This is a genomic window from Humibacter sp., from assembly GCF_051954055.1.
Lineage (GTDB): Bacteria > Actinomycetota > Actinomycetes > Actinomycetales > Microbacteriaceae > Humibacter.
Map to the genome: position 1 here is coordinate 56,566 of NZ_JBQCIE010000098.1, position 49,501 is coordinate 106,066.

A 49,501-nucleotide genomic window follows, 5' to 3' on the forward strand; every position below is an offset into this window, starting at 1 on the left:
GAGGATGATCGACCTCCGACTCGCCGTCCCGGCCGTCGTCGCGTGGGTGGGCGGCGGCATCGCGATAGCGCTGCCGAACGGCTGGTGGTTCGCGCTCGTGCTGTGGGCTGTCGCGGTGGCCGCGGCCGGGACGGCTGTAGTGACCGGGATGTCGCCCGCTTCCGGGCGCGCACACGGCAGGGCATCCGCCGTCGCGGCCGCCGTCTGCGTCTGTGCAGCAGCTGCGGCGCTGGTGGCGACCGCCGCAGCGGCGGCGATGCCCGCCAGACATCCGGGCGCCGCGTCCCGGCTGGAGCACCACACCGTCGCCTTCCGACTCGAGGTCGCTTCCGTCGCGCAGGCATCGACGGCCGGCGGCGCATCGGCCGGCCCGGGTGCGTCGGGCGTGCGGTTCTCGGCGACCGCGGTCCGCATGAGCGCCGGAGCTCAGTCCTACAGCGCACGGATGCCCGTGCTCGTGTTCGCACCGGCGGGCACCGCGGTGCGCATCGGCGAGACCGTCACGGTGACCGGCACGATGAAAGTGCTGCCGACATCCTCCGAGACGGCGGCACTCGTCTACGCGTCCGCCCGGCCGCGAGCTCAGGCACCGCCTCCCGAGGTGCTCGCGGCGGCCGACACCATACGAGCGGCCTTCTCGAAGCAGGCACGCGACCTGCCAGGCGACGGGGGAGCGCTGCTGCCGGGGCTCGCGATCGGCGATGTGCACGAGCTTCCCTCGTCCCTCTCCGACGACATGAAACAGGCGAGCCTCACACACCTGACCGCCGTTTCAGGAGCGAACTGCGCGGTGGTCGTCTCCCTTGTCGGCGCCGCGGCGGCAGCGCTCGGGCTCGGCAGGGGCGCAAGGACCGTCGCTTCGCTCACCGCCCTGGCCGGCTTCGTCGTGCTCGTGACGCCGCAGCCCAGCGTGCTTCGCGCAGCGGTCATGGCTGCCGTGATCGTCTTCGGCGGCTGGGCCGGCAGACCAGGGCGTGCCGTTCCCGCGCTCTCGCTCGCCGTCGTCTCGTTACTCGCCATCGACCCATGGCTGGCGGTCAGCTACGGATTCGCACTCTCCGTTCTGGCCACCGGCGCGCTCCTGCTGCTCGCACCGCCACTCTCGGAGCGACTGGCACGATGGATGCCCTCACGCCTGGCGACGCTGCTCGCCGTGCCGACCGCGGCGCAGCTCGTGTGCCAGCCCGTGCTGCTCATGCTGAACCCGACGGTGCCGCTGTACGGCGTGCTCGCCAATCTCGTCGCGGAGCCGGCCGCGCCCATCGCAACGGTTCTCGGGCTGGCATCCTGCATCGTCATCCCGATCTGGGCGCCGGCGGGCGCCTTGCTGGCGCACGTGGCCTGGGTCCCTTCGGCCTGGATCGCCGCCGTGGCGAGGGTGAGCTCGGCGCTCCCCTCCAGCGGGCTCGGCTGGGCGGAAGGCGCGCTCGGCGTCGCGCTCATGACGGTGCTCACCATTGCGATTGTGCTGGTCGTCGCGCGGCCGGTGCGCAGGATCGCGCGGACCGCGCGGATTGCAGCGCTCGGTGCGGCGACCGCCATCACGATCTGCTCATTCGCCGGAGTCGCGGGCGCGCGCCTCGCCCAGGCCGTCGATCGGCCCACAGCATGGTCGATCACGGCCTGCGATATCGGTCAGGGGGATGCGGTGCTTCTCAGCAGCAGCGGTGCTCACGCTCTGGTCGACACCGGGCCCGACCCGGCCAGACTAACCGGCTGCCTGAACGATCTCGGCATCGCTCGAATCGACCTGCTCGTGCTCACGCACTACGACCTCGATCACGTCGGCGGTACTCAGGCGGTCATCGGCAAGGTGAGCGTCGCCATGGTCGGCCCGCTGGTAGACGAACGCGGCCGACGGATGGCCGAACAGCTGAAGCGTGGCGGCGCGAGCGTGCACGTTGCGCGAACCGGCGACGCCGGACGGCTGGGCGACGTGTCGTGGCGGGTGCTCTGGCCGGACGCGGAACCGCACGGCATGGAGCCGGGCAACGAGCAGAGCGTCACCGTGCTGTTCAGTGGGGACGGCATGCGCTCCCTGTTCCTCGGCGACCTCGACGAGCGCGCGCAGGATGCCCTGCTCGAGACGGGACGCGTCCCTCCCGTCGACGTCGTGAAGGTCGCGCACCACGGTTCCCGTGACCAGGCGGAGCCTCTGTATCAGCACATCCGGGCGGCGGTCGCGCTCATCTCGTGCGGCACCGGGAACGACTACGGCCACCCAACGGCGACGGCGCTGGGCATCCTGAAGCGTTCGGGCACCGTGGTGATGCGCACCGACGTCGAAGGGATGCTCATGGTCTCCTCCGACGGCGCCGGGAGCCTGCGCACCTGGACCGCGCGGCACGCGACGCCGGCGGAACTCGCTCGACCGGGATGACATGCGAGCCGTGTCGGTCGCGGCGAATAGGCTTGAGCAGACCTGAGCACACGGGCGAACGGAGACGGAACAGTGGCGGCGAGAGCAGGGGGAGCGGGTTCCCGATCGACGGGGTCGCGCTCTTCTTCTGCTCGCTCGTCGTCGGCCCGTGGCGGCCCGACCCGGGCATCCTCCGGACGCACCTCGAGTGCGAAGACCGTCGTCCCGCAATTGGCGTGGCATCAGGTGCGCCAGGCGCCTGTCGTGCTCGTGAGCGGTACGGAGACGGTGCTCGCCGAACGAGCCATGCGCATCCTGCGGGACTCGCTGCGTGAGGCCGATCCCAGCCTCGAGGTCACCGACGTCGTCGCGGCGGACTACGTGGCCGGCGAGCTGGCCTCTGTTGCGAGTCCGTCCCTGTTCGGCGAGCCGCGGCTCATCAGGGTGACCGGCGCGGAGCGCGCGAACGACGCGTTCGTCGACGACCTCGTGGCCTACCTGCAGGCGCCCGCCGACGACACCACGGTTCTCGTCCGTCACGGTGGCGGCCAGCGCGGCAAGCGGTTCCTCGACGCGATCCGCTCGGGTGCCGGCAGCGGAGTCGAGGTCGTCTGTGCTGAGCTGAAACGGGATGCGGATAAGTACGACTTCGCGCAGTCCGAGTTCCGGATGGCGGGCAAACCGGTCACGCCCGGTGCTCTCCGCGCCGTGACGAGTGCATTCTCCGACGACCTCGCCGAACTCGCTGCTGCCTGCCAGCAGCTCATCTCGGATGCCGGCGACGAGGTCACCGAATCCACCGTCGATCGCTACTACGGCGGCCGCGTCGAGACCAATGCCTTCCGGGTGGCGGATGCCGCGCTCGCCGGGCGCTACGGCGAGGCGCTGATCACCCTGCGGCACGCGCTGGCATCCGGGGCGGATCCGGTGCCGATGGTCGCCGCGTTCGCCAGCAAGCTGCGCACCATGGCGAAGCTCTACGGTGCCCGCGGAAGCTCTGCGCAGCTCGCCTCGCAGTTCGGACTGGCTCCATGGCAGGTGGATCGCGCGCGCCGCGACCTGCAGGGCTGGACGGAAGAGGGCCTCGCGCGCAGCATCGAGGAGGTCGCCGACGCCGACGCGAACGTGAAGGGCGCCGGCCGCGACCCCGAGTTCGCCCTCGAGCGCATGATCGGCGTGCTCAGTGCACGCGGAAGGTGATACGCACGGAAACACCGGTCGCGCACGATAAGGCACATGCAAAGGTGAAGGCACGCGAAAATGACGAGAACCCCGTCGCGAAGACGGGGTTCTCATGAATTCAACGCGAGCCTGAGCGGCGCGTGTCGGCCGTTCAGAGCGAGGCGACCTGCTTGGCGATCGCCGACTTGCGGTTGGCGGCCTGGTTCTTGTGGATAACGCCCTTGCTGACGGCCTTGTCGAGCTTCTTGCTCGCGTGTGCGAGCGCCGCGGTGGCCTTGTCCTTGTCACCGGCGGCGACGGCCTCGCGGGTGGTGCGCACGGCGGTCTTGAGCTCGCTCTTGACGGCCTTGTTGCGCTCGCGAGCCTTCTCGTTGGTCTTGATGCGCTTCAGCTGCGACTTGATGTTTGCCACGAGTGGATACGTCTTTCGTTCGAAATGTGGAGATGGGATGTGCCACGAGACGAGAGAGGGCATCCCGCGGCGTTCGTGCGGTCAGGACCACACGCAAGCCAGCAGACCACGATACCAGAAGCCGTCTTGCTGACACGAATCACGGCCGTCCGCGCCTCATAGGGTGGAGGGATGAGCGCACAAGCAGCATCCATCGCCATCGTAGGAGCCCACGTCGTTCCGGTCGCCTCGGACCCGATCGAGAACGGCACCGTCGTCGTGGAGAACGGCGTCATCACCGCGGTCGGCACGGACATCGCACCTCCCGAGGGCGTCCGAGTCGTGGATGCCGCAGGGCGATGGTTGCTGCCGGGCTTCATCGAGGCGCACGGCCACGTCGGCATCCACGAGGAGGCCAACGGCAGCGCGGGAAACGACACCAACGAGATGACGGACCCGAACACGGCAGGCGTCCGGGCGATCGACGCGATCGACATCGACGACGAGGGCTTCCGTGATGCGCTGAGCGGCGGCATCACGTCCGTCGTGGTGAAGCCGGGCAGTGGCAACGTCATCGGCGGCCAGACGGTGGCCATCAAGACGTGGGGCGGACGCACCATCGACGAGCAGGTCATCAAGGAGGCGGTGAGCGTCAAGTCGGCGCTCGGCGAGAATCCGAAGCGCGTGTACGGCGAGAAGAAGCAGACGCCGAGCACCCGGCTCGGTGTCGCCTACGTGCTGCGTCAGGCGTTCGTGGATGCGCAGAACTATGCGGCCGCCCGCGACGCGGCAGCCGCGAAGGGCGACCCGTTCGCCAGGGACCTCGCCAAGGAGACGCTCGCCAGGGTGCTCGACGGCGAACTCGCCTGGGATCAGCACGTGCACCGCCACGACGACATCGCCACAGCCCTCCGTCTGGCCGACGAGTTCGGCTACCGGCTCGTGATCAATCACGGAACCGAGGGAGCGAAGCTCGCCGACGTGCTTGCCGAGCGGGACATCCCGGTCATCTACGGACCGATGTTCACGTCGCGCTCGAAGGTGGAGCTGCGCGACCGCGCCATCGCCAACCTCGGCAAGCTGGCGTCGGCCGGCGTGCGGGTCGCGATCACCACGGACCACCCCGTCGTGCCGATCAACTTCCTCGTGCACCAGGCCTCGTTGGCGGTGAAGGAGGGGCTCGACCCGGTCATCGCCCTTGAGGCGCTCACCGTGAACCCGGCGTCGTTCCTGGGCCTCGACGACCGGGTCGGCGCCATCCGCACCGGACTCGACGGCGATCTGGTGCTGTGGTCCGGCGACCCGCTCGACGTGATGAGCCGGGCCGAGCAGGTGTTCATCTCCGGGCGCGAGGTGTACAGCTGGCGCGATGGCCGCGGTGTCGTGGTGGAGCGTGCCGAGCGCTTCGCCTAGGTAGTACCCGGGCCGCCCTCTGCCCGCGGCCGCCCAGTATCCGTGGCGGCCATGGGCACCGGCGTGTTCATGGGAGAATTGCCGAACGATGTCCCCACGTGCCACGAAGGCTCTCGAGCCCGCCGCGACCGAGCCCGCGCGCATCCGCAACTTCTGCATCATCGCGCACATCGACCACGGCAAGTCCACGCTCGCCGACCGCATGCTGCAGCTGACCGGTGTCGTGGAGGAACGGGCGATGCGTGCCCAGTATCTCGACCGGATGGACATCGAACGTGAGCGCGGCATCACGATCAAGAGCCAGGCCGTGCGCATGCCGTGGCAGTACGAGGGCGACACGTACGCGCTCAACATGATCGACACTCCGGGTCACGTCGACTTCACGTACGAGGTCTCCCGGTCGCTCGCGGCGTGCGAGGGCGCGATCCTGCTGGTGGATGCCGCGCAGGGCATCGAGGCGCAGACGCTCGCGAACCTCTATCTCGCGCTCGAGAACGACCTGACGATCATCCCGGTGCTGAACAAGATCGACCTGCCCGCCGCGGAGCCCGACAAGTATGCGAGGGAGCTGGCCGATCTGATCGGTGGAAGCCCCGACGACGTGCTGCGGGTGAGCGGCAAGACGGGCGCCGGCGTCGACACCCTGCTCGACCGGGTAACGGAGCTCGTGCCCGCGCCGGTGGGGGAGAAGGATGCGCCTGCCCGGGCGATGATCTTCGACTCGGTGTACGACAGCTACCGGGGCGTCGTCACCTATGTGCGGATGGTCGACGGACAGCTGACGCCGCGCGAGCGCATCCAGATGATGTCGACGAGGGCGACGCACGAGCTGCTCGAGATCGGCGTCAGCTCTCCGGAGCCGGTCCCGACGAAGGGACTCGGAGTCGGCGAGGTCGGCTACCTCATCACGGGTGTGAAAGACGTGCGCCAGTCCCGCGTCGGCGACACGGTGACGAACGCGGCGAAGCCGGCGTCCACACCGCTCGCCGGCTACACGGACCCGAAACCCATGGTGTTCTCCGGGCTGTACCCGATCGACGGCAGCGACTATCCCGACCTGCGTGAGGCGCTCGACAAGCTCAAGCTCTCGGATGCCGCGCTCGTCTACGAACCGGAGACCTCCGTCGCGCTCGGCTTCGGCTTTCGTTGCGGATTCCTCGGCCTGCTGCACCTGGAGATCGTCACAGAACGCCTCGAACGCGAGTTCGGCCTTGACCTCATCACCACCGCTCCGAGCGTGATCTATGACGTGGAGACCGAGGACGGCAAGCAGGTGACGGTCACGAACCCGAGCGAGTACCCGACGGGCAAGGTGCGCACCGTGAGCGAGCCGATCGTGAAGGCGGCCATCCTCACGCCCAAGGACTACGTCGGCACCGTGATGGAGCTCTGCCAGTCCAGGCGCGGCACCATGCTCGGAATGGAATACCTCGGCGAGGACCGGGTCGAGATCCGCTACTCGATGCCGCTCGGCGAGATCGTGTTCGACTTCTTCGACCAGCTGAAGAGCCGCACGCAGGGGTACGCGAGCCTGGACTACGAGCCGTCGGGCGAGCAGGAGGCCGACCTCGTGAAGGTGGACATTCTGCTGCAGGGCGAGCAGGTGGATGCCTTCAGCGCGATCGTGCACCGTGACAAGGCGTACGCGTACGGCGTGATGATGACGGAGCGCCTGAAGAAGCTGATTCCCCGCCAGCAGTTCGAGGTGCCGGTGCAGGCCGCGATCGGCGCTCGGATCATCGCCCGCGAGTCCATCCGCGCCATGCGCAAGGATGTGCTCGCCAAGTGCTACGGCGGCGACATCACCCGCAAGCGCAAGCTCCTCGAGAAGCAGAAGGAGGGCAAGAAGCGCATGAAGATGGTCGGCCGCGTAGAGGTCCCCCAGGAGGCGTTCATCGCCGCACTCTCCGGCGACGTCGAGGGCAAGGACAAGTCGAAGTAGCGCCGGCGGGCGACAGCGTCCTGCTTCGGTCCGCCGGCGCGACCGGTCAACCGGCGGCCACGGGCTGCGGCCGGCGAGCGTCGACCGGGTCGCCCAGCCACGCGGCCCTTGGCGCCTTCGCCAGTCGGATCCCCACCCAGGTGCTCGCGGCGAGCAGCAGAACGTCCGCGACCAGCCCGGAGAAGATGGACGGCAATACGTAGTCCGCGACGATGCCGGCCAGCACGATGACCAGGGGCCAGAAGCTGATCAGGCGCGCTCGCATCAGCCCGATCACGATGAGGCAGACGCCCACTTCGCCGGCCAGCATCAGGATCATCACGATGTTCCCGGTGACCGCGTCGGCGTTCAGGGCGGCGCCCGCGGCGAATCCGGCGCCCGCGTCGGGCATCCGGGCGACGACGTAGAGGAAGAGCCCGCCGGCAGCGGAGAGAACGAACCCGAGGATGCCCACGATGCACAGCGCGGCTCCCCATGTTCCGAGCGCACCGCCTCTGCCGCGGAGGGCGTGCGGAACTCCCGCGAACGACGCCATCGCGATCGTGAAACCGAGCGCCTCGAGCAGCGACTGCACGAGCAGAAGCCACGGCTGCGCCGCCATCGCGGCGAACTCGGCGCGCATCCCGCCCGGGGCATCCGGCACGATGAATGCGTTCGACGCGACGAGCAGCGCGGGACCGGCCATCAGGCCGGTGACGACGACGTACCGACGCACGCCGTCGGTTGATGTCCAATTCATGATGTCCTCCCGGCGGTGTTTCCGAACACCGCTCACGTGCCAGGCTGCTCGGCCGTCGCTGCGTGGGCATCCATCACCCAGCCCTGATCGATCCGTCGCGGGGCGGATGTTGCATATGTCGTGTGGCAGACGCGCCAGACGCCGCCCGGCGCTACCGTGATGCCATGGCGAGGCCGGGAAGGTTCGACTGGCGCAACATCGCGATCGATGGCGTGCCGCCGGTGCTGCTCCTCGTCGTGGGCCTCCTGGACATCGCAACCGGCCTCAGCCAGCCGACCGGCACGGCACCGGCCGTGACGGCGGTCATCCCGACCGTGATCGCCTGTGCCGCGCTGACGTTCCGACGCAAGCAGCCGCTCGTCATCCTGATCGTCATCATCGCGGTGATCGCGATTCCGCCCTGGGTCTTCCCCGTCGCGCTCACGTACTGGGGCGAGTTCATCCCCTGGCTGGTGGCCGTGTATTCATGCGCTCGGCACGAGCCTGGCCTGCTCCGTCCGCTCATGGCGCTCGCGCTGGCCGCGTCGACGCTCGCATCCATAGCCGTGCGCTTTCCCGAGATGAGCGACCCGGGAGACGTGCTCTACAACGGCGCCTTCCTCGTCGCGTCGTGGACTCTTGGGCTGTTCGCGCGCAGCTGGGCGGTTCATCGCGACAACGCCCTCCGCGCGGAGATCGAGAGTACGCAGGCAGCAGAACGGGCGAGCGAGCAGGAACGCGCACGGATCGCCCGCGAACTCCACGACGTCATCGCCCACACCATCACCGTGATCGTGGTTCAAGCCGGCGGTGGACGGGTGGCCGCAGCGCGCGACCCGGGCGCGGCCGTGACGGCGCTGGCACAGATCGAGGAACTGGGCAGGGACTCGCTCGGGGAGCTGAGGGCGCTGCTCACGGTGCTTCGAGGCGACACAGACGAGAGGGGTGACCCGCAGCCCACGCTCGCCGGGCTCGTGGACCTCTGCGAGCGGATGCGACGCCTCGGGCTGCCCGTCTCGCTGTTCGTGTCCGAGCGTGCCGAGTCGCTTCCGCTCGGCCTTCAACTCACCGGGTACCGGGTGGTGCAGGAAGGGCTGACCAACGTGCTGAAACACTCGGGGACGGTCGACACCGCCGTTCGGGTCGGCATTGCAGAACCCGCAGACCGCCTCCTGATCACGGTGTCCAGCGGACCGGGTACGAGCTCGGATACCGTTCCGGGTGCCGGACGCGGGCTCTCCGGTTTGCGCGAGAGGGTGGAGCTCATGGGCGGTGAGCTGACCTCACACGAGGACGTCGACGGCTCGTTCACGCTGTCGGCGATGCTGCCGTTGCGGGGAGACCCGGTATGAGCGAAGTGTCCGTAGCGCTCGTCGACGACCAACCCCTGATCCGAGCCGGACTGAGGCTCATCATCGAGTCGCAATCGGACATGCGGATCGCCGGCGAGGCCGGCGACGGAGGAGAGGCGATCGCACTGGCCAGGCGCACCGCGCCCGACGTGATGCTGATGGACATCCGCATGCCGGGGGTGGACGGAATCGATGCCATCGGCGGCGTGCTCAGTGCACACGCGAGCATCCGGATCGTGATGCTGACGACGTTCGACGTCGACCGGTACGTCTACGAGGCACTCCGCGCCGGCGCCAGCGGCTTCCTGCTGAAGGATGTGACGCCCGAGGCTCTCGTGAACAGCGTGCGAGCCGCGGCGAGCGGCGATGTCCTGCTGGCTCCTTCGCTCACGCGCAGGCTCATCGAGCAGTTCGTGCATCGCCCGCCTCCGCCGGGAGCGGATGCCACACCCCTGAGCACGCTCACCGAGCGCGAACGCGAGGTGCTCGCCGAGATAGCCCACGGACGCACGAATGCGGAGATCGGCGCAAGACTCCACATGGCGGAAGGCACCGTGAAGACGCACGTGAGCCGGGTGCTGTTCAAACTCGGACTTCGCGACCGCGTGCAGGCGGTGATCGCCGCGTACGAGTCGGGGCTGGTGGAACCCGGTCAGGGATCGGGCAGCAACCTTGGTTAGACTCTGATGGCCATGCGACGCAGTACCTTCACCGACCAGCCGGTGACCTACGCTGCGGTCGGCGCGACGCTCGCCCACGACCTCACGCAGCATCCGCCGAAGGGCTATCGCCCGCGCTCGCGTTCCATCAGGCTCGGCAGCGGGGATGAGCGCTTCTCCACGTCTGCCCGGGCCCTCATGACCTGGGGCGTGCAGCGCGGGAGCGGCGTCGAGGTGACCCACGTGGATCCCGGAACCGGCGAGGAGTACGCCGGCGTGCGTTACGCCGCCGACGGAACCCCGGAGCGTCTGGAGCCGCACCACGGTACTGAGGCGGTCTTCGACGAGGACGGGCATCCATACATCGCCAACGGCATGACCGCGGTGCTGCGCGTGCCGTTCGGCCCGTTCCACGTGAACGCCCCCGTACGCGTCGTGTACGTGATCGAGGAGGAGCACCGCGTCGGCTTCGGCTACGGCACGATGCACGGGCATCCGCTCTCCGGCGAGGAGTCGTTCGTGCTCGAGCAGCGCGAAGACGACTCGGTGTGGTTGACGATGCGGTCGTTCTCCCGTGCAGCGGGCGGAATGCGCAAGATGATCGCGCCCGTGGTGCTCGTCTCGCAGAGCCAGCTGACCAAGCGCTATCTGCGTGCCCTGCACCCGGTGACCGGGAATCCGGCGATCGGGCAGACCGCCGGGGCGGAAGACGCCGAGTCGGACCGGGGCGTTCCCGAGCTGCAGGCGAAGAGCGGTTCTGGGCAGAGCGAGCCGGCCGAACTCACGGTGACGGATGTGACGGTGCACGACGAGCCGCAGCTGACGGGCGCGGCCGACGCACCCGCTGCCGAGCGGGGCGACGACTCCGACGGGGTCGAGGGTGCCGAGCACACTTCCGATCGCTGACCCCGCTCCCGCCGACGGTCTGCTGCCGCCCACCGCAGCAGAGGGCGCAGCGATGCGAGATCTCGGCGTGTACGTCCACGTGCCGTTCTGTCGCGTGCGCTGCGGATACTGCGACTTCAACACCTACACGGCGACCGAACTCCGCGGTGCGCGCCAGGCGGACTACGCGGAGCAGGCCGCGATCGAGGTCCGCTTCGCGGCCGAGGTCCTGAAGCGCTCCGGCGTTCCCGCCCGGCCTGCCGCCACCGTGTTCTTCGGCGGAGGAACGCCGACGCTTCTGCCATCCGGCGACCTGAGCTCGATGCTGAACGCGGTGCGAGACGCGATCGGTCTTGCACCAGGTGCCGAGGTGACCACCGAGGCGAATCCCGACAGCGTGGATGCCCGCTATCTCGACGAGCTCGCCGCCGCGGGGTTCACCAGGGTCTCGTTCGGCATGCAGTCCGCTGTTCCGCGCGTGTTGCGAACGCTCGAGCGCACGCACGACCCCGAGCGGGTGCCGCAGGTGGTGAGCTGGGCCAAGGATGCCGGCCTGCAGGTGAGCCTCGACCTCATCTACGGCACGCCGGGAGAGTCCCTCGACGACTGGGCGACCTCCGTCGACGCCGCACTGGAGTGCCGCCCAGACCACCTCTCGGCCTACGCGCTCATCGTCGAGGACGGCACGAAGCTCGCCCGCCAGATCCGCCGAGGAGAAATTGCCGAGCCGGACGAGGACCTGCAGGCCGACATGTACGAGCTCGCCGACGATCGGCTCGGCTCAGCCGGCTTCGAGTGGTACGAGGTGAGCAACTGGGCCACGGATGCCGCGCACCGTTCACGGCACAACCTGGGCTACTGGCTCGGCCATGACTGGTGGGGGGTGGGGCCGGGCGCGCACAGCCACGTCGGCGGCGTGCGGTGGTGGAACGTCAAGCATCCCGCCGCCTATGCGCAGCGCGTGCTCGCGGGCGACTCGCCAGGGGCCGGCCGAGAGACGCTGGATGCCGGCACGCGCGCCTTCGAGGACGTGCTGCTGCGGGTGCGCATCCGCGACGGCCTGCCGACGGAGGTGCTGAACCCGACGGGCCGTTCCGCGGTCGCCGGTCTCATCGCGGACGGCCTCGTGGACGCGAAAGCCGCCCTGCACGGATCGGTGGAACTGACCCGTGCAGGGCGGCTGCTGGCCGACGCTGTCGTGCGCCGGCTGACGGCGTGACTACTTCACCCAGTTGACGGTGAAGATGTACCTCGCCGGCTGACCGTTGCGAATGGCGTTCGGAACCTGAACGGCGTGCACGATGGCGATGACGAACAGTGCCACCGATGCGAGCCAGAGGATCAGCGCGAGAATCCACCCGACGAACGGGATGAGCGCCAGAACCCAGGCGGCGAGACCGACGATGAGACGGATCAACTGAAAGTTGAAGTTGTCGATGTTGGCTCGGCGGATGGGATCGGCGGTCTTGTCCTTGTCGATCAGGTAGAAGATCAGGGCGGGGATCCAGCTGAAGAACACCGACAACCAGAGGTTGATCTGGAGGTTCTGGAAACCGCCATCCGGGTACCCGGCCTGCTGGTACTGCCCGGGCTGGGCGTACGCTCCGGGAGGCGGAGGCGGCGCTCCGTACGGAGCCTGCTGGTAGCTGCCCTGCGGTGGCTGCGGCGAACCCTGAGGCGGAGCGTTCGGGTTCTCAGGGGGAGGCGGTGGGACGTTGCTCATGATCTCTCCTTCTTGGGTGGTGCGGATGCCTTGGGTGGTGCGGATGCCGTCGACGTGGCGGCAGCACGTCTACTTGATGAAGCGCACGGCGAACGGATAGCGGTAGCTGCCGCCCGCGTTGACGCGCATGCCGCCGATGATCGAGAAGACGACGTCGATCACCACGAGCGCCCAGCCCACCAGCGCGAGGATGAGCGCCAGAATGAACCAGCCGCCGCCGAACAGCAGGGGCACGAAGAGCGCAATGCGCAGAATGAGCGCCACGATCGCCCAGATGATCATGGCTCCCACCATGGTGATCTGGAAGTTGAGCGCCTCCTTCGCCTCGTTACGCACGCGCTCCCCGCGCTTGCCGAACGCGAGGTAGAACACCAGCGACGGGATGATCGCGAGGATGGCGAGCCATCCCGTGAACAGTGCGAGGAACGAGATGGCCCCACCGAAGTGCGACCACGCGGCGTACGACTTGTCCTGCTCGGGCGTCAGCGGGCCGGCCGGAGCCGGCGTCGCGTACTGCGGCTGCTGAGCGTATTGCGGTGGCTGCTGACTGTACGGTTGCTGGCCGTACTGCTGTTGGCCGTATTGTGGCGGCTGCTGCCCGTACTGCGGCGGCTGCTGACCGTATTGAGGAGGCTGCGGCGCCGGCGGCGGATTCTCACCGGGCGGCTGTTGAGGGACATTCGGATCGCTCATGGCGGTGCGCCTTTCGACGGCATGCAGGATGCGTGTCTCGCCCTTTACGAGATAGCGCTAAAAGTACTGCCCGGCATGCTCGTCTGCAATGATTCCGCGCCGGCACCCGCGTACTGGGGCATTAGCACCCCGACCCGAAGGGCAGCGGATTCTCAGTCCGCGGCGGTGGTGACTAACCTGAAACTCCTCTCACCCGATCGGCTGAGGTCGCGACAGGTCCCGACTCCCGGATCAAGAGCAGCATCCTCGTCGCGCCCCCGGGATATGATTGGCACTCGACCGCAACGAGTGCCAATCGCGTAGGGCCGGAGTCGATGACCGGAAGGGAGCTGGCGCCATGGTGACAGAACGCAGCCTCGAGGTCCTCCGTGTGATAGTGCAGGACTACGTGGCCTCCCGTGAACCCGTCGGTTCGAAGAGCATCGTGGAACGGCACGGGTTCGACGTCTCGGCCGCGACCATCCGCAACGACATGGCGGCGCTCGAAGAGGAGGAGCTCATCGCAGCTCCGCACACCTCGTCAGGGCGAGTTCCGACCGACAAGGGATACCGGCTGTTCGTCGACAGGATGTCCGAGCTGCGCCCGCTCTCCAGCGCACAACGTCAGGCGATCGAGGTGTTCCTGGGCCAGTCGGTCGACGTGGACGACGTTCTCGCCAGAACCGTGCGCCTTCTCGCCCAGCTCACGCACCAGGTCGCCCTGGTGCAGTACCCGTCGGTGTCTCGAGCCAGGGTGCGGCACATCGAATTCGTTCCCCTCGCGCCGCGCCGTGTGCTGTGCGTGCTGATCGCCGACTCCGGCGTCGTCGAGCAGGGCGTCGCCGAGCCGGAGAGCGACCTGGGTGAGGATGCCCTCGCCGAGGTTCGCGCACAGGTGAACGCCCAGAGCGCGGGGATGCGGCTGGCGGACGCGGCGGCGGTGTTGCGTCGCCTCCCTTCCACTCTTCCGGCCGAGCGATGGACGCCGCAGGCGCGGGAGACCGTCGCCTCGTTGTGCCAGGTGATCGTCGATCAGATCGAGGCGACCCGACAGGAACGGCTCATCATGGCGGGGGCCGCGAATCTGGTCCGGACCGAGAACGACTTCAGCGGCAGCGTCACGCCCGTGCTGGAGGCGATCGAGGAGCAGGTGGAGCTGCTGAAGCTGTTCGGCGAGATGGCCCGCGAGATGGACAGGGAGCAATACGGCGTCTCTGTGCGGATCGGGCGCGAGAACGCGGTATCGCCGTTCTCCGAGGCATCCGTCGTGGCAAGCGGCTACGCCGGTTCCGGCATCGACGTCGCGAGGCTCGGCGTGCTCGGGCCGACCCGCATGGACTACTCCAACAACATGGCCGCCGTACGCGCGGTGGCCCGCTATCTTTCCCGGCTGCTCGGCGAATGACCCTGCCGGTGGCGAGAAACGTTCACAACACGATCAGTTAAGGAAACCCCTCTTCCGTGGCCGACCACTACGAAGTACTCGGCGTCGCCCGCGACGCCAGCCCCGACGAGATCAAGAAGGCATACCGCCGCCTTGCACGCGAACTGCACCCCGACGTGAACCCGAGCCCCGAGGCCGCCGAACGGTTCAAGCTCGTCACGCACGCCTACGACGTGCTCAGCGACCCGCAGCAGAGGCAGCAGTACGACCTCGGTCCGCAGCCGGGGTTCGACGGCGGCGGTTTCGGGTTCGGCGACATCTTCGAGACGTTCTTCGGCGGCGCGTCGGGCGGGGCTCAGCGGGGTCCGCGATCCCGCAGGGAACGCGGACAGGATGCCCTGCTTCGCGTGGAGGTGGACCTCGACGAGGTCATCTTCGGAGCCCACCGCGACCTCGAGGTGGACACCGCCGTGGTGTGCGAGACGTGCGGCGGCTCATGCTGCCAGCCGGGCACCGCACCGGTAACGTGCGACATCTGCCACGGAACGGGAAGCATCCAGCGCACCGTGCGATCCCTGCTCGGCAACGTGATGACCTCATCGCCGTGCGGCACCTGCCGCGGGTACGGCACGGTCATCGCCACCCCGTGCGTGACGTGCCAGGGTCAAGGCAGGGTCCGCGCTAGGCGCACCGTGCCCGTCGACATCCCTGCCGGCGTCGACACCGGACTTCGGCTTCAGATGCCGGGCAGCGGCGAGGCCGGCCCGGCAGGCGGCCCGAACGGCGACCTGTACCTGGAGATCAAGGTGCGGCACCACGACGTCTTCAGCCGCGACGGCGACGACCTGCTGTGCACGCTGACGGTCTCGATGGCGGATGCCGTGCTCGGCGCTCACACGAAGGTGAAGGCGCTCGACGGCGACATCGACCTCGAGCTGAAGCCCGGTGTGCAGAGCGCCGACGTCATCACCGTGAAGGGCAGGGGCATCACACACCTGCGCGGCACGGGACGCGGCGACCTGCGCGTCGGCGTGCAGGTCGTGACGCCGACCAAGCTGGACCGCAAGGAGCGCGACCTCATCGAGCAGTTCGCGAAGCATCACAAGACGGAGGAACCCTCTCTCGCACGGTTCCAGCAGGGACTGTTCGCCAAGCTTCGCGACAGGTTCCTCTAGGCGAGCATGGCCAACCTGTACCTCCGCGAGGACTTCGACGACGCCGTCGTCGGCGGCGACATCGTGCTCGAAGGCGCAGAGGCCAAGCACGTCGTCAGCGTGAGCCGCACTCGGGTGGGCGACGCGCTGAGGGTGACGAACGGGAGCGGACTCGTCGTCGACGGCGCCGTGCAGAGCGCGGAGCCGTCCCGTGTGGTCGTACGCGTGGATGCCGTCACTCGCGTCGAACGGCCGCATCCGCGGATCGTGCTGGTGCAGGCGCTGGCGAAGGGCGACAGGGACGAGCTGGCCGTTCAGGCGGCGGTCGAGCTGGGCGTCGACGAGGTGGTGCCGTGGCAGGCATCCCGTTCCGTGTCCCGATGGCAGGGAGACAAGGCGCTCAAGGGTGTTCAGCGCTGGCGCACGATCGTGCGGGAGGCCACGAAGCAGTCCATGCGCGCCTGGCTGCCCGACGTCGCCGAACCGGCGACGACCGCGCAGCTGGCCGAGCGTGGGAGTGGCAGCCGGATGCTCGTGCTCGAGCCGGGCGCTGACGCGCCGCTCACAGGCATCGGCTGGTCCGTCGACGACGGTCGCGACCTCGTGGTGGTGGTCGGCCCGGAGGGAGGAATCGCTCCCGAGGAGTCGGCGAGGCTCGCCTCCGCCAGCGCGACCTCGGTTCGCCTCGGCGACTCCGTGCTGCGCACCTCGAGCGCAGGGCCTGCCGCTATCGCAGTGCTGAACGCCGCGATCGGACGCTGGTGACCGGCCAGAACCGTGCCAGCCCGTGCCGGTCGTTCTTCGTAGAATGAAAGGCATGACTCAGACGGAGCCGAGCATCTTCACGCGCATCATCGACCGGGAGATCCCGGCCGACGTGGTGTACGAGGACGACTCGGTGATCGCATTCAACGACATCGCACCGCAGGCGCCCCTGCACGTCGTCGTCGTGCCGAAGACGGCCGACTACCGCGACGTGGTCGAACTCGCGTCGGGCGACCCTGCGCTTCTGGCGCACGTCGTCGAGGTGGCGAAACAGGTGGCCGATGAACGCGCCGACGGCGAGTTCCGGCTGATCTTCAACAACGGCGAATCGGCCGGCCAGACGATCTTCCACGTGCACGCACACGTGCTCGGTGGGGGTCTATCGGAAGGAACACTTGGCTCGAAGTGATGAGACGTCGGCTGCGGCCGACGTCGCCCGCGACAACGCGGAAGCCCGGCTGCACGTCGATGGCGTCGCCATGGTGCGACTGCTCGGGGCGCAGGATCGCCTGCTGACGACGATCGAGAAGCAGTACCCGTTGGTCAGCGTGCACGTTCGGGGCAACGACATCTCGATCACCGGCGATCCGACCCAGGTCGAGGCCGCCCGCACGCTCGTCGAGGAGCTGCTCATCATGGTGCGCGAAGGCCAAGACCTCTCGCCCGTCGAAGTGGCGAGCTCGGCGAGGATCATCCAGAACGGATCCAGCCCGGCCGACGTCTTCGGCCAGGCGATCCTGACCTCGCGTGGCAAGACGATCCGGCCGAAGACGCTCGGACAGAAGGAGTATGTCGACGCGATCGACCACAACGCGATCGTGTTCGGCATCGGCCCTGCGGGCACCGGCAAGACCTACCTGGCGATGGCGAAGGCGGTGCAGGCTCTACAGCGCAAGGAGGTCGACCGCATCATCCTCTCCCGCCCGGCGATCGAGGCGGGGGAGCGGCTCGGCTATCTGCCAGGCACACTGACCGACAAGATCGACCCCTATCTGCGGCCGCTGTACGACGCCCTGAACGAGATGATGGACCCCGAGCTCGTGCCCAAGCTGCTCGCCAGCGGCACCATCGAGGTTGCACCGCTGGCGTACATGCGCGGAAGAACGTTGAACGACTCGTTCATCGTGCTCGACGAGGCCCAGAACACCACGCCCGAGCAGATGAAGATGTTCCTCACGCGCCTCGGGTTCGGCTCGAAGATGGTGGTCACCGGAGACATCACGCAGATCGACCTGCCGACGTCGGCGAGCGGTCTTCGCCTCGTGACGCGAGTGCTCGACGGCATCGACGACATCCACTTCTCACGGCTGACCAGCGACGACGTCGTGCGTCACACGCTGGTGGGCCGCATCGTGGATGCCTACACCGAGTACGACGCGCGCAAGCAGGCAGAGCACTACGAGCGCGAGCAGGCCAGGGAGTTCGCGAGCCGCGCCGAGCGTCGGGGATCGATTCCCCGCGACCACCTGCCGCCCAAGCGTCGCTGACCCTGACGCCACTGCACGTAAGCAGCCGAAGCCGAGAGACGCGAAGAGGACACCGTGAGCATCGAAGTCAACAACGAATCGGCCGTCGAGGTCGACGAGGCGGCGCTGCAGCGCCTCGCCGCCTACGCGCTCGACATGATGCACGTGTCGACCGAGGCTGAGCTGGCGATCCTGCTCGTCGACGAGGCCGCCATGGAGCAGCTGCACGTGCAGTGGATGGACGAGCCGGGCCCGACGGATGTCTTGAGCTTTCCGATGGACGAACTGCGGCCGGGCACGGAGGACGAGCCGACGCCGGCCGGTCTGCTTGGTGACGTGGTGCTCTGCCCGCAGGTGGCGGGCGCACAGGCGGAGGCGGCCGGGCACGGGCTGATGGACGAGCTGAAGCTGCTCACCGCACACGGCATCCTCCACCTGCTCGGATTCGACCACGCCGAGCCCGACGAGGAGCGCGAGATGTTCGCCATCCAGCGCGACGTACTGGTGGGGTTCGCGGTCGCCGAACGACGACGATAGGCGCTCTCGTGATCGCTCTGTTCTTCGTCATCGCGCTGCTGCTGGTGGCATTCGGCGGTCTCATGGCGGCCGTCGACGCGGCCATCTCGGTTCAGTCCAGGGCGGACATCGCGGAGCTGGCGCAGGCATCCCGCTTCCGTCGGTCGCTTGAGGCGATCTCCGCCGATCCGGGTGCGCACCTGAACGCGGTGAGCTTCTCCCGCATCATCGCGGAGACCACGGCGGCGGTGCTCGTCACGCTGGCGTTCGCGAGCGTGTTCTCCCAGTGGTGGCTGACGCTGATCCTCTCGGCGGCGCTGATGACGGGCGCGTCGTTCGTGCTGGTCGGTACGAGCCCGCGGAGCGTCGGCAGGGCGCACGCCAAGAGACTGCTCATCGCGACGGCACCGCTCGTGCACGGCATCCGGGTGCTCATCGGCCCGATCGCCCGTGGTCTGGTCGAGCTCGGCAACCGGGTGACGCCGTCGAGGGCGAGGTCGGCCGCCGTCGCGAACGAGGAGCAGCTGCTCAGCATCGTCGACGAGGCGGCGGAGCTCGACGTTCTCGAGGAGGACGACCGGGAGCTCATCCACTCCATCTTCGAGTTCAACGAGACGTTCGTGCGCGAGGTGATGATCCCGCGCACCGACATGGTGACCGTTGACGCCGATGCCACCGTCTCGGCCGCGATGAGCCTGTTCCTGGCGAAGGGTGTCTCACGGATGCCGGTGGTGGGCGACGACGTCGACGAGGTGTCGGGCATCCTTTACCTGCGCGATCTGGCGCAGCAGGCGTACGAACGGCCGCTCGACGTGGATGTCGCCACCATCGCGCCGCTGGCTCGGCCCGCGCTGTTCGTGCCGGAGTCGAAGAAGGTGGATGCCCTGCTGCGGCAGATGCAGCTGGAATCGAACCACCTCGCGATGGTGGTGGACGAGTACGGCGGCATCGCCGGCCTCGTCACCCTTGAGGACCTCATCGAGGAGCTCGTCGGCGACATCTCCGACGAGTACGACCACGACGTGCCGCTCGTCGAGCCCCTCGGCGACGACAGGTTCCGGGTCAGCGCGCGACTGCCGGTCGACGAGCTCGGCGATCTGTTCGGCATCGAGCTCGACGACGACGACGTCGACTCGGTCGGCGGGCTGCTGGCCAAGGCACTCGGCCGACTCCCGGTGGAGGGATCGGTGGCGACGATCGGCGGGCTACGGCTCACAGCTGATCGCGCCGAGGGTCGGAGGCGCCGCATCAGCACGGTGATGGCGGAACGGGACGCCGCACTCTTCGGCATCGCGGAGGCGTCCGGCGACGCGATCGAGGCAGTGCCGGGCCGACGCCGCACGGACGATTCCCGCGAACGAACCGGCCCGATCCCCGCGCAGACGGGCGGACATGCGAGAGGACACGACCGATGAGCCGCGCGAAGCGCACCAAGCAGGCAGACGCCGTCGATGACGATCAGCCGTACCGGGCGGGTTTCGTCTCGTTCGTCGGCCGCCCGAACGTCGGCAAGTCCACGCTGATGAACGCGCTCGTGGGCGAGAAGGTCGCTATCACGAGTTCCAAACCGCAGACGACGCGCCGCGCGATCCGCGGCATCGTGAACCGGCCAGACGGTCAGATCATCGTCGTCGACACCCCAGGCATCCATCGTCCCCGAACACTTCTCGGGGAGCGGCTCAACTCGCTCGTGCAGTCGACGCTCGGCGAGGTCGACGTGATCGGGTTCTGTGTACCCGCCGACGAGAAGGTCGGGCCGGGCGACCGGTTCATCAACGAGCGGCTCGACGACTTCCCGCGCGCCAAGAAGGTCGCGATCGTCACCAAGACGGATGCGGCATCCAAGGCCGCCGTCGCCGACCAGCTGCTTGCCGTTTCCGGTCTGCGTGAGTGGGACACCATCATCCCCCTCTCTGCGGTGCGCAACGACCAGCTCGACATCCTCGTCGACGAGCTGATCCGGCTTCTGCCCATCTCGCCCCAGCTCTACCCGGACGACACGATCACCGACGAACAGTTGGAGGACCGGATCGCCGAGTACATCCGCGAGGCGGTGCTCGAAGACGTGCGAGACGAGCTTCCGCACTCACTCGCGGTGACGATCGATGACATCATCGAGCGCGACGACAAGCCGCTCACTGAGATCTACGCGAACCTGTTCGTGGAGCGCGACAGCCAGAAGGCGATCGTGATCGGCAAGGGCGGAGCGCGTCTGAGAACCATCGGCGAGACCGCTCGGGCGCAGATCGAGCCCCTGGTGGGCGGGAAGGTCTTCCTCTCCCTGCGGGTGAAGGTGGCGAAGGAGTGGCAGCGCGACCCGAAGCAGCTCGGCCGACTCGGCTTCTGAGCAGCCCAGCGGCTGCGCGGGTCCGTCCATCGGATGCACGGGCATCCGTCTGCAGGATGATTCCCGCTCCGAACGGCATCGGGCGTGCGTCCGTCGCCAGTACCGTTGACGGGTGATCCGATCCATCAGCCGCGCTCAGCTCATCGTCGACGTCGTCGTCGCGAGCGTGCTGCTGCTGCTCGTGATCTGGAGTGCCACGATTCAGTCGCCCATCGCCGGACCCGTCGTGGTGCTGCTGTTGTGCGGTGCCCTCGCCGTGCGTCGGCTCAGTCCGGCGCTCGCGCTGATCGGAGCCTGGGCCGGCGCCCTGCTGCAGATCGCGGTGCTCGTGGCCGTCACCCCTGCGGATGCCGCTGTGCTCGGCGTCGCCTACGCGTCGGCGTCGTACGGCACGCGGACGATTCGGCTCATCGGGCTCGCATCCTCGATCACCGGTGGTGCGATCGCGGCGGTCTACCTGACGTTGTCATCGCGGGACGACTACATCAACCCGGTCGGGTCGCCGACGCACACCGTCGTCACGCTCATCGCTCTCGGCATCGGCATGATCACCCTGTTCGTGTTGAGCTGGACGCTCGGCCTGCTGGCCCGCACCGTGCGCCAGTCGCGTGAGGCGAAGGTGCAGGCGGCCGTCGCCGCTCAGCGCGCCGCGTACGAATCGGCGATCGAGCAGGAGCGCACTCGCATCGCCAGGGACATGCACGACGTCGTCGCGCACTCGTTGGCCGTGGTGATCGCCCAGGCGGACGGTGCGCGATATGCGGGTGCGACCAGTCCCGAGGTGCAGTCGGATGCCCTGGGCACGATCTCCGCGACGGCGCGGTCGGCGCTCACCGAGGTGCGGCTGCTGCTCACCCAATTGCGCAGGGAGGTGCCGGACGGGCCGCAGCCATCGCTCGACGACCTGCCTGCGCTCATCGCCGGCATGCGGGGAGCGGGGCTGAGGATCGCAGAGACCACGAGCGGCACACCCGTTCCGCTGCTGCAGGGCACTGGGCTGGCCGCGTATCGCATCCTGCAGGAGGCTCTGACGAACGCATTGCGGCACGGCGATCCGGCGAGATCGGTGACCGTCGAGCTGCTCTGGGAGCCGGAGGCGCTGCATCTCCGGGTGCGCAATGCGGTGGTGGCCGTCGCGCCCGGTACCGAGCCCGCCGACGCCGTGAGGTCCGCCGGGCACGGACTACCCGGCATGCGGGAGCGAGCGGCACTGGCGGGCGGCACCCTGACGGCGGGTCCCGCGGCCGATACGGCCGGGGCATATGAAGTGTTCGCGGTGCTTCCGACGACGGTCGCACCGCGGGAGGAGGCGGGACAGTGACCGATCGCATCCATACCGGCGCTGACCGGATCAGGGTGGCGCTCGTGGACGACCAGGCGTTGTTCCGAGCCGGCGTTCGCATGCTCATCCAGTCGCAGGCCGACCTCGAGTTCGCGGGAGAGGCGGCCAACGGGCGGGAGGCTGTCGAGCTCGCCACGCGAGAGCGGCCCGACGTCATCCTGATGGATGTTCGCATGCCCGAGCTCGACGGCGTCGCCGCAACCGCGCAGATCGTCGCGCGCAACACGGGTGCGACGCCCCGCGTGCTCGTGCTCACGACGTTCGACGTCGACGAGAGTGCGGCGAGGGCCATCCAGGCCGGTGCCAGCGGTTTCGTGCTGAAGGATGCCGACCCCGAGTTCCTGCTCGCGGCCATCCGCACCGTTCACGCGGGCAACGCCGTGATCGCCGCGTCCGCGACGCGCAGGCTGCTCGAGCAGTTCACGGCGCGCCAGGAGAAACGGGCCCCCGCCGAGCTGCAGACGCTCACCGTCAGGGAGCGGCAGATCTTCGACCTTGCGGCGCGGGCACTCAGCAACGGTGAGATCGCCGAGCGCGAGTATCTCTCCGAGGCGACGGTGAAGACGCACATCTCGCGCGTACTGACCAAGCTCGGGCTGCGCGATCGCGTGCAGTTGGTCGCGTACGCCTACGAGAACGGCCTGATGGACTGACCGGATCATCCTGAGGTCGCATCGGAATGGCCCGCTCGGCCGACGAGGACGACCTGGCGCCATCCGTAGCGTCGAAGGCATGCAGATCACTCGTTCGGACCTCGGCCTGGCCGCGCGCGTAGCAGGCCTCACGAAGACGTACGGCACCGGAAGCAGCGCCGTGACGGCACTCGACGACGTCTCCGTCGGCATCCGCCGTGGGGAGTTCATCGCTGTGATCGGGGCCAGCGGCTCCGGCAAGTCGACGCTGATGCACATCATGGCCGGACTCGACGTGCCGACGAGCGGCCGTGCCTGGCTGGGCGACCGGGAACTGACCGCGCTCGGCGACCGCGAGCTCACGCGGGTGCGCCGCCGGTCTGCGGGCTTCGTCTTCCAATCGTTCAACCTCGTGCCCGTGCTCGATGTGCGGTCGAACATCCTGCTGCCGTTCGAGCTCGACGGACGGCAGCCGACCGCAGAGGAGCTCGGCTGGATCGATCACCTCATCGGCACGCTCGGCCTCTCCGCACGCACGGCGCACCGCCCGTACGAGCTCTCAGGCGGCCAGCAGCAGCGCGTCGCCATCGCCAGGGCCCTCGCCACCCGGCCGGAGGTGATCTTCGCGGACGAGCCGACCGGCAACCTCGATTCGCGCACCGGGCGCGAGGTTCTCGCGCTGCTGGCCGAGGCATCCACCGCGTACGGGCAGAGCGTCGCGATGGTGTCCCACGACCCGCTCGCCTCCAGCCACGCCGACCGCATCATCATGCTCGCCGACGGTCGCATCGTGCACGATGGACCACGGATGGCCGCCGCCGACGTGGCGGAGCTCATGCTCTCCGCTGAGGCTGTGCGATGACGCCCGCAACGGGTCGCAGCCGAGGCCTGCGCACCGGGAAGGGGCTCCGCGACAACGTGGCGACGCTGCTGGTCTCCGGAGTCAGCGCATTGTTCGGTGCGGCGCTCATCGAGGCGACCGCGCTGATCACCGGCGCGATCGCCGTTTCCGCCGAAGCGTCATCGCCGACGGTCGCGATCGGCCTGGGCACCGTGTCCGCCGTCTTCCTGCTGCTGGCCGTGTACGTCGCCGCCGTGGTCACCTCCAACACGTTCGCCACCATCGTGGCCGGCCGGCGTCGATCGATCGCACTCCTGCGCGTGCTCGGCGCCGAGTCCTCTGGGGTGCGTCGCGCACTCGCCGCTGAGGGCCTCGTCGTCGGAACGGTCGGTGCAGCAACAGGACTCGTGGTCGGCGTGCTCGCGGCATGGCTGATCGTCTCGATCGGGATGGCGCAGGGCTGGCTGCCGACGACCGGCTACGACCTGCTCACGCCAGCACTGATCGCACCGTTCCTGATCGTCGCGCTGACGACCTGGCTCGCCGCCTGGATCGGATGCCGCAGCGTCACCGCCGTCTCCCCGCTGGAAGCGACGGCGGCAGCAGCCGACCCGACGCACGTCGCGAGGCGCCCGAGGGCGCGCACAGCGGTCGCCATCGTGCTGATCGTGCTCGGCGTCGCGCTCATGGGACTGGGGCTCATTGCCGGAATGATCAGTCCCGCGGCGCTCCTCATCTCGTTCGTCGGCGGGGTGCTGTCGTTCTCCGCCGTCATCGCTGCCGCGGGGCGGATCATGCCGCGCGTCCTGCGGCTGGTGGGCCGCTGGTTCGGCTCGACACCGGCCGCCCGCATCGCGACGGCTAACGCGGCACGCTACCCGGAACGCAGCACTCGAGCGACCATGGCGCTCGTGATCGGCGTCACGCTCGTGACCACATTCGGCGTCGCGCTCACCACGTACAGCCAAGCGATCACGCATCAGGTCGACATGACGGCGACGGAGCGGCGGGAGATGACCGGAACGATCTCGCTCACGATCGGCATCTTCTCCGTGCTGGTCGGATTCTCCGCCTTGATCGCGGCCGTCGGGCTCGTGAACACGCTCACCGTCGGCATGCTGCAGCGCATCAGGGAGCTCGGCCTGCTGCGCGCGCTCGGGTTCAGCAAGGGACAGCTGCGCACCATGATCCTGGTGGAGGGAGCGCAGCTGACGGTCGGCGCCGTGGTGTTCGGACTGGTGCTCGGCACGTTCTACGGATGGGTAGCCGCGCAGTCGCTGATGGGCAGCCTCGTGCGCGGAGTGCTCGCTCCATCGGTGCCGTGGACGATCGTGGCCGTCGTGATCGGCGGTGGCATCCTGCTCACCGCAGTGTGCAGCATCCTGGCGTCACGCCGAGCCGGCGCCGTGTCCCCGGTCGCGGCGCTGGCCGTCGAGTAGCCCGCCCAGCGCGCTGTAGGTGGTCGGGCATCCGTAGGCTGGAGGGATGCCGCGCATGCCCGACCTGCCCGTGAACCACTACCGAGGACGAGACGGCGCCTCCCTCGTCTATCGCGACCTCGGCGACGGTCGCCCGGTCGTGCTGATCCACGGGTTCTTCTCCACGGCGTACGTCAATTGGATCCGCTACGGGCACGCGAAGCTGCTCGCCGATTCCGGCTTCCGGGTGATCATGCCCGACCTGCGGGCGCACGGCGGCAGCGACAAGACTCACGACCCCCAGCACTATCCGCGCGATGTGCTTGCCGACGACGCCTTCGGTCTGATCGAACAGCTGGGCCTCACCGACTACGACCTGGGCGGCTACTCGCTCGGCGCACGAACGACGGTGCGGATGCTCGTGCGCGGCGCCCAGCCCGGTCGCGCTGTTGTCGCGGGCATGGGTCTCGGTGGCATCACCGAGGTGGAGAAGCGCAACGAGTTCTTCGCGCGCGTCTTCGACGGCCTGGGAACGCACCAGCGCGGCAGCGAGGAATGGCGCTCGGAGGCCTTCATGCACACGACGGGAGGCGACCCCGTGCCGCTGCGCCTCGTACTGGAGACCTCGGTGGGAGCCACCGTCGACGAGCTCGCCGGCATCACCACGCCGACCCTGGTCGTCATGGGTGACGACGACCGCGGGCACGGGTCCGGCGCCGAACTCGCCGACGCGATGCCGCTGGCGAAGTTCGTCGAGGTCCCGGGCAACCACATGAGCGCGGTCACCGACCCGGCACTCGGCATCGCGATGCGGGACTTCCTCGTGCGCTGACGTGCGCAACCCCGCGCTAGAGGCGATTGAGGGTTGGACGAGGGAGCTTGCTCGCTTGGCCAGCCCGATTGAGCCTTTGAGCGGCAACGCCGCGATAGAGTGCAACTAGGCGCGATTGGTCGGATGTTTCCCGTCGATCGGCCGACCATCATCACCCCGTTCTCCACCGAAAGCAGGCAGCCGTGCGCATTGCGAACCTCTCCGGCCGACTCGTTCTCCTCTCCGGCGACCGCGCTTTGGACGTCGAGCAGGCCAGCGACGGCCGCTTCTCGTCCGATCCGCAGTCGGTCTACGAGCGCTGGAGCGAGTTCGCGCAGTGGGCGGCCACTCAGGATGCCGCGAACGGCGCGCAGTACGAGACGCACGACCTCGGACCTGCAGTTCCGCGGCCGCCGCAGGTGTTCGCGATCGGGCTGAACTACGCGAGCCATGCGGGGGAGTCGGGGCTGAACATCCCCGAGAACCCGATGGTCTTCACCAAGTTCGTCTCCAGCTTCACCGGCGCCGACGTGGAGGTCGAGCTCACGGGCGACACCGTCGACTGGGAGGTCGAGCTCGTCGCAGTGATCGGCGAGGGCGGGCGCGGCATCACTGAGCAGGACGCCTGGGATCACGTCGCAGGCCTTACCATCGGTCAGGACATCAGCGACCGGACGGTGCAGTTCTGGGGCGAGCCGGCGCAGTTCTCGATCGGCAAGTCGCTGAAGGGATTCGCCCCGATCGGACCGGCCGTCGTCACCTTGGACGAGCTGGCGACGATCGCTGACCGGTCCGACCTTTCGATCGGGTGCACGCTCACCCGCGCCGACGGCAGCACGGAGGTGCTGCAGAACGGTCGCACGCGGGACATGATTTTCTCCGTGCCGTCGCTCATCTCCCGGCTCTCCGCGCTCGTCGAGCTCCTGCCGGGCGACGTGATCTTCACCGGGACCCCGGAAGGCGTCGGCCTCGGCCGCACTCCGCGGGTGTACCTGGAGCCGGGGCAGAGCGTGACGAGCGAGATCGAGGGCCTGGGGAGCATCCGCCAGCGCTTCGTAGCGCCGAGCGCAGAGCGGGGCTGACGCCCGTCCGGATGAGGTGGGTGGCGGGATGCCCCGGCGACGGGTGTACCCTGAACTCGTGCGCTTCGGCATGCTCCTTCTTAGCTGCCGCGACGAGGCCTAGTCTCTCGGCCTCCCTCGTCGCGGAGTTCGTCGTCGGCTGAACAACTTTCGCGAGAACGAGAAGAAGAGAAGACCATGCAGAACACCCAGCAGCCGTCTGCAATGCCGATCCACAAATATCGGCCCTTTCACGAGCAGATCCGCGTCGACCTTCCCGACCGCACCTGGCCGGATGCCCGCATCACCAAGGCACCGCGGTGGTGCGCCGTCGACCTGCGCGACGGCAACCAGGCACTGATCGACCCGATGAGCCCCGAACGCAAGCGGATCATGTTCGACCTTCTGGTGCGCATGGGCTACAAGGAGATCGAGGTCGGGTTCCCGAGCGCGAGCCAGACGGACTTCGACTTCGTGCGCAGCCTCATCGAGACCGGCGCGATTCCCGACGATGTGACCATCCAGGTGCTGACGCAGGCGCGCGACCATCTGATCGAGCGCACCTACGAGGCCATCCGCGGCGCCAAGCAGGCCATCGTGCACCTCTACAACTCCACGAGCGTTCTGCAACGAGCCGTCGTGTTCCGCACCGATCAGCGCGGCATCATCGACATCGCGCTGCGCGGCGCCCGCAAGTGCAAGGAGCTCGAGTCCACCGTTCCCGGCACGACGATCTACTACGAATACTCGCCGGAGAGCTACACCGGCACGGAGCTCGAGTTCGCCGCCGGCATCTGCAACCAGGTGCTGGAGGTCTTCGAGCCCACTCCCGAGCGCAACGTGATCATCAACCTGCCTGCGACGGTGGAGATGGCGACACCGAACGTGTACGCGGACTCGATCGAGTGGATGTCGCGGCACCTGAACCACCGCGAGAACGTCATCCTTTCGCTGCATCCGCACAACGACCGCGGCACGGCGATCGCTGCCGCGGAGCTCGGCTACCTGGCGGGCGCCGACCGCATCGAGGGATGCCTGTTCGGCAACGGCGAGCGCACCGGCAACGTCGACATCGTGGCGCTGGGCGTCAACCTGTTCACCCAGGGAATCGACCCGCAGATCGACTTCAGCGACATCGATGGCATCAAGCACACGGTCGAGTACTGCAACCAGCTGCCGGTGAACGAGCGGCATCCCTGGGTGGGCGACCTGGTTTTCACCGCGTTCAGCGGTTCGCACCAGGACGCCATCAAGAAGGGGTTCGAGGCCATGGCCTCGAACGCCGACGAGCAGGGAGTGGAGGTCGACGACCTCGTGTGGGCGGTGCCCTATCTGCCGGTCGACCCCAAGGATCTGGGTCGCAGCTACGAGGCGGTCATCCGCGTCAACTCGCAGTCCGGCAAGGGCGGTGTCGCGTACCTGTTGAAGAACGATCACGCGCTCGACCTACCGCGCAAGCTGCAGATCGAGTTCTCCGGAGTGGTGCAGGCGAAGACGGATGCCGAGGGCGGCGAGGTCACGAGCGATCAGCTCTGGAGCATCTTCAGCGACGAGTACCTGCCGAGCGCCGAGGAGACGGCGAAGTGGGGCCGCTTCGAGGTGCAGTCCACCGCGACGACGAAGGACGAGTCGGGCACGCTCTCACTCCGCGTGAAGCTGCGCGACGGGCACGACGTCGAGTGGACCGAGGCGAGCGGCAACGGCCCGATCGACGCGTTCCTCGCGCTGCTCGCCGCGCGAGGCATCCAGGTGTCGCTCTACGACTACGTCGAGCACACCATGTCGGAGGGCGGTGACGCCCAGGCCGCCTCGTACGTCGAGTTGCAGGTGGGCGAGCGACGGCTGTGGGGTGTGGGCATCGACTCCGACACCGTCTCGGCGTCGCTGAAGGCCATCGTGTCGGCCGTCAACCGTGCGGTCCGCGTCGGCGATGGTGTGACCGAGCGTCAGCTGGCTTCCGCCTGATCCCGGCGCCTCCCACTGAGGTGATCGTCTCTCCTCTTCCCGGCGCGGCTGCGCCCGACAGCGGCGCGCCCGCCGGGTGGCACGGCGCGCGTTCCCTTGCGAGCGAACCGGATGCGTCGTTCGTCGTTCCCGAGCCGCTCAGAAGGCGGCTCGGGAACGGCATCGAGGCGGTCGTGTGGGTCAACGAGGTCGGCGGCGTCACAGTGCGCGGCCGGCTCGGCGACGACCGCGTGTTCGCGAAGTGGGCGCCCCGGGACAGCGAACTCGACCTTGCCGCGGAAGCGGTGCGGCTGGGATGGGCGAGCGGATTCGTGTGCGCCCCGGCCGTGCTCGACTACTCCTCGGACGACGACGGCGAGGTGCTCGTCACGCGTGCGCTGCCCGGCACGAACGCGGTGACCAAACACTGGCGCGCCGAGCCCGAGACGACCGTTCGCGCGCTCGGGGAAGGGTTGCGCCGCCTGCACGATGCGTTGCCCGTGGCCGGATGCCCGTTCGACTGGTCGGTCGCCGAGCGGATCGAGCGCAGCCGGGCGCAGGGCATACCGGAGCATGTAGCGGCGCTCGATCGGCTGGGCGAAGCGCCCGCCGTCGACGCTCTCGTGGTCTGCCACGGCGATGCGTGCGCTCCCAATACCCTCCTGGATGACGAGGGCGTCGTCGTCGGGTATGTGGATCTGGGCCGGATGGGCGTCGCAGACCGCTGGGCCGACATCGCGATCGGCGCGTGGAGCACGGAGTGGAACTACGGCCCTGGCTACGACGCCCTCTACTACGAGGCGTACGGAGTCGAGCCGGACCAGGAGCGCATCGCGTACTATCGCGCGCTGTGGGACGCGACCTGAGCTATTCCGCTGAGCCGCCTCCGTCCCGTTTCACGATGGGGATCGCGGAGGTCTCGGCCGCCACCTTGCGGCGGTACAGCATCCGTTGCTCCGGCAGCGACAGGTCGAAGACGACGGCGAGGATGCGGATCACCGCGGTGAGCGCGAACCCCGCGGTGCCCGAGACGAACAGGTCGAGTCCGAAACCGTGCAGAACGACGAGGAGCACGCATCCTGCCGCCGCGGCGACCGCGTACAACGACCCGACGTGCATGATGGCCACCGGCAGTCCCATGATCACGTCGCGCAGCACGCTGCCGCCGACCGCGGCGAAGACCCCGACGAACACGGCGGGCACGACGGGTACCCCGAGACCGAGCGCCTTCGCCGTTCCGAACGCGCCGAACATGCCGATCACCAGGGCATCCAGCACGACGATGAGGAAGTTCAGCCGGCGCAACGGCCCCGCAAGCAGCATGCCGAGCAGGGATGCCGCGATCACGGTGATCAGGTACCAGTTGTTGGAGAGCATGGCAGGACGCACGACCAGCAGCAGGTCTCTGATCAGCCCACCGCCGAGTCCGACAACGGTTCCGATGATCGCGACGCCGAGCAGGTCGAGCCGTCGCTGGCCGCGGAACCCCGAGGCGAAAAGGGCTCCCTGGATGCCGCCGAGGGCGACGGCGGTCAGATCCGCCCAGAGCGGGATGATGAAGGCAGGCTCGGTCACTGCTCCATTGTGAAGGGGGCCGCGGCGATAATGGACCGGTGCCCACCTACCGTGATGAAGCCGTCGTGCTGCGCACCCACAAGCTGGGTGAGGCCGACCGCATCGTCACGATGCTGACCAGGGGGCACGGCAAGGTGCGCGCGGTGGCCAAGGGCGTTCGCCGGACGGCCTCGAAGTTCGGTGCCCGGCTCGAACCGTTCATGGTCGCCGACGTGCAGCTCTACGAGGGACGCAGCCTCGATATCGTCAATCAGGCCGAGTCGCTCGGCGCGTACGGCGCGGAGATCGCCGGAGACTACTCGAGCTTCACCGCGGCCAACGCCATGGTCGAGACGGCCGACCGGCTCACCGAGTCGGAGGGCTCGCCGCAGCAGTACCTGCTGCTCGTCGGTGCGCTGCGATCGTTGTCGCGGCACGAGCACGACGCGTCGCTCACGCTCGACTCCTACCTGCTGCGCGCACTGTCGCTGGCCGGCTGGGCGCCCAGCTTCGATGCCTGCGCACGCTGTGGCCGGCCGGGGGAGCACACGAGCGTCGTCGTGCAGCTGGGCGGCGTGGTGTGCGACGACTGCGCGCCGCCTGGGGCACCGCGGGTAGGACGCGTCGTCATCGACCTGCTGGCGGCACTCATGAAGGGCGACTGGCCAGCGGCCGAGGCGACGGATGCCGGCACTCGCGCGAAGGCGAGCGGCATCGTCTCCGCCTACACCCAATGGCATCTCGAGCGGGCATTGCGGTCTCTTCCGCACGTCTCACGGGCAGCGACGGGAGAGATTGCGTGACCCCGAAGCCGTATACGCACAAGGACGCCGTCGCCTACCGGCCGGTGGACTGGACGGGTGTGTATCCGCCGCAGGTGCCGGCATCCGCGGTGCCCGGTCACATCGCCCTGGTGATGGACGGCAACGGGCGCTGGGCGAACCGCCGCGGCCTCACGCGCATCGAGGGTCACAAGGCGGGCGAGGCCGCCCTGCTCGACGTGGTCGCCGGCGCCATCCAGATCGGCGTGAAGCAGCTGAGCGTGTACGCGTTCTCGACCGAGAACTGGCGGCGCTCGCCCGACGAGGTGCGATTCCTGATGGGGTTCAACCGCGACGTTCTGCATCGTCGACGCGACCAGCTGAACGAGTGGGGCGTGCGCGTGCGGTGGGCAGGCAGGAAGCCGCGACTGTGGGCATCAGTCATCAAGGAGCTGCAGTTCGCGGAGCGCCTCACGGCCGGCAACGACGTGCTCACGCTGACCATGTGCGTCAACTACGGCGGCCGTACCGAGATCGCGGATGCCGTGCGCGGCATCGCCGACGAGGTCGCGGCGGGCAGGATGCGTCCTTCGGCGATCACCGAGAAGACGATCCAGCGCCACCTGTACGCACCGGAACTCCCGGACGTGGACCTGTTCGTTCGTAGCTCGGGCGAGCAGCGCACGAGCAACTTCATGCTCTGGCAGAGCGCATATGCCGAGATGGTCTTCCTCGACACGCTGTGGCCGGACTTCACCCGCAAGGACCTGTGGCGCGCCATCGAGCTCTACGCCGCGCGCAACCGCCGCTTTGGCGGCGCGGTCGACGCTCCCACCGACGCGGAATAGCCGCCGGGGACCCGTAGTTGCACCCCACGTGAAAGATCCCATCAAGGTTGACATCTGGTCCGACGTGGCGTGCCCGTGGTGCTACATCGGCAAGCGCAAGTTCGAGGCAGGATCCGGCCTGTTCACCGGGGCTGGCGACGGCCGTGGTGTAGAGGTGGAGTACCACTCGTTCGAGCTCTCGCCGGACACGCCGGTCGACTTTCAGGGCAATGAGGCCGATTACCTCGCCCAGCACAAGGGGATCAGTCCCGAGCAGGCGGCGCAGATGCTGGAGCGTGTCGGCGGAATCGCGGGCCAGGTCGGGCTCGACTACGACTTCGCCGCGATGCAGCACACGAACACGGTGAAGGCGCACGAGCTCATCCACTATGCGAAGGCACACGGCAAGCAGGCCGAGATGAAGGAGCGCCTGCTGAAGGCTTACTTCGTCGAGGGCGGCCACGTCGGTCGCCTCGGCGACCTCGCACGCTACGCGTCCGAGATCGGGCTCGACGGTGAGGATGCTCGCGGCGCACTCGAGCGCGGCGACTACCTCTCGGCGGTGCGCGAGGACCAGGCGACGGCGCAGGAGTACGGCATCTCAGGCGTGCCGTTCTTCGTCATCGAAGGCAAGTACGGTGTCTCCGGCGCACAGGAGGCGGCAACCTTCGCGCAGGTGCTCGAGCAGGTGTGGAGCGAGCGCGACCAGGCGGACGAGTCCGAGGAAGTGCCGGCATGAGCCTTCTGAAGCCGCTCGGCGACCCGAACGCGATCGTCTGCGACGGGGACGTCTGTGCGATTCCCGCGCCCGCGGATGACGAGTCGCCCGTGCCCGCGCAGCGAGACTAGCTGTACAGACCGGCACTAGGCGCCGTGCGGCTGGTCTCAGCGCATACACCCAGTCTCACAACGGCCGCGTGACTCTGGGCCGGAGCTGCCGGCGCGCTACTCGGGGTCGGTGATGTCGGCCACGGTGGCGTCGAACGCACGGATGAGCGCGTCGCCGTCGACGAACGCGCTGTAGCCGTGCTCGCCGGCGCCCATCGCGACGGTACGGCCGACGACTGCGGCGTCGGCGACCACCGGCCACGCGGTCGTCGATCCGAACGGCGTGATGGTCCCGCGCTCGTAACCAGTGGCAGCGAGGGCGAGCGAGGCATCCGGGAGCGACAGCTTGTTCACGCCTACCAGCGCGCGCAGCTTCGCCCACGAGATCTTGCGACCACCGGGAACGAGCGCGAACAGATAGTCGCCGTCGTGCCGCTTCACCACAAGCGTCTTGACGATGTCCGACGGCTCGATGCCGAGCAGCGCCGCGGCCTCGTGCAGCGACCGAGCAGCGGGTCGCTCGACGATCCGTACGTCGACACCGCGCGCGGCGGCATCCTCGACAACTCGTTCACGTCCCTGCGGCATTCGCGTCCCGTTTCTGAATCGGCACCTACGCCCTATCTGGTCTTTCAGGCGCTATCTGGGAGAATCGTGAGCGATGTCTCCCTCCGCAACACTAAGCCCCTCGCAGCTGGCCATCGGCCCGCTGCGCCTTGACGCACCCGTCGTGCTCGCGCCGATGGCCGGCATCACCAACACCGCGTTCCGCCGCCTGTGCCGCGAGTTCGGCGCCGGTCTCTACGTCAGCGAGATGATCACATCCCGCGCGCTGGTCGAACGCACGCCGGAGTCGATGCGGCTGATCCGCCACCACGAAAGCGAGACCCCGCGGTCGATCCAGCTGTACGGCGTCGACCCGAAGACCGTGCGGGAGGCGGTGACGATGCTGGTCGCGGAGGATCGCGCCGACCACATCGACCTGAACTTCGGATGCCCCGTCCCCAAGGTCACCCGCAAGGGCGGGGGAGCGGCGCTGCCGTGGAAGCTCGACCTGTTCCGTGACATCGTGACCGCGGCGGTGCAGGCATCCGGCGACCTGCCGCTCACGATCAAGATGCGCAAGGGAATCGACGCCGACCACCTCACGTACCTGGAGGCCGGACGCATCGCCGAAGACGCCGGCGTCTCGTCGATCGCGCTGCACGCGCGCACGGCGTCCGAGTTCTATTCCGGGCACTCCGACTGGTCGGCCATCGCCAGGCTCAAGGAGACCGTGACCAGCGTTCCGGTGCTCGGCAACGGGGACATCTGGACGGGTCAGGATGCCGTCCGAATGGTCGAGCAGACCGGCTGCGACGGCGTCGTCGTCGGTCGTGGCTGCCTCGGGCGTCCCTGGCTGTTCGGCGATCTCGCGGCGGCGTTCATGGCGCGTGCCGGCGAGATCAGCGCCGAGGAGGCGGAGGCCGCGACCGCGCGACCCGGTCTCGGCGAGGTGATGGCCGCGTTCCGGCGGCACACCGAGTTGCTGGTGGAGTTCTTCGAGAGCGAGGAACGTGGATGCCGCGACATCCGTAAGCACGTCGCCTGGTACTTCAAGGGTTACCCGGTGGGTGGCGACCTCCGGGCGCGCCTCGCGACGGTCGAATCGCTGCAGCAGCTGGACGACCTGCTGGGTACGCTCGACCCCACTCAGCCGTACCCCGGTGAGGACGCCGAGGGACCGCGCGGGCGTGCGGGAACCCCGAAGAACCCGGCGCTGCCCGACCGATGGCTGGACTCACGCTCGATCGGGGCCGAAGAGCATGAGCAGCTGGCCGAGGCAGAGGTGAACACGAGTGGTGGCTGAGCCCGGCACCACCACCGATGCCGGCGCCGCCCGGACTGCCGACAGCGGACGAACCGGGGCTGCCGCCGAGCCGACCGGCTACTCAGCCTTCGACCGTGAACGCTGGCTGCCCGAGCAGCACTCGACCCGGCGCAGCGACTTCGCGCGCGACCGCGCCCGGCTGCTGCACTCCAGCGCGCTGCGCAGGCTCGCCGCGAAGACCCAGGTGCTGAGCCCCACGGCCGGGCTCGACTTCGCCCGCAACCGGCTGACGCACTCCCTGGAAGTGGCTCAGGTGGGGCGCGAACTGGCCTCGAGCCTCGGCCTCGACCCGGACGTGGTCGACACCGCGTGCCTCGCGCACGACATCGGGCATCCGCCATTCGGGCACAACGGCGAGCGGGCCTTGGCCGAGTGGGCGAGCGACATCGGTGGGTTCGAGGGCAACGCGCAGACGCTGCGACTTCTCACGCGGCTGGAGCCGAAGGTGTTCGGTGCCGACGGGCATCCGTACGGCCTCAACCTGACGCGTGCGAGCCTCGACGCGAGCTGCAAGTACCCGTGGCCGGCGTCGTCGTCGGTGGCCGACCCCAGCGGACGCGCCAAGTTCGGCTTCTACGCCGACGACGAACCGGCATTCCACTGGCTCCGCGAGGGTGCGCCGGAGCGCGCGAGGTGCATCGAAGCACAGGTGATGGACCTCTCCGACGACATCGCGTACTCGGTTCACGACTTCGAAGACGCGGTGGTCAACGGATACATCGACGTCGCCGCGCTCGGCCGTCGCGTCGACCACGACGCACTCGTGAGCTCCATGTACGAGTGGATCGGCGGAGAGATCGGGCACGGCCAGCTCATTGCCGCTTTCGATCGGCTGGACAGCCTGGATGTCTGGCTCGACGACTGGGACGGCTCGCGTCGCGCCCAGGCGAGGCTCAAGAATCTGACCAGCCAGCTCATCGGCCGGTTCGCCGTCTCCTCAGCCCGGGCCACGCGCGAGGCGTTCCCGCAATCGAGCCTCATTCGCTTCGGGGCGGATGTCGTGGTGCCGCCGGAGATCCAGGCGGAGATCGCCGTTCTGAAGGGAATCGTCGCCACCTTCGTGATGTCCCGCAACACCCGCCAGCCGATCTACGCGAGGCAGCGCACGATGCTCGCCGAGCTGGCCGACGTGCTGCTGGCCACGGGCGAGGCGGACCTCGACCCCGGATTCGCGGAGGACTGGAGGTCCGCGGGCGACGACGCCGCCCGCAAGCGCGTCGTCGTCGATCAGGTCGCCAGCCTCACCGACCAGTCGGCGATCTCCTGGTACGAGCGCCTCGCGCACAAGTAGTCCACAGGCCCGCGCGCGTGGCGTGGGCGCCCTAGAATCAACGCCATGGCGGGCCGCATTCGACAGAGCGATGTCGAAGAGGTCAAGGCCAGAACGAACCTCGCCGACATCGTCGGCGACTACGTCACCCTGAAGTCCGCCGGTGTCGGATCCCTGAAGGGCCTGTGCCCGTTCCACGACGAGCGCAGCCCGAGCTTTCAGGTGCGTCCGCAGGTCGGTCTTTACCACTGCTTCGGCTGCGGTGAGGGCGGCGACGTGTACGAGTTCCTGATGAAGATGGACCACGTCACGTTCGCCGAGGCCGTCGAACGGCTCGCCGCACGCATCGGCTACAGCCTGCACTACGAGGACGGGGGCCCCGCGGCGGCGGAGTCCGGCAACCGTGCGCGACTCATCGCGGCGAATGCGGCCGCCGAGGACTTCTTCCGGGAACGGCTGGGCGCGCCTGATGCTGACGCGGCCCGCCGCTTCCTGGGTGAGCGCGGCTTCGACCCGATCGCCGCGGAACGCTTCGGCGTCGGCTTCGCCCCGAACGCGTGGGATGCGCTCGGGGCCCACCTGCGCGGCCGCGGCTTCACCGCCGACGAGTTGGCGGCATCCGGTCTCGTCTCAACGGGCGAGCGCGGCAGCTCGTACGACAGATTCCGCGGCCGGGTGATCTGGCCGATTCGCGACGTCACAGGCCAGACGGTCGGGTTCGGCGCGCGCAGGCTGCTCGACGACGACAAGGGGCCGAAGTACCTCAACACCCCAGAGACGGCGATCTACCACAAGGCCCAGGTGCTCTACGGGTTGGACCTCGCCAAGCGCGAGATCTCGCGCTCCCACCGGGTCGTCGTCGTCGAGGGCTACACCGACGTGATGGCGTGCCATCTCGCGGGCGTCGATACGGCCGTTGCCACCTGCGGCACGGCCTTCGGGGTCGACCACATCAAGGTGCTGCGCCGGGTGCTCGGCGACGACAGCGGTCTCGGGGAGGTCGTGTTCACGTTCGACCCGGACGAAGCGGGTCAGAAGGCAGCCCTGCGGGCCTTCGGCGAGGAGCAGCGCTTCGCCGCGCAGACCTACGTTGCCGTCGGTCCGGAGGGACTCGACCCGTGCGACCTGCGGCTGAAGCAGGGCGACGCCGCCGTGCGCCGGATGGTGGATGCGAAGCGTCCGATGTTCGAGTTCGTCATCCGGCAGGCGCTCAGCAAGTACGACCTCGAGACCGTCGAGGGCCGCGTCGCGGCGCTGCGCGAGTGCGCGCCGATCGTGGCGGGCATCCGTGATGCCGCTCTGCGGCCCGGCTACACTCGCCAGCTGGCACGGATGCTCGGCACGGAGTTGACCGAGGTGCAGTCCGCCGTGCAGGCGTCGCTGCGGGCGACAGGAGCACAGGCCGGGCGCAGTGCAGGGCGGGGCGATCAGCGCGGGGAACGCGATGCCCGCCGCGACCGCGAACCCTACGACTCGCGCGGCGAGCATGAGCGCGTGCGGCGCGAACCGGAGGTGACGCTTGCGAGCATCGGATCCGACCCGGCCACTCGTCTGGAACGCGAGGCGCTGATGGCCGTGCTGCAGTACCCGCAACACGTGGGCGCACAGCGTGCCGCCGCCGTTGCCCACTCCGGCTTCTCCAACGCGTCGCTCGCCGTGGTGCGCGACGCGATCGCCGCGAACGCCGACGCATACGGCACCGCCGCCTGGGCCGAACGGGTCGCCGGCGACGTGCCGCCGCCCTTCGCCGGCTTGGTGAGGCAGCTCAGCGTCGCGCCGATCCCGGCGCGCGACGAGGCAGGAGCTGCGGCGTTCGCCACGTCGGTGACGGCGTCCCTGCTCGACCGCGACCTGCTTCGACGCAAGGCGGATGCCCTCGGCCGGCTGCAGCGCACCGATCCCGGTGATCGCGAGACGGTGGCGGGCATCCAGCGCGAGCTCGTGCAGATCGACGCGGACCGGGTGCGGCTCCGCGGCGAGTGACGCCCTCGCGGCGCCCCTAATAGGCTGATTCGCATGCCTGCCGGAGCCACCGAATGACCGCACAGACGTACCGCGACCCGATCGTTCTCGACGACCTCTCGGCGGAGTACCCGCCGCACGGCGCATCAGCAGGGTGTGTCGCCCTGCGCGGCATCAGCCTCCGCGTCCGGCCCGACGAGGTACTGGGCATCCTCGGCGAGAGCGGCTCGGGCAAGAGCACGCTCGCGCGCATAGTCTCCGGCAGGGCGGGCGCCGACGGGGGAGCGGCACCACGGATCACCGGCGGTGACGCGACGGTGATGGGTCATTCCATCAGACGGCTGCGCCCCCGCGACCGGAGCGTGCTGACGTTCAGCGTCGGCTACCTGCGACAGGACGCCGGTGCCCGCCTCGACCGGGCGCTGACCGTCTCGGACCTCGTTTCCGCTCCGATCTACGAGCGGGACAAGCGCTTCAGCAGACGCGAGGCCGGGCTGCGCGTCGCCTCCCTGCTCGACTCGGTGCAGTTGCCGCTCGGTGTGCTCGACAAGTACCCGTACGAGCTCAGCAGCGGCCAGCGGCAGCGGGTGGCGATCGCGCAGGCGCTGGTGCTCGGGCCGAGCGTGCTCGTCGCCGACGAGCCGACGGCAGGCATCGACGTGACGGTGCGCGACTCCGTCGTCGACCTCCTGGCCAGGCTGCACGGCGAGCACGATTTCGCCGCGGTCATCGTCAGCCACGACGCCCGTGTGCTCAGGCACGCCACCGCCACCGTGGCGGTGCTGCAGTCCGGATCGCTGGTCGGTTACGGCACCATGGAAGACGTCTTCACCGCGCCGACGCACCCCTACGTCGCGCAGCTCGCGGAGGCGCTCCGGCTTAGCGAATGACTGCGGTCTCGGCGCCGCGCCCGGCACCGCCTGTCGATTTGTCCAGGCGCCGCGCTTTGGTAAAGTAGGGGAGCCCCGCGGGGGCATTCCTCCATAGCTCAATTGGCAGAGCAGCCGGCTGTTAACCGGCAGGTTCTTGGTTCGAGTCCAAGTGGGGGAGCGTCAAGGCCTCGCCGCATCAACGGCGGCGGGCATACGGTCGATAACGTCATGAATCACGCTGTCGACGTCTTCCAGGGTCAGGGCTGGTTGCAGCTCGGCGAGTTGGCGCTCGCGTTCGTGCTCAGCGCCCTCGTGGGTCTCGAGCGGCAGCTGCGCGGCAAGAGCGCAGGGCTTCGCACTCAGGCCATCGTCGGCACGTCCGCGGCACTGTTCCTGCTGGTGAGCAAGTACGGCTTCACGGACGTTCTCGGCCCTCACGTCTCTCTCGACCCATCCCGCGTCGCGGCGCAGATCGTGACCGGCATCGGGTTTCTCGGGGCCGGGCTCATCCTCACGCGTCGCGGCGCCGTGCACGGCCTGACGACCGCGGCATCCGTGTGGGAGACCGCCGCGATCGGCATGGCTGCCGGTGCCGGGCTCTGGGTGCTCGCGCTGGCCGTGACCGCCTTGCACTTCGTGATCGCCTACGGTCTCACGGCCGTCACACGGCTGCTGCCGCGCGGTCGCAACGCTCAGCTCCAGCTGGAGGTGGTGTACCGCGACGGCCGTGGTCTGCTCAGGGATGTTCTGACCGCGATCACCGGAAGCGGTTGGGTGGTCAGCCGCACGGACCACCACGCGGCGGGCGATGGCCTGGCCGCCGTGCTGTTGGAATTGCGGGGCCCCGATGACGCGTCCCGGCTGATCGACGCTCTGAGCGATATCGACGGCGTCAGCAGCGTGCAACTGGTGTCCGAGGACGACCTGGAGTAGAGCGGAGCATCCACCCCCGTGAGTAGCGTTGGAGCCATGTCCGATCGCTCCGACCTGCTCATCACCGCAGACGAACTCGCCGCCGCGCTGAACACCGCCGACGGTCGCCGTGTGAGGCTCCTCGACGTGCGGTGGCGCCTGGATATGCCTGACGGACGGCCCGCCTACCTCGCCGGCCACATTCCGGGCGCCGTGTACGTGGACCTCGACATGCAGCTGGCGAAGAAGGGCGACGCCCGCCAGGGCAGGCATCCATTGCCGCCGATCGCGCAGTTCAAGAGGGATGCCCGCGCCTGGGGTACCGACGACGGCGACCGCGTGGTCGTCTACGACGACCTCGGCAACATGTCGGCTGCCAGGGCATGGTGGCTCCTGCGGTACGGCGGATTCGACGACGTGCGGATGCTCGACGGCGGCCTGCGCGCGTGGCTCGCCTCCGGCCGAGAGCTGGAGTCAGGGCCCGTGCATCCTGCACCTGGCACCGTGTCGTTGAGCTACGGCCACCTCCCGGTCGTCTCCATGGACGAGGCGCTGCACGTTGGGCACCACGGGGTCCTCTTGGATGCCCGAGCGCCGGAGCGGTACCGCGGCGAGACCGAGCCGATCGACCCGCGCGCCGGGCATATCCCGGGGGCACGCAACACGCCGACGACCGCCAACGTTGACGAATCCGGACGGTTCCTCGATGCCGGCTCGCTACGTGAACGTTTCGAGGCCGCCGGTGTCACTGAGGACATCCAGGTCGCGACGTACTGCGGCTCCGGGGTGACGGCGGCGCACAACGCAGCCGCGCTGATGATCGCGGGCTTCCGGCCCGCCTTGTACCCGGGGTCGTGGAGTCAGTGGTCGCAGCACGCCGACCGTCCGGTCGCCACGGGCGACGAGCCGGCCGACGACGAGCAGCACGACGTACTCCGCGGGGAGTAGGCACGACCGGCCAGGCGGCCGACGGGTCGGGCGCTGCCGCTGGCTAGCATGAGGAGATGCCGCACCCGCCCTGGCTGCGCACCGGGCCCGATCCGGCGCCCGAGATTCGCACCCGCCGATCCTGGCGCGGACGGGTCTTCGCCACCGCGCTGAGCATCTTCGTGCAGCTGCCCGGACTCGGGTTCGCCTTCGCGGGCGCGTGGCACCACGCCCGCGGTCCGGTCGATGTCGTGTCGGTGGGATCCGTCGTGCTCGGTATCGCGGCTGCGGCGCTTCTGCTGCTTCCATCGCGCAGGGCCGGCGTGGTCGCCGTCGCGGCGCTCGCGGTTCCGGCGATCGCGCTGGCACCGGGCCCGCCCGCCGCAGCACTGGCGGTGGCGATCGCGGTGGCACGCGCGGTGCTCGGCGGCGCGGCGATCTGGGCGTGGTGCACGCTGGCCGGGGTCGGGCTTGCCGGGATCGGCTGGATCGTCGGGCAGGGCGGGGGAGCGGCGGGGATCCGGGTGCTCGCCGTCACCGTCGCGCTCTGCGTGGTCGCGGCCGCAGCCAGCGGCGCGAGTGGCAGGCGGGAGCGATTCCGCATCGCAGCCCGCGAGGAGGCCTCCCGCCGGCGGTCGGCCGCAGAGGAGGAACGTCTGCGCATCGCCAGGGAGCTGCACGACGTTCTGGCGCACTCGCTGTCGCAGATCAGCGTGCAGGCGGGCGTCGGACTCCACCTGTTCGACGACGACCCTGAGAGCGCGAGGCAGAGCCTGCGTTCCATCCGCGAGACGAGCGCGACGGCGCTCGACGAGGTGCGCGGAGTGCTCGGGATGCTCCGGCAGTCCGACGACTCGGCGAAGACGTCTGCGCCGCGGCGCCCTGAGCCGACGCTGCACGCCCTGCCGGCGCTGCTGGAGGAGACCCGGCGGCTCGGGCTGAGCGTCGAAGCGCACGGCGACGCCGCGACCGGTGCCTGGACGGGCGACCCGCCCGTGTCGGCCGCCACCCAGACCGCCGCGTATCGCGTCGTGCAGGAGTCGCTGACGAACGTGCGACGGCACGCGCCCGGCGCCCTCGTGAAGGTGGAGGTGGGTGTCGAACGGGATGCCGTAACCCTTCGCGTCGAGAATGGCCCGCCGCCGACCGCCGCCGAGCTCGGGGCGGCCAGAGAGGAGCGGGCACCTGGTCGGGGCATCCTGGGGATGCGCGAGCGGGCCGCAGCGCTCGGTGGCACTCTGGAGGCCGGGCCGACCGTGGCGGGCGGATTCGTCGTGACCGCCCGCCTGCCGATCGGACCGAGGGGCGCTGCCACACCCCGAGAGGAGACCACGTGATCCGCGTCGTTCTGGCAGACGACCAGCAGCTCGTGCGGGCCGGATTCCGCGCGCTGCTCGACCACGAACCCGACATCGAGGTGGTGGGCGAGGCATCCACGGGCCGGGAGGCCGTAGCCCTGGTTCGACGCGAGCGGCCCGATGTCGTGCTCATGGACATCCGCATGCCCGACGGCGACGGCCTCTGGGCGACCTCGGAGATCGTGGGGGATGACGCACTGCAGGGCGTGCACGTCGTCATCGTCACCACATTCGAGCTCGACGAGTACGTGTCAGAGGCGATCAGGTCCGGAGCCAGCGGCTTCCTGGTGAAGGACACGGACCCCGTCGAGTTGATCCGTTCGGTGCGCGTCGCGGCCGCGGGCGATGCGCTCCTTTCGCCCGGTGTGACCCGGCGACTGCTGTCGCGCCTGGCCGGATCCGTGCGCCCCGAGGTGACCGCCGCCGTGCTCGAGCCGCTCACCGAGCGGGAGCGTGAGGTGCTCGCCCTCGTCGCGGAGGGCCTGAGCAACGCCGAGATCGGTGTGCGGCTCTTCATGAGCCCGCTCACCGCGAAGACACACGTGTCGCGCATCTTGACGAAACTGGATGCCCGCGACCGCGTGCACCTCGTGGTCATCGCGTACGAGTCGGGGCTCGTGGCTCCAGGCCGGTTCTGACCGCACCTGCCCTGCTCCGGCGGGATCCGGCTCGTGCTCCCAGAGGAGCAGAAGGATGTCTCCCGCCGGCGGACGCGCCGGCACTGGCCCTGGAACGAACCTGGAATCGGCTCGAACCGAGCCCGTTCACGTATCAGAAAGGTTCTCGCATCATGGTCAGCGCACTCTTGTCGACTGCGAGCGCGGCGCCCGTCGCGGTCGCAGCGCACTGGGGCGGCCCGTGGGCCGGGGGATTCTTCCCGTTCTTCCCACTGTTCTTCCTCATCCCGATCTTCTGGATCCTCGTGATCGGATTGATCGTGTTCCTCGTCACCAGGCGCCGCAGGGCGTACTGGCGTGAACACGGACCCGGCCAGTTCGGCCCGTACGGAAGCTGGGCGGCGAGCAACAACGCCGAGTCGACTCTCGCCGAGCGCTTCGCGCAGGGCGACATCGACGAGGTGGAGTACCGCAAGCGCCTCGAGGTGCTGCGGGCCAACCGTCCTGGACCGTCGCCCCGCTGATGGGACACCGCCGGTTGAGCTGCGAACCCGCGCTCAGCCGGCGGCGGTTCGCGAATGCGCGCTCAGCCCTCGAGGTGGTCGATCCCCGGAAGCCAGCTCTGACCGGGAACGCCCCAGCCGCGCTTGCGCTCGACCTTCGCCGCCGTGCGCGCGGGGCCGTCGGTGAGTCGGTCCACGTACAGGAGGCCGTCGAGGTGGTCGTACTCGTGCTGGAAGATCCGGGCGAGCCAGCCATCCGCGCGCACCTCGAACGGCTGCTGCTCCAGATCGACCGCCTGCAGAATTGCTCGTGGGGAGCGACGAAGCGGGAATCTCTCGCCGGGGAAGGACAGGCATCCTTCCGACTCCGTCTCGGGGTCAGCGTCACCGGCAGGCACCGGTGCTATCCACAGTGTCGGGTTGATCGCGACCCCGCGGTGCCGAGTATCGGAGTCATCCGTCCAGTCGTAGACGAAGAGTCGCTTGGCCACCCCGACCTGCGGACCGGCCAGCCCGACCCCCGGGGCCGCCGCCATCGTGTCGTACATGTCCTCCACCAGTTCGTGCAGGACGGTGTCGAACTCCGTCACCTCGCTGGCTGGGGAGTGCAGCACGGGATCGCCGCAGATGCGGATCGGAAGAACGGCCATTCGACCAGGGTATCGGCGCGCATTGACGTTAGTGTCGTGAGGTGATCTTCGACCTGGCGGCAGCCTCCGGCGACCTCACCGCGCTGCAGCCACGCCAGTTCATCGGCATCCCGATCGCGCTGGTCGGAGCCGTGTTCCTCTCGCTCGGCGCGCAACTGCAGCACCGCGGCGTGACCAAGGTCGAACGGCACACCGACCACGACGGCCGCGGCGGGCTTCAGCTGAAGCAGCTCACGATGCTTCTGTCCCGGCCCTCCTGGGTCTTCGGCACGCTCATGCTGGGCCTGGCCATCGTGCTCCAGCTGACCAGCCTGGCGTTCTCGCCGCTCATCGTCGTGCAGCCGTTGGGTGCCGTGTCGCTCGTCATCACGGCGATCATCAATGCCCGGGTGAGCGGAAATCGGTTGAACAAACGCACGATCCTGGCGATCTGTCTCTGTGTGGGCGGCGTCGGCGCGTTCGTCGTCATTGCCGCCTTCGCGGCGCGTGAGGTCCCCGTCACCGAGAGCGATCTCGTCGAGATCCTCATCGTGCTCGGCATCGTGCTGGTGCTCTTCGGTGTGGCGTTCGTCGTCTTCCGCGCGAATCTGCCTGCCATCGGCTATGTGGTCGGTGCCGGCGTGCTCTACGGGTTCGTCGCGACCCTGGCGAAGTCCGTGATCTCGCGCATCGAGCAGCAGGAATTCGACGTGCTCACTCTCTGGTGCGTGCTCGCGCTCCTGGCGGCCGTCGGCCTCGGCGCGTACTTCGTGCAGAACGCCTATGCGTCCGGGCCGCCCGATCTCGTCATCGCCGGGCTCACCGTGATCGACCCGCTCGTCGCCGTCACGATTGGCATCACCATCCTGAACGAGGCAGCTGCTGCACAGTTGTGGCAGATGCTCGCGTTCCTGCTCTGCGGCGCCGTCGCGATAGTGGGAGTCTTCCTGCTGGCCCGCGTTCATCCGGGTGTGCGCTCGTATGACGACGCGGCCACACCCGAAACACCGCACGGAGAGGGCTCTGCATAGACTGGGGCCTGGATCCCGCCCGGTCTCGCCTCCCCGGTGCCTGGGAAAGTGCCGGGCCCCTTCGGCGCAAGAAGCATGAAGAGAAGGACGACTCCTTGACGGACTCACGCGACGCGGTTGCGGAACCCTCGCCTCCCGCGACCTCGCAGCGCAAGCCCCTGAAAGTACTGATCGGTGTCGACACGTTCGCACCCGACGTCAACGGCGCGGCCAGGTTCGCAGAGCGACTTGCGGCTGGCCTTGTTCAACGCGGACACGAGGTGCACGTGATGGGACCGTCTGCGGGTCGCAGGCACGGCACCTGGATCGAGGAGCACGAGGGTCAGCGCATGATCATGCACCGGCTGTACAGCTGGCGCTGGCCCCCGCACCCGTGGCTCCGGTTCGCGATGCCGTGGACCATCAAGCGCAACAGTGCGCGTGTACTCGACGAGGTGCGGCCAGACGTCGTGCACTTCCAATCCCCTGTCATCGTGGGTCGAGGGCTGGCGATCGAGGCGCAGAAGCGCGGAATCCGTCTGATCGGAACCAACCACCTGATGCCGGAGAACATGGTCGAGTTCTCTCTCATTCCTTCGTCGCTGCAGAAGTGGTCGGTGGGAATCGCGTGGAAGGGTGCCGGACGCACGTTCCGACGCGCCGAGGCGGTGACCACGCCGACGCACAAGGCGGCCCAGTTCCTCGAAGAGCACACCGGACTGCGCGGTGTGTATGCCGTTTCGTGCGGAGTGGATGCCCACAAGTACACGCCGAACTTCGAGCCGCGTACCGAGAATCGCATCGTCTTCGTGGGACGCGTGACAGGCGAGAAGCAGATCGACGTCCTTCTGCGTGCGGTACGGATGCTTCCTGATGACCTCGACGCGAGGCTGGAGATCGTGGGTGACGGCGATCAGCGCAAGCACCTCGAGCAGCTCGCCGAGCAGTTGGGTATCGCCGACACAGTGACGTTCACCGGCTATGTCTCCGACGACGAGCTCCGCGAGGCCTATACGAGGGCGACGGTGTTGGCGATGCCGTCCATTGCAGAGCTCCAGTCCATTGTGACGATGGAAGCGATGGCATCCGCTCTGCCGGTCGTCGCCGCAGACGCTATGGCGCTTCCGCACCTGGTGCACGACGGGCAGAACGGATACCTGTTCCGGCCGGGCGATGCCGCGGACCTCGCGCGGAAGCTCGAGCGTGTACTGCGGATGCCGGAAGACGAGCTCACCGCGATGAAGAAGGAGTCTCTGCGCCTCATCGCGGCCCACGACATCCAGCGCACGCTGAACACTTTCGAGTGCCTGTATCGTGGTGAAGCGGTGCCCGACCTCGTCACGGACGATGTCGCACCGGCCGACGCGGAGTGACCGCGTCGCGCCAGGGGCGGTAGCTCAGCTGGTTAGAGCATCGGACTCATAATCCGCCGGTCACGGGTTCAAGTCCCGTCCGCCCTACTTCCCTTGAAAACACTGGGAACGGCAGCCATTGAATGGCTGCCGTTCTTGAATTTCAGGAGCGGTTTGCCCACATTTTGCCCACATTTGTTTCGCCGACTTCGTTGAGTCGGTCGGCGACGGCGTCGAGGTCGTCGTCGAAGAGGTCGCTGTAGGTGTCGAGGGTCATGGCGGCGGAGGCATGTCCGAGCATGCGTTGCACGGCCTTCACATTCGCTCCGGCGCTGACCGCGAGCGAGGCCGCGGTGTGCCGGAGGTCGTGGATCGTCATGGGCCGCAGGCCGGCCTGTTCGAGCGCGGCGTCCCACCACGAATTGGCGGTCATGGTCGGTGTGCGCTGGTAGCCCCCGTGCCCGTCGTCGAAGACGATGTCGTCTCTGGTCTTGCCTTCGCAGGCGGCCGCGAGTGGGATGGCGAGGAACTTCGGATAGGGAACGCTGCGACGCTCGTGGGTCTTGGGAGTGCCGACCAGGATCGACCCGTTCACGTAGACGGCGTTCTCGGCGACCATCAGCCGCCGTCTGAGCGTGTCGATGTCCCGGACGCGCAGTGCGGAGGCTTCACCCCACCGCAGGCCCGTGTAGGCGAGCAGGGCGATGATCGCGGCGTGATTGCCGCTGGCTTCCACCAGCTCGGCGACCTGTTCGTTGGTCAGATAGACGTGTTCCTTTGAGGTCCGGCGGGGGAGTTTCACCCCGCGTGCCGGGTTGGACGAGATCAAATGGTCTTTCACGGCCGTGTCGAGGATGCCGGCGAGGATGTCGTGGCAGCGGCGCACGATCGTCGGCGACTTCGGCTTCTTGCCCTCGCTGCCGGCGCCGAGCTGGGTGATCCAGGCTTGTACATCGCTGTGCCGAATGGTGCCGATCATCCGCTGCCCCCAGTGCGGCTCAACGTGCAGCCGCCAAGCGGACTCGTAGACGTAGGCCGTCGAGGGTTTCACGTGCGACCGGGATGCCAGCCATGCGGCGCCGAGGCGGCCGACGGTGGCTCGTGCAGCGGCCGGGTCGATGAAGTCTCCGGTCGCCTTCTTCATCTCCACCGATGCCAGGAACAGTTCGGCCTCGTGCTTGGTACGGAAGCCCCGCTTGTCGGTCTGTGAATGATCGGGCTTGCGGTACCTGACTCGGTAGCGCTTGCCGGCGGCGGACTCGTAAGCCGTGATGCTGCCCATCGCTAGACCCTCCTGTTCGAGTCGGTGATTCGTTGGCTGAGCGCTTGCCGACTCAGCCCGGTCCGTGCGGCCAGCGAGTTCCAGCTTTCGCCCACCTGCCGGAGCTGGGCCACCAACTCGTCACGCTCGGCACGCAGGACATCCTGCTCATGCTGGAGTCGGCCGATCGCCCGTCCGAGGTGATCGAGTCGTTCGAGGGCGTCGGCGCGCGTGCCCCATCTGTCTTCCAGCTCGCATAGTGCGCCGGCGGCGTGCCGCTGCGCGGCGAGGCGCTCCTGCTCGACCGCATGTCGGATCGTCGCTGCGTCGTGTTGCCGTCGTTGTCGCTCGTACGAGTTTGAACGTCGCTTGGCCTTGCTTGAGATCCCCCGATTTCCCATGCAAGGAGGTTTACAGCCAACCCCTGTCATTGCGGGCGCAATGACAGGGACCCACTGAAAGTGCCTGCGTGCATTGCCACTTTCGATTCTTGGTCTCTTCGTCGCTTCGTCGTCAGACTCGTGTCTCTCCTGGTCTTCCCCGTCACCCACTTTCGCGTCTCCCGTTCGACCCCGGATTCTTCATATTCGTTTCGAGGAGCGCCTCGCCGACGAGTTGTCAGGACGCGCGTCCGACACCCCTTCTAGCGGCCTCCTTCGGGGCGCCTTTGCGTTCTTCCGTTGCTGCCTGGATGATGATCGACTCAGATTCTGGTATCGGAACGGAGGTGAGCTCTACGGCCGGGAAAGAGGAGTACGGCTAGTGCGGCGCCGATTGCCGCTCCGATGAGTTGCGCGGGTAGGAATACGGCCGCGGTGGTGGGGTTGATGCCGGCGAAGCTGTCGGTGAAGATCCGGCCGAGCGCAACGGCGGGGTTGGCGAAACTCGTTGAGGATGTGAAGAAGTACGCGGCGGCGATGTAGGCGGCGACGGCGACGGCGACCGCGCGGTGGGCGGGTCCGCGGGCGAGGGCGAAGATCACGAGCACCAGGCCCGCGGTGGCGACGATCTCGCCGCCCAGGTGTCCGGGGGTGAGCCGGTTGGTGGTGCTGATCGCGACCGGAGCATGTCCGAAGATCGTGTTGGCCAGCAGCACGCCGAGGACGCCACCGATGAACTGCGCGGGCAGATATCCGGCCAGGTGTTTCCAGGGGCGACCGCCGAGCGTGACGTCGACCAGTGAAACGACCGGGTTGAGGTGAGCACCGGAGATCGGGGCGAGCACGACGATGATCACGTACAGCGCCAGCCCGGTGGCGGCCGCGTTGATGCCCAGCCGGATACCCGGGTCCGTGGAAAGCGAGGCTGCTGCGATGCCGGAGCCGACCACGGCGAGGGTGAGCATGCCGGTGCCCAGTAGCTCGGCGACGCAGGCCCGCCAGAGTGGATGCCGCCTGGTCATTCAGACCGTGGTCAGTAGGCGGGCGACCGCGTCGAGCGCACCGGGAACGAGGCGGTAGTAGTGCCAGGTGCCGCGCTTGGTCACGGTGAGGTATTCCGCGTCGACGAGCACCTTCAAGTGGTGGGAAACGGTGGACTGGCTGAGCCGGAGCGGGTCGGTCAGGTCGCACACGCACGCCTCGCTGTCTGCGTGCGCGGCCACCATCGACAGCAGTCGCAGCCGGGCCGGGTCCGCCAATGCTTTCAACGACTTCGCCAGGGACTCCGCGTTGCCGGTGTCGATCGGCTCGCGGGTGATCGGGGCGCAGCACGCTTGCAAGTCGCGGATCGGCAGGAGTTCGGTGACGGACATGAGACCATTCTCCCATATAGATTGACAGTCATCGATGTTTAATCGCAGACTGTCTGCATCGACGCTTGTCGATGGAAGGAGGGTCGATCATGACTGGTTGTTGTGACCCGGAAGAGGGCTGCTGCGAGCCTGGCTGCTGCTGACCCCTTCGGGCGGGGCCCCCCCCCCACAAGGGGGGCGGGCCCCCCCAAAAAAAAAAACAAAAAAAAAAAAAAAAAAACCAAACATTTTTGTTTGGGAACCACAACCGCCGCCCGC

General features: G+C 68.5%; 49 protein-coding genes and 2 tRNA genes. 41 read left to right on the plus strand and 10 right to left on the minus strand.

Annotated elements, in window-relative coordinates; translation table 11 throughout:
- Nucleotides 1–4: 4 nt before the first annotated feature.
- Nucleotides 5–2,380 (plus strand): ComEC/Rec2 family competence protein, encoded by a 2,376-nt coding sequence (locus tag ACTHNC_RS11880; RefSeq protein ID WP_440294814.1) that lies wholly within the window; start codon nt 5–7, stop codon nt 2,378–2,380.
- 210 nt (nt 2,381–2,590) lie between these two features.
- A complete protein-coding gene (gene holA, locus ACTHNC_RS11885) occupies nt 2,591–3,559 on the plus strand; it encodes a DNA polymerase III subunit delta (protein ID WP_440294859.1) in 969 nt (322 codons plus the stop codon).
- Between the two features lie 133 nt (nt 3,560–3,692).
- Here holA and rpsT read toward each other — a convergent pair whose 3' ends face one another.
- Nucleotides 3,693–3,953 carry a 30S ribosomal protein S20 gene (rpsT, locus tag ACTHNC_RS11890; protein ID WP_440294815.1) on the minus strand — a complete coding sequence of 87 codons (261 nt, stop codon included), beginning with the start codon at nt 3,951–3,953 and terminating at the stop codon, nt 3,693–3,695.
- A gap of 171 nt (nt 3,954–4,124) precedes the next feature.
- Between rpsT and ACTHNC_RS11895 the strand changes: the two genes are divergently transcribed.
- Nucleotides 4,125–5,345, plus strand: coding sequence for an amidohydrolase (locus ACTHNC_RS11895; protein ID WP_440294816.1), 1,221 nt, complete (start codon nt 4,125–4,127; stop codon nt 5,343–5,345).
- A gap of 88 nt (nt 5,346–5,433) precedes the next feature.
- Nucleotides 5,434–7,287 (plus strand): translation elongation factor 4, encoded by a 1,854-nt coding sequence (lepA, locus tag ACTHNC_RS11900; RefSeq protein ID WP_440294817.1) that lies wholly within the window; start codon nt 5,434–5,436, stop codon nt 7,285–7,287.
- A 46-nt stretch (nt 7,288–7,333) separates the two neighbouring features.
- Here lepA and ACTHNC_RS11905 read toward each other — a convergent pair whose 3' ends face one another.
- Nucleotides 7,334–8,026, minus strand: a complete 693-nt coding sequence (locus ACTHNC_RS11905) for a hypothetical protein (protein ID WP_440294818.1) — start codon at nt 8,024–8,026, stop codon at nt 7,334–7,336.
- Between the two features lie 164 nt (nt 8,027–8,190).
- On the opposite strand from ACTHNC_RS11905, the gene ACTHNC_RS11910 reads away from it, so the two are divergent.
- The 4 genes from ACTHNC_RS11910 to hemW are packed head-to-tail and all read left to right on the plus strand — an operon-like array spanning nt 8,191 to nt 12,120.
- The gene (locus tag ACTHNC_RS11910; protein ID WP_440294819.1) at nt 8,191–9,357 is read left to right on the plus strand and encodes a sensor histidine kinase; all 1,167 of its coding nucleotides are present in this window, start codon (nt 8,191–8,193) and stop codon (nt 9,355–9,357) included.
- Nucleotides 9,354–10,037 carry a response regulator gene (locus ACTHNC_RS11915; RefSeq protein WP_440294820.1) on the plus strand — a complete coding sequence of 228 codons (684 nt, stop codon included), beginning with the start codon at nt 9,354–9,356 and terminating at the stop codon, nt 10,035–10,037. Before ACTHNC_RS11910 ends, ACTHNC_RS11915 begins: the two co-directional genes overlap by 4 nt.
- Nucleotides 10,038–10,049: 12 nt before the next feature.
- Nucleotides 10,050–10,922 carry a DUF1990 family protein gene (locus ACTHNC_RS11920; RefSeq protein ID WP_440294821.1) on the plus strand — a complete coding sequence of 291 codons (873 nt, stop codon included), beginning with the start codon at nt 10,050–10,052 and terminating at the stop codon, nt 10,920–10,922.
- Entirely contained in the window at nt 10,897–12,120 is a 1,224-nt protein-coding gene (gene hemW / locus ACTHNC_RS11925) for a radical SAM family heme chaperone HemW (RefSeq protein WP_440294822.1), read from the plus strand. The genes ACTHNC_RS11920 and hemW overlap by 26 nt, the downstream gene beginning before the upstream one ends.
- On the opposite strand, the gene ACTHNC_RS11930 is transcribed toward hemW, so the two are convergent.
- Nucleotides 12,121–12,624 carry a DUF4870 domain-containing protein gene (locus ACTHNC_RS11930; RefSeq protein WP_440294823.1) on the minus strand — a complete coding sequence of 168 codons (504 nt, stop codon included), beginning with the start codon at nt 12,622–12,624 and terminating at the stop codon, nt 12,121–12,123.
- A 69-nt stretch (nt 12,625–12,693) separates the two neighbouring features.
- A complete protein-coding gene (locus ACTHNC_RS11935; RefSeq protein WP_440294824.1) occupies nt 12,694–13,317 on the minus strand; it encodes a DUF4870 domain-containing protein in 624 nt (207 codons plus the stop codon).
- Between the two features lie 337 nt (nt 13,318–13,654).
- Here ACTHNC_RS11935 and hrcA point away from each other — a divergent pair, with 337 nt between their 5' ends.
- The 16 genes from hrcA to ACTHNC_RS12015 all read left to right on the plus strand — a co-directional run bounded on the left by hrcA (nt 13,655) and on the right by ACTHNC_RS12015 (nt 29,843).
- A complete protein-coding gene (hrcA, locus tag ACTHNC_RS11940; RefSeq protein WP_440294825.1) occupies nt 13,655–14,701 on the plus strand; it encodes a heat-inducible transcriptional repressor HrcA in 1,047 nt (348 codons plus the stop codon).
- Nucleotides 14,702–14,757: 56 nt separating this feature from the next.
- Nucleotides 14,758–15,855 (plus strand): molecular chaperone DnaJ, encoded by a 1,098-nt coding sequence (gene dnaJ / locus ACTHNC_RS11945; protein ID WP_440294826.1) that lies wholly within the window; start codon nt 14,758–14,760, stop codon nt 15,853–15,855.
- A gap of 6 nt (nt 15,856–15,861) precedes the next feature.
- Nucleotides 15,862–16,599 carry a 16S rRNA (uracil(1498)-N(3))-methyltransferase gene (locus ACTHNC_RS11950; protein ID WP_440294827.1) on the plus strand — a complete coding sequence of 246 codons (738 nt, stop codon included), beginning with the start codon at nt 15,862–15,864 and terminating at the stop codon, nt 16,597–16,599.
- 52 nt (nt 16,600–16,651) lie between these two features.
- A complete protein-coding gene (locus tag ACTHNC_RS11955; RefSeq protein ID WP_440294828.1) occupies nt 16,652–17,008 on the plus strand; it encodes a histidine triad nucleotide-binding protein in 357 nt (118 codons plus the stop codon).
- A 70-nt stretch (nt 17,009–17,078) separates the two neighbouring features.
- Complete coding sequence (locus ACTHNC_RS11960) at nt 17,079–18,086, plus strand: PhoH family protein (protein WP_440294860.1); 1,008 nt, start codon at nt 17,079–17,081, stop codon at nt 18,084–18,086.
- Nucleotides 18,087–18,140: 54 nt separating this feature from the next.
- Nucleotides 18,141–18,602: an rRNA maturation RNase YbeY gene (gene ybeY / locus ACTHNC_RS11965; protein ID WP_440294829.1), complete on the plus strand. Its 462-nt coding sequence runs from the start codon at nt 18,141–18,143 to the stop codon at nt 18,600–18,602.
- A gap of 11 nt (nt 18,603–18,613) precedes the next feature.
- On the plus strand, nt 18,614–19,996 hold the full coding sequence (locus ACTHNC_RS11970; protein WP_440294861.1) for a hemolysin family protein: 1,383 nt from the start codon (nt 18,614–18,616) through the stop codon (nt 19,994–19,996).
- Nucleotides 19,993–20,928 carry a GTPase Era gene (era, locus tag ACTHNC_RS11975; RefSeq protein WP_440294830.1) on the plus strand — a complete coding sequence of 312 codons (936 nt, stop codon included), beginning with the start codon at nt 19,993–19,995 and terminating at the stop codon, nt 20,926–20,928. Before ACTHNC_RS11970 ends, era begins: the two co-directional genes overlap by 4 nt.
- 112 nt (nt 20,929–21,040) lie before the next feature.
- A complete protein-coding gene (locus ACTHNC_RS11980) occupies nt 21,041–22,249 on the plus strand; it encodes a sensor histidine kinase (RefSeq protein WP_440294831.1) in 1,209 nt (402 codons plus the stop codon).
- Entirely contained in the window at nt 22,246–22,923 is a 678-nt protein-coding gene (locus ACTHNC_RS11985) for a response regulator (RefSeq protein WP_440294832.1), read from the plus strand. Before ACTHNC_RS11980 ends, ACTHNC_RS11985 begins: the two co-directional genes overlap by 4 nt.
- 79 nt (nt 22,924–23,002) lie before the next feature.
- The gene (locus ACTHNC_RS11990) at nt 23,003–23,764 is read left to right on the plus strand and encodes an ABC transporter ATP-binding protein (RefSeq protein WP_440294833.1); all 762 of its coding nucleotides are present in this window, start codon (nt 23,003–23,005) and stop codon (nt 23,762–23,764) included.
- Nucleotides 23,761–25,182, plus strand: a complete 1,422-nt coding sequence (locus ACTHNC_RS11995; protein ID WP_440294834.1) for an FtsX-like permease family protein — start codon at nt 23,761–23,763, stop codon at nt 25,180–25,182. Before ACTHNC_RS11990 ends, ACTHNC_RS11995 begins: the two co-directional genes overlap by 4 nt.
- Before the next feature lie 46 nt (nt 25,183–25,228).
- Entirely contained in the window at nt 25,229–25,993 is a 765-nt protein-coding gene (locus tag ACTHNC_RS12000) for an alpha/beta fold hydrolase (RefSeq protein ID WP_440294835.1), read from the plus strand.
- Between the two features lie 182 nt (nt 25,994–26,175).
- A complete protein-coding gene (locus tag ACTHNC_RS12005) occupies nt 26,176–27,054 on the plus strand; it encodes a fumarylacetoacetate hydrolase family protein (protein ID WP_440294836.1) in 879 nt (292 codons plus the stop codon).
- A 177-nt stretch (nt 27,055–27,231) separates the two neighbouring features.
- The gene (gene leuA / locus ACTHNC_RS12010) at nt 27,232–28,998 is read left to right on the plus strand and encodes a 2-isopropylmalate synthase (RefSeq protein ID WP_440294837.1); all 1,767 of its coding nucleotides are present in this window, start codon (nt 27,232–27,234) and stop codon (nt 28,996–28,998) included.
- A gap of 20 nt (nt 28,999–29,018) precedes the next feature.
- Nucleotides 29,019–29,843: a phosphotransferase gene (locus ACTHNC_RS12015; protein ID WP_440294838.1), complete on the plus strand. Its 825-nt coding sequence runs from the start codon at nt 29,019–29,021 to the stop codon at nt 29,841–29,843.
- Nucleotide 29,844: 1 nt separating this feature from the next.
- Here ACTHNC_RS12015 and ACTHNC_RS12020 read toward each other — a convergent pair whose 3' ends face one another.
- A complete protein-coding gene (locus tag ACTHNC_RS12020) occupies nt 29,845–30,552 on the minus strand; it encodes a trimeric intracellular cation channel family protein (protein ID WP_440294839.1) in 708 nt (235 codons plus the stop codon).
- 38 nt (nt 30,553–30,590) lie between these two features.
- On the opposite strand from ACTHNC_RS12020, the gene recO reads away from it, so the two are divergent.
- From recO to ACTHNC_RS12035, 3 genes are read left to right on the plus strand one after another with little or no spacing between them, the layout of a single operon-like run.
- Entirely contained in the window at nt 30,591–31,334 is a 744-nt protein-coding gene (gene recO / locus ACTHNC_RS12025; RefSeq protein WP_440294840.1) for a DNA repair protein RecO, read from the plus strand.
- Nucleotides 31,331–32,140, plus strand: a complete 810-nt coding sequence (locus ACTHNC_RS12030; RefSeq protein WP_440294841.1) for an isoprenyl transferase — start codon at nt 31,331–31,333, stop codon at nt 32,138–32,140. The genes recO and ACTHNC_RS12030 overlap by 4 nt, the downstream gene beginning before the upstream one ends.
- 28 nt (nt 32,141–32,168) lie before the next feature.
- A complete protein-coding gene (locus tag ACTHNC_RS12035; RefSeq protein WP_440294842.1) occupies nt 32,169–32,858 on the plus strand; it encodes a DsbA family oxidoreductase in 690 nt (229 codons plus the stop codon).
- A gap of 206 nt (nt 32,859–33,064) precedes the next feature.
- Here ACTHNC_RS12035 and ACTHNC_RS12040 read toward each other — a convergent pair whose 3' ends face one another.
- Nucleotides 33,065–33,535 (minus strand): aminoacyl-tRNA deacylase, encoded by a 471-nt coding sequence (locus ACTHNC_RS12040; RefSeq protein ID WP_440294843.1) that lies wholly within the window; start codon nt 33,533–33,535, stop codon nt 33,065–33,067.
- Between the two features lie 73 nt (nt 33,536–33,608).
- On the opposite strand from ACTHNC_RS12040, the gene dusB reads away from it, so the two are divergent.
- The 10 genes from dusB to ACTHNC_RS12090 all read left to right on the plus strand — a co-directional run bounded on the left by dusB (nt 33,609) and on the right by ACTHNC_RS12090 (nt 43,259).
- On the plus strand, nt 33,609–34,796 hold the full coding sequence (gene dusB, locus ACTHNC_RS12045; protein ID WP_440294844.1) for a tRNA dihydrouridine synthase DusB: 1,188 nt from the start codon (nt 33,609–33,611) through the stop codon (nt 34,794–34,796).
- On the plus strand, nt 34,789–36,108 hold the full coding sequence (locus tag ACTHNC_RS12050) for a deoxyguanosinetriphosphate triphosphohydrolase (protein ID WP_440294862.1): 1,320 nt from the start codon (nt 34,789–34,791) through the stop codon (nt 36,106–36,108). The genes dusB and ACTHNC_RS12050 overlap by 8 nt, the downstream gene beginning before the upstream one ends.
- 45 nt (nt 36,109–36,153) lie before the next feature.
- Nucleotides 36,154–38,070: a DNA primase gene (gene dnaG, locus ACTHNC_RS12055; protein ID WP_440294845.1), complete on the plus strand. Its 1,917-nt coding sequence runs from the start codon at nt 36,154–36,156 to the stop codon at nt 38,068–38,070.
- Between the two features lie 53 nt (nt 38,071–38,123).
- Entirely contained in the window at nt 38,124–38,939 is an 816-nt protein-coding gene (locus ACTHNC_RS12060) for an ATP-binding cassette domain-containing protein (RefSeq protein WP_440294846.1), read from the plus strand.
- Nucleotides 38,940–39,026: 87 nt separating this feature from the next.
- A tRNA-Asn gene (locus tag ACTHNC_RS12065) sits at nt 39,027–39,099 on the plus strand.
- A 50-nt stretch (nt 39,100–39,149) separates the two neighbouring features.
- Entirely contained in the window at nt 39,150–39,854 is a 705-nt protein-coding gene (locus tag ACTHNC_RS12070) for an MgtC/SapB family protein (RefSeq protein ID WP_440294847.1), read from the plus strand.
- 36 nt (nt 39,855–39,890) lie between these two features.
- The gene (locus tag ACTHNC_RS12075; protein WP_440294848.1) at nt 39,891–40,781 is read left to right on the plus strand and encodes a sulfurtransferase; all 891 of its coding nucleotides are present in this window, start codon (nt 39,891–39,893) and stop codon (nt 40,779–40,781) included.
- Between the two features lie 56 nt (nt 40,782–40,837).
- Complete coding sequence (locus ACTHNC_RS12080) at nt 40,838–42,097, plus strand: sensor histidine kinase (RefSeq protein ID WP_440294849.1); 1,260 nt, start codon at nt 40,838–40,840, stop codon at nt 42,095–42,097.
- Entirely contained in the window at nt 42,094–42,756 is a 663-nt protein-coding gene (locus tag ACTHNC_RS12085) for a response regulator transcription factor (protein WP_440294850.1), read from the plus strand. The genes ACTHNC_RS12080 and ACTHNC_RS12085 overlap by 4 nt, the downstream gene beginning before the upstream one ends.
- A 152-nt stretch (nt 42,757–42,908) precedes the next feature.
- On the plus strand, nt 42,909–43,259 hold the full coding sequence (locus ACTHNC_RS12090; protein ID WP_440294851.1) for an SHOCT domain-containing protein: 351 nt from the start codon (nt 42,909–42,911) through the stop codon (nt 43,257–43,259).
- A gap of 62 nt (nt 43,260–43,321) precedes the next feature.
- Here the strand turns inward: ACTHNC_RS12090 and def are convergent, their stop codons facing one another.
- Nucleotides 43,322–43,888 carry a peptide deformylase gene (def, locus tag ACTHNC_RS12095; protein WP_440294852.1) on the minus strand — a complete coding sequence of 189 codons (567 nt, stop codon included), beginning with the start codon at nt 43,886–43,888 and terminating at the stop codon, nt 43,322–43,324.
- Nucleotides 43,889–43,929: 41 nt separating this feature from the next.
- On the opposite strand from def, the gene ACTHNC_RS12100 reads away from it, so the two are divergent.
- The 3 genes from ACTHNC_RS12100 (at nt 43,930) to ACTHNC_RS12110 (ending at nt 46,337) form a co-directional block, all read left to right on the plus strand.
- The gene (locus ACTHNC_RS12100; protein ID WP_440294853.1) at nt 43,930–44,898 is read left to right on the plus strand and encodes a DMT family transporter; all 969 of its coding nucleotides are present in this window, start codon (nt 43,930–43,932) and stop codon (nt 44,896–44,898) included.
- Nucleotides 44,899–44,993: 95 nt separating this feature from the next.
- Nucleotides 44,994–46,250 (plus strand): glycosyltransferase, encoded by a 1,257-nt coding sequence (locus ACTHNC_RS12105; RefSeq protein ID WP_440294854.1) that lies wholly within the window; start codon nt 44,994–44,996, stop codon nt 46,248–46,250.
- A 13-nt stretch (nt 46,251–46,263) separates the two neighbouring features.
- A tRNA-Ile gene (locus ACTHNC_RS12110) sits at nt 46,264–46,337 on the plus strand.
- Nucleotides 46,338–46,392: 55 nt separating this feature from the next.
- Here ACTHNC_RS12110 and ACTHNC_RS12115 read toward each other — a convergent pair.
- Nucleotides 46,393–47,511 carry a tyrosine-type recombinase/integrase gene (locus ACTHNC_RS12115; protein ID WP_440294855.1) on the minus strand — a complete coding sequence of 373 codons (1,119 nt, stop codon included), beginning with the start codon at nt 47,509–47,511 and terminating at the stop codon, nt 46,393–46,395.
- Between the two features lie 44 nt (nt 47,512–47,555).
- Here ACTHNC_RS12115 and ACTHNC_RS12120 point away from each other — a divergent pair, with 44 nt between their 5' ends.
- Nucleotides 47,556–47,750 (plus strand): hypothetical protein, encoded by a 195-nt coding sequence (locus tag ACTHNC_RS12120; protein WP_440294856.1) that lies wholly within the window; start codon nt 47,556–47,558, stop codon nt 47,748–47,750.
- Between the two features lie 443 nt (nt 47,751–48,193).
- Here ACTHNC_RS12120 and ACTHNC_RS12125 read toward each other — a convergent pair whose 3' ends face one another.
- Entirely contained in the window at nt 48,194–48,892 is a 699-nt protein-coding gene (locus ACTHNC_RS12125; protein WP_440294857.1) for an aquaporin, read from the minus strand.
- Nucleotides 48,893–49,243: an ArsR/SmtB family transcription factor gene (locus ACTHNC_RS12130; protein ID WP_440294858.1), complete on the minus strand. Its 351-nt coding sequence runs from the start codon at nt 49,241–49,243 to the stop codon at nt 48,893–48,895.
- Between the last annotated feature and the right edge of the window lie 258 nt (nt 49,244–49,501).

Bases quoted from the DNA above. Each gene is read 5' to 3' on its own strand.
- ACTHNC_RS11880 (WP_440294814.1), top strand. From the start codon at position 5: ATGATCGACCTCCGACTCGCCGTCCCGGCCGTCGTCGCGTGGGTGGGC.
- ACTHNC_RS11895 (WP_440294816.1), top strand. From the start codon at position 4,125: ATGAGCGCACAAGCAGCATCCATCGCCATCGTAGGAGCCCACGTCGTT.
- lepA (WP_440294817.1), top strand. From the start codon at position 5,434: ATGTCCCCACGTGCCACGAAGGCTCTCGAGCCCGCCGCGACCGAGCCC.
- ACTHNC_RS11905 (WP_440294818.1), bottom strand. From the start codon at position 8,026: ATGAATTGGACATCAACCGACGGCGTGCGTCGGTACGTCGTCGTCACC.
- ACTHNC_RS11910 (WP_440294819.1), top strand. From the start codon at position 8,191: ATGGCGAGGCCGGGAAGGTTCGACTGGCGCAACATCGCGATCGATGGC.
- ACTHNC_RS11915 (WP_440294820.1), top strand. From the start codon at position 9,354: ATGAGCGAAGTGTCCGTAGCGCTCGTCGACGACCAACCCCTGATCCGA.
- ACTHNC_RS11920 (WP_440294821.1), top strand. From the start codon at position 10,050: ATGCGACGCAGTACCTTCACCGACCAGCCGGTGACCTACGCTGCGGTC.
- ACTHNC_RS11930 (WP_440294823.1), bottom strand. From the start codon at position 12,624: ATGAGCAACGTCCCACCGCCTCCCCCTGAGAACCCGAACGCTCCGCCT.
- ACTHNC_RS11935 (WP_440294824.1), bottom strand. From the start codon at position 13,317: ATGAGCGATCCGAATGTCCCTCAACAGCCGCCCGGTGAGAATCCGCCG.
- hrcA (WP_440294825.1), top strand. From the start codon at position 13,655: ATGGTGACAGAACGCAGCCTCGAGGTCCTCCGTGTGATAGTGCAGGAC.
- ACTHNC_RS11950 (WP_440294827.1), top strand. From the start codon at position 15,862: ATGGCCAACCTGTACCTCCGCGAGGACTTCGACGACGCCGTCGTCGGC.
- ACTHNC_RS11955 (WP_440294828.1), top strand. From the start codon at position 16,652: ATGACTCAGACGGAGCCGAGCATCTTCACGCGCATCATCGACCGGGAG.
- ACTHNC_RS11960 (WP_440294860.1), top strand. From the start codon at position 17,079: ATGGTGCGACTGCTCGGGGCGCAGGATCGCCTGCTGACGACGATCGAG.
- era (WP_440294830.1), top strand. From the start codon at position 19,993: ATGAGCCGCGCGAAGCGCACCAAGCAGGCAGACGCCGTCGATGACGAT.
- ACTHNC_RS11990 (WP_440294833.1), top strand. From the start codon at position 23,003: ATGCAGATCACTCGTTCGGACCTCGGCCTGGCCGCGCGCGTAGCAGGC.
- ACTHNC_RS11995 (WP_440294834.1), top strand. From the start codon at position 23,761: ATGACGCCCGCAACGGGTCGCAGCCGAGGCCTGCGCACCGGGAAGGGG.
- ACTHNC_RS12000 (WP_440294835.1), top strand. From the start codon at position 25,229: ATGCCGCGCATGCCCGACCTGCCCGTGAACCACTACCGAGGACGAGAC.
- leuA (WP_440294837.1), top strand. From the start codon at position 27,232: ATGCAGAACACCCAGCAGCCGTCTGCAATGCCGATCCACAAATATCGG.
- ACTHNC_RS12040 (WP_440294843.1), bottom strand. From the start codon at position 33,535: ATGCCGCAGGGACGTGAACGAGTTGTCGAGGATGCCGCCGCGCGCGGT.
- dusB (WP_440294844.1), top strand. From the start codon at position 33,609: ATGTCTCCCTCCGCAACACTAAGCCCCTCGCAGCTGGCCATCGGCCCG.
- dnaG (WP_440294845.1), top strand. From the start codon at position 36,154: ATGGCGGGCCGCATTCGACAGAGCGATGTCGAAGAGGTCAAGGCCAGA.
- ACTHNC_RS12060 (WP_440294846.1), top strand. From the start codon at position 38,124: ATGACCGCACAGACGTACCGCGACCCGATCGTTCTCGACGACCTCTCG.
- ACTHNC_RS12070 (WP_440294847.1), top strand. From the start codon at position 39,150: ATGAATCACGCTGTCGACGTCTTCCAGGGTCAGGGCTGGTTGCAGCTC.
- ACTHNC_RS12075 (WP_440294848.1), top strand. From the start codon at position 39,891: ATGTCCGATCGCTCCGACCTGCTCATCACCGCAGACGAACTCGCCGCC.
- ACTHNC_RS12080 (WP_440294849.1), top strand. From the start codon at position 40,838: ATGCCGCACCCGCCCTGGCTGCGCACCGGGCCCGATCCGGCGCCCGAG.
- ACTHNC_RS12090 (WP_440294851.1), top strand. From the start codon at position 42,909: ATGGTCAGCGCACTCTTGTCGACTGCGAGCGCGGCGCCCGTCGCGGTC.
- def (WP_440294852.1), bottom strand. From the start codon at position 43,888: ATGGCCGTTCTTCCGATCCGCATCTGCGGCGATCCCGTGCTGCACTCC.
- ACTHNC_RS12115 (WP_440294855.1), bottom strand. From the start codon at position 47,511: ATGGGCAGCATCACGGCTTACGAGTCCGCCGCCGGCAAGCGCTACCGA.
- ACTHNC_RS12125 (WP_440294857.1), bottom strand. From the start codon at position 48,892: ATGACCAGGCGGCATCCACTCTGGCGGGCCTGCGTCGCCGAGCTACTG.
- ACTHNC_RS12130 (WP_440294858.1), bottom strand. From the start codon at position 49,243: ATGTCCGTCACCGAACTCCTGCCGATCCGCGACTTGCAAGCGTGCTGC.